Below are 55,520 nucleotides of genomic sequence, written 5' to 3' on the forward strand. Positions count from 1 at the left end.
AGATGATCACGCACGTGCCTGTGTGTCCGCCGTCACACATCGCATCGCGCCCGGGGGGCCCCTCTCCTACGCTCATACCAAGGGCGTTCCCGGCCCCTGACGCGCACCATGCGCCGCCCGGCAGTGCCGGCCGGCGGGAAAGGGAGCGATCATGCCCGTCGACCCGACAGATCCGGACACCTTCGAGGACGAGGAGACCGCACAGAACGGCACGGAATCCGGCATGGAATCACCGGAGGCCGACACCGCCGAGCAGTACGCGGACGTCACGCAGCACCGCGACATCACCCCGGCGGGCTTCGACCCGGACTCCGCGAACGAGGCGGACCGCGCCGAACAGTCCCGCATCGTGGACCTCAACGAAGACGAATACCGATGAGCTGGGGGGTTATGTCAGCTTCTGACAAGGGTCCGGACCAGATTTTCTCGGCTCCGACCACGCACAGCCGGGTTACCCAAAAGTACGATGGCGGGCGCGGTGCACCATCTTGCGCGTGCCGCGTACGGAACGACTTCTGGGAGGCAGCGTGAGCGCCATCGAGCAGACCGAGGCGGCACGCCCGCGGGGCACACGCCTGCCACGCCGAGCACGGCGCAACCAGCTTCTCGGCGCGGCACAGGAAGTGTTCGTCGCGCAGGGCTACCACGCCGCCGCGATGGACGACATCGCCGAACGGGCCGGGGTGAGCAAGCCGGTCCTCTACCAGCACTTCCCCGGCAAGCTCGACCTCTATCTCGCGCTCCTCGACCAGCACTGCGAATCGCTGCTGCACTCGGTGCGCACGGCGCTGGCGTCGACGACCGACAACAAGCAGCGCGTCGCGGCGACGATGGACGCCTACTTCGCGTACGTCGAGGACCCGGGCGGCGCGTTCCGGCTGGTCTTCGAGTCGGACCTGACCAACGAGCCGGCCGTGCGCGAGCGGGTGGACAAGGTCTCGCTGGAGTGCGCCGAGGCGATCAGCGCGGTGATCGCCGAGGACACCGGCCTCTCGCGCGACGAGTCGATGCTGCTGGCCGTGGGCCTGGGCGGGGTCTCGCAGGTGGTGGCCCGCTACTGGCTGTCGTCCGAGAGCAAGGTGCCCCGCGACACCGCGGTCGGTCTGCTGACCTCGCTCGCCTGGAAGGGCATCGCGGGATTCCCGCTGCACGGCATCGACACACACTGACCGTGTTCGCTCCCGGCGTGCTCCGGGGGGCCCTGCGCGTCCCCGTGCCGGGCTAATGTGGCTGCGTACGGCGCGGATGGCCGCGCACCCAACTGACCGTCGGAGGGACATCAGCCGTGGAGGTCAAGATCGGCGTGCAGCACGCGCCCCGCGAGATCGTTCTGGAGAGCGCGCAGTCTGCCGAAGAGGTGGAGGGCGCCGTAGCCGACGCCCTGGGCGGCAAGTCGCCGCTGCTGAGCCTGGTGGACGAGCACGGCCGTAAGGTTCTGGTCCCGTCGGACCGGCTGGCCTACGTGGAGATCGGCGAGCAGTCGGTCCGCAAGGTCGGTTTCGGGGCGCTCTGAACCGGGGCGCCGTACGGGCGCCCGCAGGACACCGGCGGCGGCCGGGAGGATTTCCTCCCGGCCGCCGCTCGCTGCTGTTCAGGGCCTCTCCCGCCGGGCCCGCGCACGCCCCGCGCGGCCGTTCGTGTCGGTCCGGACACAGGCTCTGATGCGATCAGGCAGCCGATCGTGGCCATGAGGGTTGCTGTGGGTGGCCCTTGGGTACGACCGCCTACGACCGGATTTGTTCGTCCGATCGGCCTTGTCACGCGGGAGGGAACAGCATGATCTGGGAAGCGCTCGGCGCCTTGATCGCCGGATTCGCCATCGCCCTGGTCGCCACGCGCCGTCTGCCTGACCGTTTTCCCTCACGCACCCTGACGCTGGCCACAGGACCCGGTGCCGCACTCTTCGGCGCGCTGCTGACCCGGTCGATCCTCGGCCCGGGTCACCCCTTCCAGGTGATGGCCGCCGCGCTCGCCGTGGGCGCGGCGCTGCTCTCGGTCCTGGTGCGCCCGCCGCGCAGCCGGCTGGGCAGGTCCGCCGCCGTCTGAAACGCAGCGGCGCGGCCCCGGACCTTCGGGTCCGGGGCCGCGCCGTGTGCTGTGCCGTAACCGCTACGCGGCGAGCCCCAGGGCCGCCATCCGCTTGGTGTGCGCCTCGGTGATCCGCGAGAACATCCGGCCGACCTCGGCCAGGTCGAAGCCGTCGGCCACCCCGCCGACCAGCATCGTGGAGAGCGCGTCGCGGTCCGCGACCACCCGCTGCGCCTGCGACAGCGCCTCGCCCATCAGCCGCCGCGCCCACAGCGCGAGCCGCCCGCCGACCCGCGGCTCCGCCTCGATCGCGGCCCGCACCTTCTCGACGGCGAACGACGCGTGCCCGGTGTCGTCGAGAACGGCCAGCACCAGATCCCGGGTGTCGGAGTCCAGCCGGGCCGCGACCTCCCGGTAGAAGTCACTGGCGATCGAGTCGCCGACGTACGCCTTGACCAGGCCCTCAAGCCAGTCCGACGGCGCGGTCTGGCGGTGGAACTCGTCCAGTGCGGCGGCGAACGGCTCCATCGCCTCGTTCGGCTCCGCCTCGATGTCGGCGAGGCGCTGCCGCAACCGCTCGAAGTGGTGGAATTCCGCCGATGCCATCTTGGCCAGTTCGGCCTTGTCGTCCATCGTCGGCGCGAGCTTGGCGTCCTCGGCCAGCCGCTCGAAGGCGGACAGCTCGCCGTACGCGAGCGCGCCCAGCAGGTCGATCACGGCGGCACGGTAATGCGGCTCGGCGGATGCCTGCGCCCAGTTCTGGGCGGCGATACCGGTCGGTTCCTGCGCGTCGGCAGCGGCGTTGTCTGGCGTCTCCATGACCGGCACAATAGCCCGCCGCGCGGCCCGGGAAGGCCCTGGGCAGCCGCCCGGTACCAGCCGTCGGACGGCTCCGGCGACCCGGCTCGCCGGGGCAACCGGGGGGCGTGTTCCGTTTGTCACTCATACAAGCCTTCGGATGCCACGCCGCATCCGGGGTACAGTGGTATTGGGCCCGCCGAGTATCGGTGGGTCGTTCCACGAATGCGGATGCCCGGTCGGTGGCCCGATCGGCTCCAAACCGACCGCCCTCCCCTGTGGCGCGTAGCGAGAAGACGTACGCACAAGCAGGAGGGACACCGCTCGCGGCAGGAGTGCCTGAGCGTTGGCAGTGGTCCCGCGCCATCCGGCCGTGTCAGGCCGGTCCCGTACGAACCCGTACGACGGTGCGGTACGACCCCCTTCGCCGCCTCACGCCGCGTCTCACAGAAGAGGCAAGATTCTGTCTACGTTCCGAGACCTCGGGATTTTCCCCGAGACCGCCGAGGCCCTTGAAGCCGTCGGCATCGTTTCCCCCTTTCCCATTCAGGAGCTGACGCTCCCCGTCGCCCTCTCCGGCAGCGACGTCATCGGCCAGGCCAAGACCGGCACCGGCAAGACCCTGGGCTTCGGCCTGCCGCTCCTGGAGCGCGTCACGGTCCCGGCGGACGTCGAGGCCGGCCGGTCCAGGCCCGAGCAGCTGACCGAGGCGCCGCAGGCCCTCGTCGTCGTCCCCACCCGCGAGCTGTGCCAGCAGGTCACCAACGACCTGCTCACCGCCGGCAAGGTGCGCAACGTCCGGGTCCTGGCGATCTACGGCGGCCGTGCCTACGAGCCGCAGGTCGAGGCGCTGAAGAAGGGCATCGACGTCGTCGTCGGCACCCCGGGCCGGCTGCTCGACCTCGCGGGCCAGAAGAAGCTCGACCTCTCGCAGGTCAAGAGCCTGGTCCTGGACGAGGCCGACGAAATGCTCGACCTCGGCTTCCTGCCGGACGTCGAGAAGATCATCCAGCTGCTGCCGGTGAAGCGGCAGACGATGCTGTTCTCCGCGACGATGCCGGGCCAGGTCATCTCGCTGGCCCGCCGCTACATGTCGCAGCCCACGCACATCCGCGCCACCGCGCCGGACGACGAGGGCCAGACCGTCGCCAACACCGAGCAGCACATCTTCCGCGCGCACTCCATGGACAAGCCGGAGATGGTCGCGCGCATCCTCCAGGCCGACGGCCGTGGTCTTGCCATGGTCTTCTGCCGTACGAAGCGGACCGCGGCGGACATCGCCGACCAGCTCGCGCGGCGCGGCTTCGCGTCCGGCGCGGTGCACGGCGACCTCGGCCAGGGCGCCCGCGAGCAGGCGCTGCGCGCCTTCCGTAACGGCAAGGTCGACGTCCTGGTCTGCACCGACGTCGCCGCCCGCGGCATCGACGTCGAGGGCGTGACGCACGTCATCAACTACCAGTCCCCCGAGGACGAGAAGACCTACCTGCACCGCATCGGCCGCACCGGCCGCGCGGGCGCCAAGGGCACCGCGGTCACCCTCGTCGACTGGGACGACATCCCGCGCTGGAAGCTGATCAACAAGGCCCTTGACCTGTCGTTCGACGAGCCGGAGGAGACGTACTCCACCTCCCCGCACCTCTACGAGCAGCTGCACATCCCGGCGGGCACCAAGGGTGTCCTGCCGCGCGCCGAGCGCACCCGGGCCGGGCTCGCGGCCGAAGAGGTCGAGGACCTGGGCGAGACCGGGGGCCGCGGGCGCGGTGCCCGGGGGCCGGCGGCTGCGGTCGTCGAGGAGCGCCCGCAGCGGACCCGGACTCCGCGGCAGCGGCGGCGGACCCGTAGCGGCGCGTCGGTGGACGGCACCGCCGTTCCCGCGGCGCGGGCCGAGGACGCGCTGGACGCGGCGGATGGCTCGGCGCAGGCCGAAGGCACCGACGGGCCGCGCCAGCCGCGGCGCCGGCGTCGCACCCGGTCCGGCGGCCAGGGGAACGCGGCGGCCCGCCCGTCCGCCAGGTCCGACGAGGCGCGGGACACCGCGGCCGGGACGGCGGAAGCGGACCGGGCCCTCGACGCTCCGGCCGATGACGCTCCGGCCGCCGAGGCCAAGCCGCGGCGCCGGCGTACCCGGGGCGCCAAGGCGGCTGCCGACAGCGCGGTCGTGGCGGATGCCGTGACGGACGCGGCGCCCGCGGCGGATGCGGTGGCCGCGGTCGACACCGCGGAGACCGTGACCAAGCCGCGTCGGCGTACCCGGAGCACGACCAAGGCCGCTGCGGAGCCGGCCGCCGTGGCGGAGGCCGCGCCGGTCACACCGTCCGTGGCGGATGCCCCGGCGGACGAGGCCCCGGCCGTGAAGCCGAAGCGGGTCCGCAAGGCCGCGGCGCCCAAGAAGACCGCTGCGGCGGACGCCCTGGACACCGCCGAGGGCGCGGACGCCGCTCCCGCCAAGCCGAAGCGGGTCCGCAAGACGGCCGCCGCGAAGGCCGCAGCGGACACCGCCCCGGCCGCCGATGCGGCCGAGGTCAAGCCGAAGCGGACGCGGAAGGCGGCCACCAAGGCCGTCGCGGCGGGCGCCGAAGCCGCCGCCGACGAGGCACCGGCCGCCAAGCCGAAGCGGGTCCGCAAGACCGCGGCCAAGAAGGCCGCGCCCGCCGAGGCCGCGCCGGAGAGCTGATCCGTTGCCGGTGGCCCGGTCCCTGCCCGAGTGGCGGGGGCCGGGCCATCGGCATGCCGGGGACCGGCGCCGCCCCGGCCGGCCGCCCGCCGGTGGAGTGCCTGCCGGGGGCGGGTGGCGGGTGTCAGGCTGCCGGGCGGATAGCCTCGGGGCATGAGCAGGCCCCCCACGTTGACGTTGCCCCGGTGCGCCGAGGCGTACCGACTCTCCACCCGGCGCGGGGAGTTCGCCGTGCACGAGGCCAGGCCGGACGGTGCACCCGTGGGGGTGGCGCTGCTGGTGCCCGGGTTCACCGGCAGCAAGGAAGACTTCATCGGGCTGCTCGCTCCGCTCGCCGCCGCCGGTTTCCGGGTGGTCGCCGTCGACGGGCGCGGGCAGCACGAGACGGGCGGGCCGCGCGCCGAATCGGCTTACGTACAGGCCGAGTTGGCGCAGGACGTACGGGCCCAGGCGCGGGCCCTGGACGCTTCGCACGGGGTGCATCTGCTGGGGCATTCGTTCGGCGGTCTGGTGAGCCGGGCCGCTGTGCTGGAGGATCCGTCGCTCTTCGGGTCGCTGACGGTGCTCAGCTCGGGGCCCGCCGCCATCGACGCGGCGCAGCAGGTCCGGGTGCAGATGCTCATCGACGCACTCGGCAGCATGGCGATGGAGGAGGTCTGGCAGGCGATGCAGCTGCTGGACCCACCGGAGGCGCCGGAGGCGCAGACCCCCGCGGAGATCGGCGCATTCCTGCGCCGTCGATGGCTGAACACCGTCCCCGAGCAGCTGATCGCCACCGGGCGGCAGATGATCGAGGAGCCGGACCGGGTCGACGAACTGGCCGGTGTGCCGCTGCCCAAGCACATCGTGTCCGGCGCGGTCGACTACGCCTGGCCGGTGCCGCTGATCGACAAGATGGCCGTCAGGCTGTCCGCACGCCGTACGGTCATCGACGGCGCGGAGCACTCCCCCAACGCGGAGCGCCCGGAGCGGACCGCCGCCGCGCTGGCCGATTTCTGGCGCCTGCTGCCCGAGGGGTGACCTGCGCGTTCAGCACTGCGGCTGTACGGACTCCCAGAAGCCGTCCCGCAGGGAGCGGCGCAGTCCTGAGTGGCCGCGCAGGGAGTGGTGCAGCAGGGCCTCGGCCGCGGTCAGGAGTTCCTGGTCGACGGCGGCGGGGAGATAGGGGTGGTGCGGGAGGATCCCGGCGCCCCAGGCGTGGCCGCGTTCGGCCAGCCACTGGGCGGCGACCTGCGCGCCGATGAGCCGCACCTGATCGCGGCTGGGGACGGGACTGCCTTCGCCCGGCACTTCGGACGGTTCCACACCGGCCCGTCGGGTGACGTACGGCTTGCAGAATTCGAGGTCGAAGGTGCGCTGGCTGTCGACCTCCCACAGCAGGGGTTCGGCCTGGTTGCGGCCACCGGTGGCCTCGATGCCCCACAGGTGGACGCGGGCGCCGTAGCCCTGCGCGGCTTCGACGGCGGACACCAGGTCCTCGTCGCCGCCGATGAGGACGGCGTCGCTGATGGCGCGGTGCCTGGCGAGTGACTCCAGGTCGGTGCGGATGAGGGAGTCGACGCCCTTCTGCTGGTTGTTGGCGTTGAGGTTGCCGAGCCTGACCTTGACGTCCGGCAGTTCCGCGATGCGCTGCTGTTCGGCGGTGTGGATGCGGCGGCGGGCGCCGTCGTACCAGTAGACGCGGAGCAGCCTGCTGTCCGGGAAGATCGTCCGGGCCTTGTCGATGAAGGCTTCGATGATTCCCTCGGCGTCGAGTCCGAACGTCCTGCGGTCCTCAGTGCCGGTGACCAGCCGCCCGGCGGCGGCGTAGACGTAGCCGGCGTCGACGAACGCGGCGTGGGTGGACGGGGTCGTGGCGACCTCGGCGAGCACCCGGGTCAGCAGTTCGTTGGTGCGCGCGATGCCTGCGGCGAGGACGGCGAGGTCTGAGGGGCCCGAGGGCTGGAGGTCGTTCATACCGGGCCCATTCTTCCGGCGGCCACTCGGCGGGGACAACCGCGCTCCCACCAGGCAATATTTAGACCGTCGAAAGTTTTCTTTAGCGTAGGGAATGTTTGCACCCTGCCACGACGTTCTTCCAGAGGAACGCCGGCCACCGACGCCTGGCGTTCGCCATCCATCAGTTCTCCGCAGGAGGATCAGACGAAGGGAGAAGCCGTATGCGCTTCGAGATCATGCGCCTGGACGACGTCGACGGCAACGCCGTGGACAGCACCGTCGTGGACGCCGCCTCCGTCAACCGGATCGTGCAGCAGGCCGCCGCAATCGGCCAGCGCATCTACATCCGCCCGGCCGACACCGCCGCCCGGTAACGCCATGACCGCCGCCTGAGTCACACCGCGGCACGCACGGAACGCCCCCGTACGGACATGCCGTGCGGGGGCGCTCATATGCCCTGGTCAGGAGCCCTGAACGACCTGGGTGACGCCGTTGATGATCTGCTGCACGGCCAGCGCGGAGAGCATCATGCCCGCCAGCCGCGTCACCAGCACCACTCCCCCGTCCTTGATGACGCGGATGATCACCAGCGAGAACCGCATCACCAGGTAGAGCACGACATGGATCGCGACGATCGCCGTCCAGACGGAGAACTGCGCGGTAAAACCGTGCGCGTGCTGCACCGCGAGGATCACCGACACGATCGCGCCGGGACCGGCCAGCAAGGGCATCCCGAGCGGCACCAGCGCGACGTTGACGTCCTTGGTCTGGGTCGGCTCCTCCGACTTCCCGGTGAGCAGATCCAGCGCGACGAGCAGCAGCAGCAGCCCGCCCGCGATCATCAGGGCGGGGGTGGAGATGTGCAGGCGCCCCAGGATCTGGCGGCCGAAGATCCCGAAGACGGCGATGACACAGAAGGCGACGGTGGCCGCCTGCCAGGCCATCCGGCGCTGGACCTTGGCGGGGCGCCCCGAGGTCAGCGCAAGGAAGATCGGGGTGATCCCCGGCGGGTCCATGATCACAAAAAGCGTGACAAAGAGGGTACTGAAGACAGCGACGTCGAACACGGTGATGAGTGGCCTTGCAGGAGAAGCGGAGCGGAGGGCAGGGCGGGCCCGTCAGAGCAGCGCAAGGGCGCGGACGCACCGCGGTGTGCGGTGCGCCGGACGGGGCCGCCGGGGTGGGCGGGCGGACTCAGCCGCCCGCGCCGGGTACGGGGAAGGCGCCGGTGGCCCGGCGCACGATCTCGCCGTAGATCTCGGGGTCGGTGGTGTACTCACCGAGCCGGCAGGTCTTGCGGCTGCCGTGGTAGTCGCTGGACCCGGTGGCCAGCAGCCCGAGGTCGGCGGCGAGGCCGCGCAGCCTGGCGCGGGTGGGCCCGTCGTGATCCATGTGATCGACCTCGATGCCGTCGAGGCCGGCGGCGGCCAGTTCGGCTATGGCGCTCTCCGGCACGCAGGCACCGCGCTTGACGGCCTGCGGGTGCGCGAAGACGGTGACCCCGCCGGCGGCCTTGACCAGCCGCAGCGCGTCGAACGGGTCGAGTTCGTGCTTGTCGACGTAGGCCCGGCCGTCGTTGGCCAGCCACTGCGGGGTGAAGGCGTCGGACACCGTCGGGACGACACCCAGCTCGACCAGGGCGCTGGCGACGTGCGGCCGTCCGACGGCGCCGTCCCCGGCAATCGCTGCGACCCGTTCCCAGGTGACCGGCACCCCCAGCTCCTGGAGCTTGGCGACCATGCCCTGCGCGCGCGGCATCCGGTCGTCGCGGACCAGTTCCCGCTCACGGGCCAGCTCGGGCTCATCGGGGTCGAAGAGGTAGGCGAGCAGATGCAGGCTCACACCGTCGATGCGGCAGGAGAGTTCGGCGCCGGTGACCAGCGTCAGCCCGTCGGGCAGCGCCGCGCGCGCCTCGGCATGGCCGCCGACGGTGTCGTGGTCGGTCAGCGCGACGACGTCGAGGCCACTGGCGGCGGCGTTGCGCACCAGCTCGGCGGGGGTGTCCGTGCCGTCGGACGCGGTGGAGTGGGTGTGCAGATCGATGCGCACGACGCTGACTCCCAACTGCGGTGACGGTGACGGGTGGACCGGACGGCGCCCCCGCGGCGGCCGTGGCGCACCGTCAAGGGGTCATCAGAAGGATACCGGCCGCCGGAGGCCCGCCCGCCGGACCGTCCGCGCGGGCGGCCCTGCACCCCGCGTCAGGACAGGATCCGCGGCGACAGCGCGCCGCACGGCAGCAGGTCCACCTCGGCGCCCGCCTCGCGCAGGTCGGTGAGCACCAGGTGGTCGTACATGATCAGGCCGGTCGGCTCGGGCCAGACGATCGCCCACAGCCACAGGCCGCGCGCCTCGCCCGCGAAGACCGCGCGGTCGTCGGGCGCACCCCCGACGTGCCACAGGGGCGTCGGCCGGCCGGCGGCCAGGACCTTGGTGTGCGGCGCGCGGTCCACCCGCATGCCGGGGCCGGGGTCGGGCCCCTCGACACCCGCGTAGTGGGCGCCGAGCCCGACCCCTGGCTCCTCGGCGACCAGCAGGAGTTCACCGGGACCGCCCAGCGGCCCCGGCCCGGAACAGGCCACCGCGGTGGCCCGGCCGCCGCTGCGCTCGTCGCCCGCGCAGGCCACGCCGGTGAAGAGCCAGCCCACCGGGAGCGGCCAGGGCATCCACACGGGCACCTGCGCTCGGTGCACGACGACGCCGAGCGCCTCGACGCTCGGCGGGACGACCGGCTGGAGTGGCTGCACGGTGCCGTGCACGGCGCACTGCCAGGAGTCGGAGAAGAGACCGGGCGCCCGGACCCGGCCACCGCACTTCGGGCAACTGGGTTCGCCCCTCATAAGGACCAACGGTCCTCCGTACACGCCGCCGCGTCAAGGACGATCACCCGACCGGTGGGGCCACGGAACACGCACAACTGCCGGGCCCCCGCGGGGCGGTAGGCCACTCCTGCAGGTTAGTTGTAACTTGCATTCTTTAGGTCGGCTAACTTAATATGTGTATACATCAACGATCTCGCGGATCGCGGAACCGGCAACGGAAGGGGCTGCGGCATGCAGAACAGCGGACACGGCACAACCGCCGACGACGACCCGTTCGACGAGGGCGCGGGCGGCCTGCTGCGCCAGCCGAAGGCGGTATGGGCCACGGCGGGCGCCTCGGTCGTGGCCTTCATGGGTATCGGACTCGTCGACCCGATCCTCCCCTCGATCGCCAAGGGCCTGAACGCCTCCAACAGCCAGGTCTCCCTCCTCTTCACCTCCTACTTCCTGATCACCGCCGTCGCGATGCTGGTCACCGGCTTCGTCTCCAGCCGGATCGGCGGGCGCAAGACGCTGCTGGCCGGCCTCGCGCTCGTGGTGGTCTTCGCCGCGCTCTCCGGCACGTCCTCGTCGGTCGGCGAACTCGTCGGCTTCCGCGCCGGCTGGGGCCTGGGCAACGCGCTCTTCGTCTCCACCGCGCTCGCGGTGATCGTCGGAGCAGCCGCCGGAGGAAGTGCGGCGGCGATCCTGCTCTACGAGTCCGCGCTCGGCCTCGGCATGGCCTGCGGGCCGCTGCTCGGTGCGATCCTCGGCGACCTGAAGTGGCGCTACCCCTTCTTCGGCACCGCCGCCCTGATGGCCATCGGCTTCATCGCCATCACCGTCTTCCTCAAGGAACAGCCGAAGCCGGCCCGCAGGACCTCGCTGCTCGACCCGCTCAAGGCGCTCGGGCACGGCGGCCTGGCCTCCGCCGCCGTCTCCGCGTTCTTCTACAACTACGCGTTCTTCACGGTGCTGGCCTTCACCCCGTTCGTGCTGAACATGTCGCCCTACAAGTCGGGCGGCGTCTTCTTCGCCTGGGGTGTGCTGCTGGCGGTCTTCTCGGTGATCGTGGCGCCCCGGCTCCAGCGCCGCTTCGGTTCGCTGAAGGTGCTCGGCGGCTCGCTGCTGCTGCTCGCCGCCGACCTGCTCGTCCTGGGCTACGGCAACCACACCACCGCGATCGTCTGCACCGTCCTGTCCGGCGCCTTCATCGGCCTGAACAACACCGTCTTCACCGAACTGGCGCTGGGCGTGTCCGACGCACCGCGGCCGGTGGCCAGCGCGGGCTACAACTTCGTGCGGTGGTTCGCCGCGGCAGCCGCGCCGTTCCTCGCGCCGAAGATCGAGGAGTGGACGGACCTCCACATGCCGTTCGTGGTCGCGGCGGTGGCCGCGGCGATCGGCGCCGTGATCGTCGCCGTCCGCAGCCGGGCGCTGACCGTCCGGGCCGGGGAACTGGAGCCGCAGCACGCCACGGAGGACGGTGTCACGGTCTTCGCCGGCTGACCGCCGCGCGCTCCGCACGACGCCGCGCCCGCCCTCTCCCGTGGAGGGCGGGCGCGGACGCGGCGGTCAGGCGTCGAGCGGCACGCCCTTGCGCAGCGGGTCGCGCAGGTCCGTGCCGTGCTGGAGCCAGCGGTCCTGCAACGCCTCGGCGCCGTGCACCCGCTTCCAGGCCGCCTCGTTGGGTGTCATCGGCAGCAGCGGCAGGAAACGGACCGGCTCCATGGGGGCGTCCAGGGCCAGGTCTTCGACGAGGCCGCCGGACGCCGCGACCAGCACGGAGGTGAAGGCGGCGCCTGGCCACAGCGGCTCACCGACGTCCAGGGAGGCGCCCGGCGCCACGACAAGCCCCTCGACCTGCGGGGACGCGGCGAGCACGGCGAGCGGCCTGAGCATCTTGTCGGTATCGGCGAGCCCGGCGCGCACGGAGAGGACCAGCTCGGCCCTGGGCCCGGTGAGCGGGTCGGCGATCACCGCGGACGGGTCGGTCATCGGCTGACCTGACATCCCGAGCGTGGCGTAGCGCACCACCCCGCCGTCGACGAAGCGGAGGACCTCGATACGGTCGGTCCCGAGAAAGGTGACGGCGGCGCGTGCGTCCGGCTCGCCCAGGCTCGTGCGCAACCGGGCTTCGACCAGCTCAAGAACGTCAGACATGCCGCGAGCATAAAGCCGGTCCCGTGCCCGGCCGCCACCTGTCGGCGGGCGGCTGTGCGGCGTCCGGCGCGTTCCGTATCGAACGGGCAAAGGGGTGCCGTGGGACCGCACGGCCCTTCGTATCGAACAGGCAAAGCGGCACTGCAGGACCACAGGCGGCTGATAGCCTTGCCGTCTGGTCAGGGAATGACGTCGTCCCCCAACGGGGACCGGCCGGAGGAGGTGGGGCTGCGGTGGATCCGAGTCGACCGTGCAGTACCGATAGTTCTCCTGTCATCCCTCTCGCGCAGCGAATCTTCTGAGCCGAAGGCTTCCGTACCCCGCCGCATTGCGGCGAAACCCGTGAAGTGCCTTTGCGCCGGATGGAGATGACGGAAGAGCGCCTTCGCCTCTTTGTTCCGTGTCTTCTGCGTTATCCGCGAACTGCCGTCAGCACCACCGCACGGAGCGCCGCCCGCTTTGCGGACGTACGGCCAACGACGCCTCGTACGTCCACGTTCCGGGCAGCGTTGCGCCCCGCGCCCGCTGCTGACGGCCGGCCCGTGAAGGAGCCAGCCATGTCGATGATCCGCGACCTGCGCGCCGCCGTCCGCCCCTCCCGCCGCCGCGACGGCGATCCGTACAGCTACGAGAAGTCCGCTCCCGCCTGCGTCAACAGCGCCATCGTCGACTGCGGCGTCTACCGCGAGGGCCGCCGGGTGCGCGCGCACCTCACCCCTGCCGAGGCGATGGCGAGCGTGCGGGAGGAAGGCGGCTTCGCCTGGATCGGCCTGCACGAGCCGTCCGAGTCCGAATTCGCCGGTATCGCCGCGGAGTTCGGGCTGCACCCGCTCGCCGTCGAGGACGCGGTCCACGCCCACCAGCGGCCCAAGCTGGAGCGCTACGACGACACGCTGTTCACCGTCTTCAAGACGGTGCACTACGTCGAGCACGCCGAACTGACCGCGACCAGCGAGGTCGTGGAGACCGGCGAGGTGATGTGCTTCACCGGCCGGGACTTCATCGTGACCGTCAGGCACGGCGGCCAGGGCTCGCTGCGCGCACTGCGGCACCGCCTCCAGGACGACCCGGAACTGCTCGCCAAGGGCCCGTCCGCGGTGCTGCACGCCATCGCCGACCAGGTCGTGGACGGCTACATCGCGGTGGCGGGCGCGGTCCAGGACGACATCGACGAGGTGGAGATCGACGTCTTCAGCTCGGGCACCAACGGCAAGGCGTCGGCCAAGGGCGGCGACGCCGGCCGGATCTACCAACTCAAGCGCGAGGTCCTGGAGTTCAAGCGCGCGGTGTCCCCGCTGCTGCGGCCGATGCAGCTGCTGAGCGAGCGCCCGATGCGGCTGGTCGACTCGGACATCCAGAAGTACTTCCGCGACGTCGCCGACCACCTGGCGCGCGTCAACGAACAGGTGCTCTCCTTCGACGACCTGCTGAACTCCATCCTCCAGGCCAACCTCGCGCAGGCGACCGTCGCGCAGAACGAGGACATGCGCAAGATCACGTCGTGGGCCGCGATCTTCGCCGTGCCGACGATGATCGCCGGGATCTACGGCATGAACTTCACATACATGCCGGAACTCAACTGGAAGTACGGCTACCCGGCGGTGCTGCTGCTGACGGTCACCATCTGCTTCGGCATCCACCGGGGCTTCAAGCGCAACGGCTGGCTGTAGGGGCCGTCCCGGAGGCCGTCCCGCGCCGCCCATTAGGCTGAGCGGCATGACTCAGGACGTGTCGCAGGCCCTGCAGGATCGGGCGCTCATCGAAGAGGCCACGAAGAAGTCCGGCCTGATCTGGGTGCGGGGCACGGCCGGTCCCGCGCGGGCGCTGTGGCACCTGTGGGTGGACGGCGCTGCCTGCCTGGTCGGCGACGGTCCTGACGAACAGCCGCTGGCCGACCTCGCGCTCACCGACGGCTCCACCGCGACGGTCACCGTACGCAGCAAGGACAAGGGCGGCCGGCTGGTCGCCTGGACGGCCAGGGTCGTCGAGCCCGAGCCGCGGAGCGAGGCGTGGCAGACCGCCGTCGACGAGCTGAAGGGCAAGCGGCTCAACGCGCCGGACGCGGAGACGATCACGGAGCGCTGGGCCCGCGAGTGCCGGGTGCTGCGCCTTGAGCCCACCGGGGAGACGGCGCAGCGGCCCGGTGCCATGCCGGACGGCGCGCAGGCCGCGCCGCCGCTGCCGAGCCCCGCGATCACCCGCAGGCCGGTCCCCGCCGGACTGCCGAAGCTGCTGCGCCGCGGGCGCAAGGGCTGAGCCGGGCGGGGCCTCAGCCCTTGCCCGACACCTGCTTTCCGTAGTCGACGACCTGGCTCTTGTCCGGGGCCTTGAGGTCCACGGCCTTGTCCCAGTCGGCGAGCGTGACGGTGCCCGCGTCGCCGGCCCGCTGGAGCCGCAGCGGATACGGCGTGCCCTCCAGGGAGACGTCGAGGGTGCCGCCCGAACCCGCGCCCGCGGTGAGGCGGATGGTGCGGACGCCGTCGACGGTGTTACGGCCACCGGTGGCGAGCTTGCCGTGCAGGCCGAGCACGCTGCCGAGCAGGACATCCTTGTCGGTGAAGCCGCTGAAGCGCTTGTAGACGGGGTCGGCGGCCGGCACCTTGACGTATTTGCCGCCGAGTTTTTCGGCGGCGGACGCGTCGTGGCCCGAGCCCGAGCCGCCCTTCTCGCCTGCCCAGAAGGCGGCGTCCGCCTTGAGGTAGAGCGCGTCGTCGACCCGCAGGAGGCCGAAAGCGGACTGCTTGGTGGTGAGCCGGCCCTTGGCGCCGTTCCCGGCCAGACGCATGTCGAGCTTGTACGTACCGCCCTGGCTGACGACGCTGCCGGAGAGCCGGACGGTACGGGCCTGCGCGGCTGCGGCCCGCGCCTTGGACTCGATCTTCGCGGCCGGCAGTTTGCCGACGCCGTTGGTGCCGGCGTCCGGATCCCCCTCGGAGCAGCCGGCCAGCGCCGCGGCAAGGCCCGCGCACGCCGCCCCCACGGCGAGCACCCGCCCCGCGCGACGGGGTACGGCCAGGGTTCGGGGGCTGGTCCCCGAGGGGATTGCACTCACGTCGGCTCTGCCTCCTGATGCGGGTGACCTCGACAGCAGTCGGCAGCGTACCCGGATCGCGCACCCCGCTCGGCGCCCCGTCGGCGGACGCCATACGGACGTCCCCGCCGGGGCGCGGGAGAGCCGGGCGGGTTAGCCTGAACCCGAAATCAGCCCTCATATCAGGCATTTCAGGCACGCCGCGAGGAAGGGAGGCGCGCCGCATGGCAGTGGTGACCCCCCGGGTCTTCGTCTCGCACCTCTCCGGCGTCGCCGTCTTCGACCCCAACGGCGACCAGGTCGGCCGGGTACGCGATCTCGTCGCGATGCTGCGTACCAAGGGGAGCGGGACCGGCGCGGGCGGCGAACGGCAGGTGGGACGGCCACCGCGGCTGCTCGGTCTGGTCGTCGAGGTGGTCAGCAGGCGGCGGATCTTCCTGCCCATGACCCGGGTGACGGGCGTGGAATCCGGCCAGGTCATCACCACCGGCGTGGTCAACATGCGGCGCTTCGAGCAGCGCGCGTCCGAGACGCTGGTGCTCGGCGAGCTGCTCGACCGGCGGGTGCGGCTGGTCGAGACTGGCGAGGAGGTCACCGTCCTCGACATCGGCATCACCCAGCTCCCGGCCCGCCGCGACTGGGAGATCGACAAGGTCTTCGTCCGCAAGGGCAGGGGCGGGGCGCTGCGCCGCAAGGGAGAGGTGCTGACCGTCGAGTGGTCGGCGGTGACCGGCTTCTCGCTGGAGGAGCACGGGCAGGGCGCCGAGAACCTGCTGGCCACCTTCGAGCAGCTGCGCCCCGCCGACCTCGCCGGTGTCCTGCACCACCTGTCGGCCAAGCGGCGCGCCGAGGTCGCCGCGGCGCTGGACGACGACCGGCTGGCCGACGTCCTGGAGGAGCTGCCCGAGGACGACCAGGTCGAGATCCTCGGCAAGCTCAAGGAGGAGCGGGCCGCCGACGTCCTGGAGGCGATGGACCCGGACGACGCCGCCGACCTGCTCTCCGAACTGCCCGAGGAGGAGAAGGAGCGCCTGCTGGCCCTGATGCGCCCCGAAGAGGCCGCCGACGTCCGCCGGCTGATGGCGTACGAGGAGCGCACCGCGGGCGGCCTGATGACCACCGAGCCGATCGTGCTGCGCCCGGACGCGACAGTCGCCTACGCGCTCGCCCGGGTGCGCGACCCCGACCTCTCCCCCGCGCTGGCCGCCCAGGTGTACGTCTGCCGCCCGCCCGACGAGACGCCGACCGGCAAGTTCCTCGGCCTGGTGCACTTCCAACGGCTGCTGCGCGACCCGCCGTTCACCCTCGTCAGCTCGATCGCCGACACCGATCTGCCGCCGCTGCCCCCGGACACCCCGCTGCCCGATGTGACCCGCTATCTGGCGACGTACAACCTCGTGTCCGCGCCCGTCGTCGACGAGAGCGGCGCGCTGCTGGGCGCGGTCACCGTCGACGACGTGCTCGACCACCTGCTGCCCGACGACTGGCGGGAGACGGAGATGCACGGCGCCCCGGAGGCGGGCGGCGATGCCTGAGGAGCGGGAGGGCGGCAGGGAGCGGTCGCGGGCGAACGGCGCGTCGGCGCTGCGGCGGTCCGCGCCGGAACGCCCGCGGGTGCGCCTGGACCAGCCGCGGGCGCCGCGCCGCACGTTCCTGCCGGAGTACGACCCGGACGCGTTCGGGCGGCTGTCGGAGAAGATCGCCCGCTTCCTGGGGACCGGCAGGTTCATCGTCTGGATGACGGTGATCATCATTCTGTGGATCGCCTGGAACATCGCGGCGCCCGGCAGCCTGAAATTCGACGAGTACCCGTTCATCTTCCTGACCCTCGCGCTGTCCCTCCAGGCGTCGTACGCGGCGCCGCTGATCCTGCTGGCGCAGAACCGGCAGGACGACCGCGACCGGGTCACCCACGAACAGGACCGCTCGCAGAACGAACGGTCCATCGCCGACACCGAATACCTGACCCGGGAGATCGCGGCGCTGCGGCTCGGCCTGGGCGAGGTCGCCACCCGCGACTGGATCAGGGCCGAGCTGGCGGACCTCATCAGGGATCTGGAGCCGCGGCAGCCGGATGCGGAGGCCGCGGAACGCGACCGCTGAGGGAGTTTCCGGAGGCCGCCTCACCCACCGTGGTGCCCGGCCACCGCCCCTTGGGGACGCGCTCGGCACGGCCGTAGTATCTGAGGCATGGCTACCGACACGCACCGAGGCGCCGCGCCGAGCGAGGACGCGATCCGCGACGCGCTCGCGACGGTGAACGACCCCGAGATCCACCGCCCCATCACCGAACTGGGGATGGTCAAATCGGTGGACATCGCGGCGGACGGCACGGTGGCGGTCGTGGTCTATCTCACCGTTTCCGGCTGCCCGATGCGCGAGACCATCACCAGCAACGTGCGCGAGGCCGTCGCACGCGTCGAGGGTGTCACCGCCGTCACCGTCGAACTGGACGTGATGAGCGACGAGCAGCGCAAGGAGCTGGCGGCTTCGCTGCGCGGCGGCACCGCCGAGCGCGAGGTCCCGTTCGCCCGGCCCGGCTCGCTGACCCGGGTCTACGCCGTGGCCTCAGGCAAGGGCGGCGTCGGCAAGTCGTCGGTGACGGTCAACCTCGCGGCGGCGATGGCGGCGGACGGCCTGAAGGTCGGTGTCGTGGACGCCGACATCTACGGCCACTCCGTGCCCCGGATGCTGGGCGCCCACGGCAAGCCCACCCAGGTCGAGAACATGATCATGCCGCCGTCGGCGAACGGCGTGAAGGTCATCTCCATCGGCATGTTCACGCCGGGCAACGCCCCCGTCGTCTGGCGCGGCCCGATGCTGCACCGCGCCCTCCAGCAGTTCCTCGCCGACGTCTACTGGGGCGACCTCGACGTCCTGCTCCTGGACCTGCCGCCCGGCACCGGCGACATCGCCATCTCGGTGGCGCAGCTCGTCCCCAACGCCGAGATCCTGGTCGTGACGACACCCCAGCAGGCCGCGGCCGAGGTCGCCGAGCGGGCCGGTTCGATCGCCGTGCAGACCCACCAGAAGATCGTCGGCGTGGTCGAGAACATGTCGGGGCTGCCCTGCCCGCACTGCGACGAGCTGGTCGACGTGTTCGGCACCGGCGGCGGCGAGCGGGTCGCCGATGGCCTGACGAAGACCACCGGCACCCAGGTCCCGGTCCTCGGCTCCATCCCGATCGACGTGCGGCTGCGCGAGGGCGGCGACGAGGGCAAGCCGGTCGTGCTGACCGACCCCGGATCGCCCGCCGGATCGGCGATCCGCTCGATCGCGGGCAAGCTCGGCGGCCGTCAGCGCGGTCTGCAGGGCATGTCGCTCGGCATCACCCCGCGCAACAAGTTCTGAGCCGCGGCGGACCACGCGGAGGGGCGGACCGGATCGATCCGGTCCGCCCCTCCGTCGTCTGCGCGGCGAAACCGCCGCAGGTCAGCCGTCGTACGCGGCGAGATCCTTGACCACACCGAAGCCCAGGCCGTACGCGCTCATGCCGCGCCCGTACGCGCCGATGTGCACGCCGTCGGACCCTTCGTCCGCCGAACCTGCCAGCACCCAGCCGTACTCGGACTCGCGGTAGCGGAACGGCGTCGGCTCGCCGTCGACCGGCAGCAGCAGTTCGCTCCACGCCTCACCGCCGAGGTCGTCGGCCAGTTCCCAGGCGAGCATCGTCTGCTGGTCCAGCCAGTCCTGGCGCAGCGCCCGGTCCATCTGGGACGGCCAGGTGTGGGCCAGCAGCCCGGATCCGGCGAGCCAGGCGGCCGTCGAGACCGAGGTGGCGTCCAGGACACCGGTGCCGTCCGCGCTGCGCCGCACGGGCCGGCCCGCGACCGTCACCACGACGGCGAACCGCTCGCTCTCCCTGGGGGTCTCCACCCGTATGGTGGGCTCTTCGCCGTGGCCGGTCCCACCGTGTTCCACGGTGCCGTCGGCGGCGGCGCCGACCTGCATCAGCCAGCGGGGCCCGGTGAACGCCTCGTCGAGGCCGTACCACGGGAACGCGGCCAGCAGATAGCCGTCGACCTTCCGTCCGGCGCCGGCCGAATCCGCCTGGGCCGCTGCCCGACCCGTCGTCTCCATCTGCGCGGAGCCTCCTTGTTGCCCTGTGTCGTGGGCGGCCCGCCCCCCTCAGGCGTCCTCACCCCGGACACCGGGAGCATAGCCATTGGGCGCGCACAGCCGGGCATAGGGAAGGTTCAGGTGGCGTCTGCGTCGAACGGAGGGTGCTCGCGGGCCGCCGGGGCGGCGCCGCCCTTCGTCAGGTCGATGCGGCCGGAGGCGGCCGGGGACTCCTTCGACAGGTTCAGCCGGCCACCGCCGCGCGCCCCGTCGGCCGGGTCTTCACCGGCGGTTTTGACGGCGTCGGTGACCTCGGCCATCTCCTTCTTCAGGTCGAATCCGTCGCGGATCTCCTGAAGGTCCTTGAGGCCGTACTCGTCCTTGTCCAGGACGTGCTTGCGGACGAAGTTCTGCGGCTTGAGGTCTTCGAACTCGAAGTCCTTGAACTCCGGGCCCAGCTCGCTGCGGATGTCTTCCTTGGCGTTGTCGGAGAACGCCCGGACCTTGCGGATGAAGCTCGCCACATCCTGGATGACCTTGGGAAGCTTGTCAGGGCCGAAGATGAGCACGCCAAGGATCGCGAGCGCCGCCAGCTCCGGGAGTCCTATGTCGAGGAACACCGTTCAGCTCCTTGGGGTATCCGCAGGCGTCAACGGCCCGGGGCCAGGCCGCCCCTCACGGTACCTGGCCCGGGGCGTCACACGGGAGTCACCCGCAACAACACCGTACAAACGATCAGCTCGTGCTCGACGAGCCGAGCGTGAGGCGCACCGTCCGTTCCTTCCCGCCGCGACGCACCGTCAGCGTCAGGGTGTCGCCGGGCCGGTGGCTGCGGATCTTGACGATCAGCTCCTCGCTGCTGTGCACCGGGGCACCGTCGACCCCGGTGATCACGTCCCCGCCCTTGATGCCCGCCTTGGCGCCCGGCCCGCCCGCGGTGACCGGCTCCTTGCCGTCCCGGCTCAGCTCGCTGACCCGTGCGCCGTCGCCCGGATACCCCATCTCCAGGGTGACGCCGATCACCGGATGGGTCGCCCGCCCGGTGTTGATCAGCTCCTCGGCGACCCGCTTGGCCTGGTTGATCGGTATGGCGAAGCCGAGCCCTATGCTGCCGCCCTGCCCGGCCGCGCCGCCGTCGGGCCCGCTGCCACTGTCGGCCGCCCGGATCGCGCTGTTGATGCCGATCACCCTCGCCCTGGCATCCACCAGGGGCCCGCCGGAGTTGCCCGGGTTGATCGGCGCGTCCGTCTGCAGCGCGTCCACGTAGGACACGTCGCTGCCGTCGGCCTTCTCGCCGCCCGCCGTGATCGGCCGCTGCTTGGCGCTGATGATGCCGGCGGTGACGGTGTTGGCCAGGTCGTACGGTGCGCCGATCGCCACCACCGGGTCGCCGACCCGTACCGCGTCGGAGTCGCCCAGTGCCAGCGGACGCAGGCCGGACACGCCGTCCACCTGGACGACGGCCAGGTCGTAGCCGCCGTCCTGCCCGACGACCCGGCCCTTGGCGGTCTGCCCGCCGCTGAACGTCACCGAGATCTCGCCGCCGTTGCCGGCCGGCTCGACGACGTGGTTGTTGGTGAGGATGTGGCCCTGCCCGTCGAGGACGAAGCCGGTGCCGGTGCCCTGCTCGGAGTTGCCGCGCACGTGCAGGGTGACCACGCCGGGCAGCGCGGTCTGCGCGATCCCGGCGATGCTGTGCGGATCACGGGCCGGGGGCTCGCCCCCATCCTGCGGGAGGGTGATGTCGTTGATGCCGCCGTGCCGCTCGGCGTACGCGCCGATGCCGCCGCCCGCAGCGCCCGCGAGCAGGGCCAGCACCACGGCGCCCGCCACCAGCAGACCGCGGCGGCTGCGCCGGGCCGGCGGCGGTACGGCAGGACCGCTCTGGACGGGCGGGCCCCAGGGGTCGTACTGCCCCCAGGCGCCCTGCGGGGGCGGCGGGGTGGCGGGGTGACCTGCGGGATGGCCCGGAGCGTGCTCGGGGGCGTGTCCGGTGAGGGGCTGGGCTCCGGGAGCGGGCCGGTCCGTCCCGGCGGCCCGTGCCGCGGCGGGACGGGGGCCGCCGTCGCCGGGCTGTGGCATGAACCCGCCTTCCGGAACGGGCCGTTCGGCATGCGGCGGAAGGGCGGCGTCGGCGCGCTGCGTCATGGGGCGCTCGGCCGGCAGCGGGTGCTCCCCCGTGGCCCGGCCGGGCACCGGCTGCTCGGCGGCGGCACCGGCCCCCTGTGGCGCGGGCGGCGCGGCGGCCGGCAGCGGCGCCGCGGCCGGGACCTGCCGCTGCGGCGCCTCCGGGTACGCGGAGTTCGGCATCGGGGCCTGCGGGGGCATCGCTCCCGGGACGGCCGTGCCATAGGCGGGCAGCGGGCCCGGGGGCGTGCCGCTGCCGGGGGCGGTGACCGGACGCTGGACCGGCGGCGCCGGGGCCCACGGCCCGGGACCGCCGTACGGCGGCGTGCCGTACGGATCCTCGGCGTGCAGCGGCTGCGGGCGGGCGGGCGGAACCTCCGGGGCCTGGGGCGGGGTCAGGGCCGGTGCCGGGGCCGCCGACGAGTCGGTGCGCGGGGCCTCATCGGGGGCAGGCGTGACGTCTGGGGCGGGCGTGACGGTGTCCGTACCTGGCAGCGGGGCTGCCGCGTCGTCACTGCCGGGCCCGGCGGCAGCCACTCCGGCCACTCCATCCACTCCGTCCACGCCCACCGCGCCGTCCCCCTGAACGGCCGTCTGCGGCCCTGTCGCGGGTGCGCCGGACCCCTCGGGCGTGGCGGGGGCGGCAGCGGGTGTGACAGCCGTGGAGGGAGCGGCGGCAGGCACCTGCGTCGTCGCCTCGGGGGCCGGGTCGGGTGTCGTGCCCTGGCCGGGTATCTCCGGGTGCGCCCCGGGGGCGGCCTCGTCCGGCTGCCGTCGCGTCTCCGGTTCGGCGGGAGGCAGGGGCTGGTGCGGGCCGGTATCGGCGGCCGGCTGCGTCTCCGGGGCGCGTCCCTGGCGGCTCCACCACTTCAGCTTCGACCCGGCGACCGTACCGTCGTCCATGCTCTCCCCACACATTTCGCCCGCGGCTCCCCACGGGCCACCGCCACCTCGCGGTCCGCGCCCCCGGCAGGGGTGCGCGCCGCCCACAGGGATTCAATCAGCTCTCTGTGACAAGGCGCAGCGGACGGTCAGCGTCGGGCGGCAGCGGAGCTCCGGCCCGTGGGGTCGGGCGAGGAGGCGGAGCCGAGCAGCGGGCGCTCGTGCTCCAGCGGCGGGGTGTGTGCCCGGGGGTAGTGGACGCTGCCGACGGCGAGCGGCGCGAGGTGCGCGTCGACCGCGCGGTCCGTGGGGGACATCAGGGGCGCGGAGCCGAACCTGCCGTCCGTCGAGACGCGTGCGGACGGGGAAACCGGGGGCCGCGGCGATGACGGGCCGTACAGGCCCATGGAGCTGGGGGCGGGCGCCACGGTCGGGCCGCCGACCGCGGAACGGGCGTCCCCCGCGGTGAGGAAGCCGCCGCTGCGCAGCGGGTCGCCGCCGTCCTCCGCGCTGAGCGGGGTGACGGCCGTGCCGCCCTCCTGGCGGTTGGGTGCGTCGACCGCGGCCTCCAGCGGCAGGGCGCCGCCGAGCGCGATGGCCGCGAGCGAGACGGCGCCGGCCGCGGCGAAGGCGAACCGCCGCCGCTGGGGTGCCGGGCGCTCGGTCTCATGTATCCGGAAGCCGCGTCGGCGCGGCTGCGCGACCGCGCCGTGCAGCCCGTGTCCGTCGGACGGCAGGTAGCCGAAGGAGCCGCCGCCGCTCAGCTCGGCCCGTCCGAATCCGCCGCTGCCCAGCCTGCTTCCCTGGCCGTCCTGGTCGCCGCCGGGGAGACCCTGCAGACGCGCCAGCAGCCCCTCGGAAGGACCGGGGGGCGCTGCCCTGGCGAAGACGCTCTTGAGCCGCCGCTGGGCGTCGGCCTCCGCCTTGCACTTTCCGCACGTCGCGAGATGCGCGAGCACCCGCTCGCGCGCGTCATGGCCCAACTCGCCGTCGACCAGGGCCGCGAGGCGGTCGCCGAGATGCTGCTCGGCGGGGGACGCACCGCCACTGCCGCTCACGCGATTCCGACCTCCCCTGTGGACACCGCGGCCAGCGACCGCTGCTGCTGCTCGCGCTCCTCGGCGCGGGCGGCCGGCGAGCGGTGCTTGAGCGCCTTGCGCAGGTGCGAACGCCCGCGGTGGATCCGGCTGCGGACGGTGCCGAGCTTGACGCCCAGGGTCGCCGCGATCTCCTCGTACGAGAGGCCCTCGATGTCGCAGAGCACGACGGCGGCACGGAACTCGGGCGCGAGGGTGTCCAGCGCCTGCTGCACATCGGCGTCGAAGTGGGTGTCGTTGAAGTGCTGCTGCGGGGACGGCTCGCGGCTGGGCAGCCGCTCGGCGGCGTCGTCACCCAGCGCGTCGAAGCGAATGCGCTGCCTGCGGCGGACCATGTCCAGGAAGAGGTTGGTCGTGATGCGGTGCAGCCAGCCCTCGAAGGTGCCGGGGGTGTACGTCGACAGCGAACGGAAGACGCGGACGAACACTTCCTGGGTGAGGTCCTCGGCGTCGTGCTGGTTGCCGGTGAGGCGGTAGGCGAGGCGGTAGACGCGTGCACTGTGGGTGCTGACGATCTCCTCCCAGCTGGGCGGAGTCCACGCCTGCGCATCCGCGTCTGTGGCGAAGCTCGCGGTGGGTGCGGAATCGTGGGCGCGGCGACGGTCAGCGGTGTATGTCACGGATTTCGGCTCGGCGAACGACCATCTCAAGCGCCTCGGCGCTCTTCGGTCACCCGGCGCAGCCGCACCTCCCCTGGTGGCTCTGGTGGTGTCCAGTAGAGCCCCTACCATATCCACCTCGCCCGTTAGCTCCGGATAAGCAGTTTTGACCTGCATTTGGTCCGGCTTCTGGTCTTGCTTCGCGTCTCGATCGGTCTTCACCGGTGCATCCCCCCTGCCCCTTGCTAACGCCCGGTCCCATCTGCGGGTTCCCGCACGCAGCGGATACAGTCACGGTTGCGTCAACTACGGGGACAGGAGAGGGCCATTACCGGCAACCGGCAGACGGGCTTGGCATTCGCCGAGGCGTACGGCGCCGGGACCATCAACGACACCACCGACGTCGCCCTGCGCTGGTCCCGTGACTGCGCACGCGATGCCGGAATCCGTACGGTGTCGACCGGTACCGGCGCCGCGCTGCGCATGCTCGCCGCCACCGCCGACGCCAAAGCCGTCGCCGAGATCGGTACGGGCACCGGCGTGTCGGGCATCTACCTCCTGCACGGCATGCGGCCCGACGGCGTGCTCACCACCGTCGACCTCGAACCGCAGCGGCAGACCTTCGCCAAGCAGGCGTTCCGTGAGGCGGGCTTCGCGGGCAACCGCGCCCGCTTCATCCCCGGGCGCGCCCTGGACGTCCTCCCCCGGCTCGCCGACGGCGGCTACGACCTGGTCTTCTGCGACGGCGACCTCATGGAGTGCATCGAGTACCTGGCCGAAGCGCTGCGGCTGCTGCGCCCCGGCGGCCTGGTCTGCTTCGAAGGCGTCTTCGCCGACGGGCGCACCGTCGACTCCTCGGTGCAGCCGGCCGAGGTGCTGCGGCTGCGTGAACTGCTGCGCGCCATCCGGGAGAGCACCACGCTGGTGCCGTCCCTGCTGCCGGTCGGCGACGGGCTGCTCTGTGCCGTCAAGCGCGGCTGAACCACCGCGGGCGGGACCGGGAGCGACGGCGGAGCCCACGCGGGACGCGGGAAACGAAGCGGCCCCGGCACACGGCGCGCGGTGAACGCGTGCCATCTGCCGGGGCCGTCGTATCGGCTGGGGATACCGGGGGTCAGCTCCCCGGGGACCGCAGCAAGTCGGGCCGCCCTCTAGACGGTGACCTTTTCCAGGGCCTCACCCAGGGCCTTGGCTTCGTCGGGTGTCAGCTCGACGACGAGTCGCCCGCCGCCTTCGAGCGGAACGCGCATGACGATGCCCCGCCCCTCCTTGGTCACCTCGAGCGGGCCGTCACCCGTCCGCGGCTTCATGGCCGCCATGCTCGTTCCCCTTCCTGAAACCAGCTCATCGTCCGCCGACGGCCAACGGCCCCTGTAGGCACGCGTCACCGGCATCGAACACATTGCTTCCAGGCCATTATCCCGCATCGAACGACCCGATGACCAACATCGGACAGCTTCCCTTCACCGACTCCCTCCCCCAAAACCACTCAATTCGGGGAGGGGACTGCGATACTGCGCCACCCTTCGGCACCGGTTCCGCCTCCTTTCTTTGATGTACGTCACATGCCAGGGGCCGATGATCTCCGGCATCCTGAGCGCTGACTGCCACTGCCGAGCAGCCCGAGCCACGACGGAGGGAACCCCCACTTATGGCCGACACCGTGCTCTACGACGTGACCGACGGACTCGCGACGATCACTCTCAACCGCCCCGAAGCGATGAACGCGCTGAACGTCGAGGCGAAGGTGCGGCTGCGGGACGTCGTCCAGGAAGCCGCGGCCGACCCCGCCGTGCGCGCCGTACTGCTCACCGCCACCGGGCGCGCCTTCTGCGTCGGGCAGGACCTCAAGGAGCACATCGGGCTGCTGGGTGAGGACCGGGCGAACGGCACCGGCAGCACCATGAACACCGTGCGCGAGCACTACAACCCCATCGTCACCGCGCTGACCGAGATGCCCAAGCCGGTCGTCGCGGGGGTGAACGGGGTCGCGGCGGGCGCCGGAGCGGGCTTCGCGCTCGCCGCCGACTACCGCGTCGTCGCCGACTCCGCGTCGTTCAACACGTCCTTCGCCGGGGTCGCCCTCACCGCCGACTCCGGGATGTCCTGGACGCTGCCCCGGCTGATCGGCCGCAGCCGCGCCGCCGATCTGCTGCTCTTCCCGCGCAACGTCAGCGCCCAGGAAGCGCAGGATCTTGGCATCGCCAACAAGGTCGTGCCCGCAGGTGAACTGGCCGCCGAGGCGGCGGCCGTCGCCCGCCGCCTCGCCGAGGGGCCGACCGTCGCCTACGCCGCGCTCAAGGAATCGCTGGCGTACGGCGCCGGGCACTCCCTCGCCGAGACGCTCGGCAAGGAGGAGGAACTCCAGGCGCGGGCCGGTGCGTCCGAGGACCACCACATCGCCGTCGAAGCGTTCGTCAAGAAGGAGAAGCCGGTCTATCTGGGGCGGTAGGCGCGCCCCGACGGGCGTCCCGGGGGTGCCGGCCGGCGCCCCCGGGGAGCGCCGTCAGCGCGCTGCCGCCTCCGTCGCCGCCGCGTCCGCCGCCGCGCGGGCGTGGCAGTCGGCGAGGTGGTCGTTGACCAGGCCGCACGCCTGCATCATGGCGTAAGCGGTCGTCGGGCCGACGAAGCGGAAGCCGCGCTTCTTGAGGTTCTTGGCCAGCGCCGTCGACTCGGGCGTGGTCGGTTGTACGTCGGTGATCCGCCGCGGCACCGGGCGGCCGGCCCGGTCGGGCGCGTACGACCAGATGAGGCCGTCCAGTTCACCGGGTGCCAGGGTGGCCGCGACCTGGGCGTTGTTGATGGCCGCCGCGATCTTGGCGCGGTTGCGGATGATCCCGGGGTCGGCGAGCAGCCGTGCCGCGTCCTCGTCCGTGAACCGCGCCACCGCGGCGATCCTGAAGTCCGCGAACGCGGCGCGGAAGCCTTCCCTGCGGCGCAGGATCGTGATCCAGGAGAGGCCGGACTGGAACGCCTCCAGACACATCCGCTCGAAGAGCGCGTCGTCGCCGTGGACCGGCCGGCCCCACTCGCTGTCGTGGTAGACGCGGTAGTCGGCCATCTTCTCGGATTCCATGCCCCACGGACAGCGCGGGACGCCGTCCGGAGCCGTCACCACATCTGTCATGCCCGGTCCTCCCCCTTGTGTGCGCCGGTCGCGGGCCGTGGTGCGTCGTCCTGCCGCCCGTCCCCGTCGTCCGTCCCATCGGTCGTGTCCGGAGCGTCCGGCGCGTCCGCCCCGGAGTCCTGCGGCGGCTCGGGCGCCGCGTCGGCGATCAGCTCGGGGCCGCCGATGGCCGCCGCGTGCGCGCCCGCGAGCGCCGCCTCCAGTTCGGCGATCCTGGCGTCCCGCTCGGCCAGTTCGGCGCCCAGCCGGTCCAGGACGTCGTCCACGTCGTTCATGCGGTATCCGCGGACGGTCACCGGCAGGCGCACCGCGTCCACGTCGGCACGGACCACCGGCCGCTCCGGGGGCAGCGGGTCGTACAGCCGGTCCGGTTCGGCGTCGCGCAGGCCACCGCGGTCCCCGCCGACGACGACGAGGGTGACCGCGGCGACCACCACGACCATGGCGATCAGCAAGAACCAGAACACGACCAACTCCCCGGAAGATGCACCTGCCCCGATCGTGCCATGCGGCTGTGACAGTTAGGGTCGCTGGCGGACCACGGAGAAGGAGTTACCAATGTTGCGGCTGGGGAATCGCGAGTTCGACGCGCACGAGCCGGTGATCATGGCGATCGTGAACAGGACCCCGGACTCCTTCTACGACCAGGGCGCCACCTTCCGGGACGAGCCCGCGCTCGCCCGCGTCGAGCAGGCGGTCGCCGACGGCGCCGCGATCATCGACATCGGCGGCGTCAAGGCGGGCCCCGGCGAAGAGGTCACCGCCGAGGAGGAGGCGCGCCGCACGGTCGGGTTCGTCGCGGAGGTGCGCAAACGTCACCCGGACGTGGTCATCAGCGTCGACACCTGGCGGCACGACGTCGGCGAGGCGGTCTGCGAGGCCGGTGCGGACGTGCTCAACGACGCCTGGGGCGGGGTCGATCCCCGGCTCGCCGAGGTCGCCGCACGCTACGGCGCCGGCCTGGTGTGCACACACGCGGGCGGCGCCGAACCGCGTACCCGCCCGCACCGGGTGACGTACGAGGACGTGATGGCTGACATCCTCCGGGTGACCGTCGGACTGGCCGAACGCGCCCTGGAGTTGGGCGTACGGCGCGACGCGATCATGATCGACCCGGGGCACGACTTCGGGAAGAACACCCGGCACAGCCTGGAGGCGACCCGCAGGCTCGGCGAGATGACGGCGACCGGCTGGCCGGTGCTGGTCTCGCTGTCCAACAAGGACTTCGTCGGCGAGACCCTCGACAAGCCGGTCAAGGAGCGGGTGCTCGGCACCCTGGCGACCACCGCGGTGTCCGCCTGGCTCGGGGCGCAGATCTACCGCGTCCACGAAGTCGCCGAGACCCGCCAGGTGCTGGACATGGTGGCCTCGATCGCCGGCCACCGGGCGCCCGCGGTCGCACGGCGGGGGCTCGCCTAGAGAGGAGCGAGTCCGAAGCCGTGCCGTCCTCCCGGAGGGCGCGCCGGGCAGGCACGGCTTCGGACTCACTCCTCTAGGACGCGGTCGAGGTCCCGCCCGGCTCTGTCTCCTGGGCGGTTTCCGTGCGGTCCTGTGGTCCGCCGGGTCCTGTGGTGCGGGGGCAGGGTGGCCGGGTCCGTTCTGCGAGCTCTTCCAGTGCCGGGAGCCCGTCGTACAGGAGGCGTTGCCGGTCGGGTGGCAGGTGGGCGATCTCCCGGGCGAGGTGGCTGGTGGTCTCGCAGCGCACCGAGTGCAGCAGGGTGCGACCGGCGGGGCTGAGGCCGAGCAGGCTGGCCCGCTGGTCCTGGGGGTCGGGGCGGCGGGTGATCCAGCCGCAGCTGTCGAGGAGGTCGGCCATGCGTGAGGTGGTGGACAGGGCGATGTCCATCCGTGCCGCGAGTTCACTGATCCGCAGGGGTGCGTGGGTTTCGAGCACTGCGAGGGCGGCGAGCCGGCTGGGGGTCAGGTCGTGGTGTGCGCTGTGGCCGCGGAGCGCGGGCAGCAGGAGCAGGACGACGGCACGCAGCCGTCCTGCTGTCTCGGCGGGGTCCGCGGGGTCCGCGGGGGGCAGAGGTGTGGGCGCCGGTGGCATTCCGTGCGGCGTCGTGGCGGTGTCCGGCGGGTCGGCGGCGTCCATCAGGGACTCCCGGGGCGTGGCGGCGGGGGCGTAGGGCCGTCGGGGCCGGGTGGTGCGGTGCCGGGGGGCAAAGCGGCTGCGGTGGCGGGGTGGTGCGGTGCCGAGGAGCCGGTGGGGCCGTCGCGGACGGTGGTTCGTACGGCGTGGGCTTCGGGTGCGGGGGCGGCTGTGGTGTCGCCGTGGATGTACCGGCCGCCGCGCAGCAGGGAGGCGACGGCGGCGATGAGGCAGGCGGCGATGGCGAAGTCGAAGGCGACGGCCAGTCCTTGGGCGAACGGCCCGGAGATCAGCTGGGGGAAGAATTCCCGGCCGGTCAGATAGGTGGCGTGGCCGTGGGGCAGGCCGTCGAGTGCCTGCGGGCCCAGCAGCGTACGGATCGGGTTGTAGCCCAGCAGGGAGGCGAACAGCACGCCGACCGGTGGCAGGGCGGCGACCTTGGCGGCGTCGGATGGCGGGACACCCTGCGCGGTCAGGCCGGTGGTCAGGGCGTGGGGCAGGGAGGCGGCCAGCCCGCTGATCATCAGGGAGAAGAAGATGCCGATGGACAGCACCATGGCGGAGTTCTGGAACGTGGTGCTGATGCCGGCGCCGACGCCGCGCTGGTCGGGAGGCAGGCTGTTCATGACGGCGGCCCTGTTCGGGGCCGCGAACAGGCCCATGCCGGCACCGTTGAGCAGCAGGATCACGGCGAAGCCGGGGTAATCGAAGTCGACCGGCAGGGTCTCCAGGGCCAGGAAGGTTCCGGCGGCCAGCAGCATGCCCCCGGTGGCGAAGGTACGGGCGCCGAAGCGGTCCGATGCCCAGCCCGAGACCGGCCCCGCCACCAGGAAGCCGAGGGTCAGCGGGAGCATGTAGATGCCTGCCCACAACGGGGTCTGGGTGAAGCTGTAGCCGTGCCGGGGCAGCCAGATGCCCTGGAGCCAGATGATGAGGATGAACATCAGGCCGCCGCGGCCGAGCGAGGCGAGCAGGCTGGCGAGGTTGCCTGCGGTGAACGCACGGATGCGGAAGAGCCGCAGGTGGAACATGGGCTCGGCGACCTTCGATTCGACGACGCAGAAGACGCCGAGCAGCAGCACCCCGCCGGCGAGCGCGGCGATCACCGCGGGGTTGGACCAGCCCATGGTGTGCCCGTCGTAGGGCTGGATGCCGTAGGTGATGGCGGCCAGGACGGCGATGAGGCCGGCGGCGAAGGTGACGTTGCCCCACCAGTCGGGACGTGCGGGTGTGCGGATGCCGGTGTCGCGCAATTTCAGGTAGGCCCATTCCGTGCCGAACACGCCGAACGGGACCGAGACGAGGAAGACCAGGCGCCAGTTGACGGGACCGAGCAGGCCGCCGAGCACCAGGCCGGCGAAGGAACCCGCGATGCCGGCGACCTGGTTGAGCCCCAGGGCGAGGCCACGCTGCCGGGCGGGGAAGGCGTCGGTGAGGATCGCATTGGAGTTCGCCATCAGCAGTGCGCCGCCGACGCCCTGGAGGACTCGCATGCCGATCAGCCACAGGGCGCCGGCCGTGCCGTGCATCCACGTGACGGACAGCAGCACCGAGAAGACCGTGAAGACGGCGAAGCCGAGGTTGTACATGCGGGTGCGGCCGTACATGTCGCCGAGCCGGCCGAAGCTGACCACGAGGACGGCGGTGACGACGAGATAGCTCATGATCAGCCACAGCAGCAGGCCGGTGTTTCCTGGCCGCAGTGGGTCGACGCCGATGCCGCGGAAGATGTCGGGCAGCGCGATGAGCATGATCGACATATTGATCGAGGCGATCAGCACGCCGAGGGTCGTATTCGAGAGGGCGACCCATTTGTGGCGCGGGCCGGGGACGCGGCTCCGGGCGCGGAGCGGGCCGGGCAGGGGCGCCGGATCAGCAGCGGATTTTCCCACGGGACATCACTCCCACCGGGATATTTACTTGCTTGACATCAACCAATTTTAGACCTCGGTGCGGATGGCGGCCAGGGATCGGCCACAGCTCGCGGAATGCCCGAGCCGACGCCCTGTCCCGCGCTCCCCTCGGGCGGCGGCCACACCCGAGAGCGGTCCCGGGAGCCTGTTCCCTGCGCGGGGCAGAAAGGGCAGGAGATCCTTTGTGCGTTCGGTGTGCCATGTGGGGCTGGACGGAAAACTCCGGAAGAAGGAATATAAAAATATTCTCGGAGCTTCCTGGAAGCGCGTTTACCGGATTACGGAGCGCCATTACCGGAGCCAGGGTAAACCTTTATCCATGGAGCGCGACGCATCGGCTGATTTGCGCCATTCCGATTCAGCGCCGACGGGTAGGCCGACCGACTTCCCGCCTGCCGAGTTTAGGCATTTGTACCTTTAGGGCCCCGCGCGACACGCCCGATAAGTAGCATTTACATGTCTTTTGAGGGGTGGAAGGCGAGGAGATTTCTGCCCTCCGAGGCAGCGGGAGAGCCACTGAACAGCAGGTGGAGAACGCCGCGTGATGCATGGTAATGCGATGGCCAGACATTCCGGGGCGGGGCGCTTGATCATTTTCCGTGCCGTGCGGGAGCGTAATTTTTGTTGGCCTGCACTCGGCTGGCTCAGAACCGGACAGAGCCCTACGTTCTTCAACGATCCCATTCGGTTGGACCGGAAAGGGGGAGCCGTGTGCGGGAATCCCTATACAGCGTTCGGGTGCTGTCGGAACTGATCATCCGGCTTCTGTCGGCACTGGTCCGGAGTGACTTTTCGAATCCGTGAAGCGGGTAGCCGGTCAATCGACGCGGCTTCCTCGGATATGCCGGCTGTGGTCAGGGGAAGGCCGCTGCCCGGTGCACCCGGGGCGCGCGTCGCCGCTCCCCGGGTGACACATCCCGGGCCCGGGTCCTGGCGTGTGGGCGGGCGTCTCGCACGGTTCCGCGGGGAAACCTCGCCACGCCCCTGAAGCAGTCCGCGGGCGATGCGGGTGCGGCGGAAATTCCGCGCCTTCCCGCTCGGGCGGTGCGACCAGCGCACCTGTACGGGCTGGACGAAGTGCGTATGCACGGTGGACGCGCTCCGCCCTCGCCGCGCATCGGCACGTTGTCCACCGGCCGCTGCTTCATCACGCATCCCGGCCGCACGCCCACGAATCCCATTCAGCCCGCAAACACAGGCATTGCTCAAGGAGTTCATGTGGGGAGAGAACCTGCCGATGCCGCGTCCGGACCTCCGGGCGAAACCGCATCGGCCACCACGGAAGGAACGGAATCCACGGCCGGCCTGGAGGCGGCCTTCGCCGAGTTGCTCGCCGAAGTCGTGGGCACCGAACAGGTGCCGGTCGACGGGCATTTCTTTGACGATCTCGGGGCCGACTCACTGGTGATGGCGCACTTCTGTGCCCGCGTCAGGAAACGGGCGGACCTTCCCCCGGTATCGATGAAGGACATCTACCAGCACACGACGGTCCGAAGCCTGGCCACGGCATTCGCCGACGCCGTCCCGGGGCCCGCCACGCCTGCCGGCGTTCCCGGCGAAACGCCACTTCCCGGCAGCACCGTGCGCTATGTCGCCTGCGGAGCGGCGCAGTTGGCGTTCTTCATCGGATACTCCTTACTCCTCGCATTCACCACCATGAGAGGCTACGCATGGGTCTCCGGAGGGGCGGGTCCGGTCGGCATCTACGGGCGGGCGACCCTCTTCGGCAGCGCCGAATTCATCGGCCTGTGCGCGTTGCCCGTCGTGGCCAAATGGCTGCTCATCGGGCGGTGGAAAGCCCGCGAGTTCCCGGTCTGGGGGGCGACCTATCTACGCTTCTGGATCGTCAAGGCGCTGGTGCATGCCAACCCCATGGTGCTGCTCGTCGGCAGTCCCGTCTACGTGCTCTATCTGCGGGCGCTCGGCGCGAAGATCGGCAGCCACGTCACGGTCCTGTCCCGCCACATCCCGGTCTGCACCGACCTGCTCACCATCGGCACCGGAACGGTGATCCGCAAGGACTCCTTCTTCCTCTGCTACCGGGCCCACGCCGGGCGGATCCAGACAGGTGCGGTCACCCTCGGCCGTAACGCGTTCATCGGCGAACGAACGGTGCTGGACATCGACACCTCGATGGGGGACGGCGCGCAACTCGGTCACACCTCCACCCTGCACCGAGGCGACGCCGTGCCCGCCGGCCGGCGATGGCACGGCACACCGGCCCAGCCCACGGAGCTGAACTACGTGCGGGTCGCGCCCGCACGGTGCGGAACCCTGCGACGGGCCGCCTTCGGCATGGCCGGTCTCGCGAAGACGCTGCTCATCGTCCTGCCGTTGAGCATCTCGCTCCTCGCCGCGCTGTGGGCCGGGGTACCCCTGCTGGACGGCCTGAACGACCTGGAAGAACCGTCCCCCACCTCGACGGTGTTCTACGTCGACGCGCTGATCCTCTCTCTCGTGCTGTTCTTCGGGTTCGTGATCGTGGGGCTGGCCGCGCTGTTCACCGTTCCCCGCCTGCTGCACCGGGTGATCGAGCCGGGGAAGGCATATCCGCTGTACGGCTTCCGCTACGGCACGTACCGCACGGTCGCGCGCATGACGAACCTCAAATTCTTCATCTGGCTCTTCGGCGACAGCAGCTACATCGTCCACTACCTGCAACGACTGGGGTACAACCTCTCCCGCGTCGAGCAGACCGGATCGAACTTCGGCAGCGCCGTACAGCACGACTCACCGTTCCTGAGCTTCGTCGGCAGCGGCACGATGGTCGCCGACGGGCTGTCGGTCCTCAACGCCGAGTTCTCCCGCACCTCCTTCAGCGTCACCCCCACCACGATCGGAAAGCACAACTTCCTCGGCAACTTCATCGCCTACCCCTCCGGTGGCCGCACCGGCGACAACTGCCTCCTGGCGACCAAGGTGATGGTCCCGCTCGAAGGTGAGATCCGTACGGGAGTGGGCCTGCTCGGCTCGCCCTGCTTCGAGATCCCGCGGTCGGTGGAACGCGACATCCGCTTCGATCACCTGCGCACCGGGGACGAACTGCGTCGGCGCCTGGCCGCCAAGAACCGCTACAACCTCCGCACCATGGGCCTGTTCCTGCTCGTCCGGTGGGGGCACGTCTTCGGGCTGACCCTGCTGAGCATGGCGACCGCCGACCGCGACGACGGGGTCGGAATCCTCCTGGACGCCGGATTCCTGGTGTGCGCCATGACGTTCACCGCCCTCTACTACGCGCTGGTGGAGCGGTGCATGACGCGGTTCCGTCCGCTGCGGCCTCAGGTGCGCTCCATCTACACCCCGCACTTCTGGCACCAGGAGCGCCTGTGGAAGGTGCCAGAGACCCACTTCAACGCGTTCAACGGAACTCCCTTCAAGAACATGCTCTGGCGGCTGCTGGGGGTCCGGCTGGGGCGCAGGGTCTTCGACGACGGCTGCAACTTCACCGAGCGCACGCTCACCACCGTCGGTGACGACTGCACCCTGAACGCCGGCAGCAAGATCCAGTGTCACTCCCAGGAGGACGGCACCTTCAAGTCCGACCACAGCACGCTCGGCACCGGATGCACCCTCGGGGTGGGCGCGTTGGTCCACTACGGCGTGACGATGGGCGAGGGCGCGGTGCTCGACGCCGACTCCTTCCTGATGAAGGGCGAAGACGTGCCCCGGCACGCACGGTGGGCGGGAAACCCGGCCGCCGAAACGAACCTTCGCCGTCAGCGGACGGCCCCGGCGCACACCGGCCCGGTGCCGCCGCAGCACCGCGGACCCGGCGGCACGGCCGTCACCGGAAGCGCGCCGCCCTGACGGATGCCCCACCGCACGACCACCACCCCGGCACCGCACGACCAAGCGCCTTGCCGTGGCCGGACACCAGCGGCGCCACGGCAGGAGCCGGCAGAGGGAGCACGATGAAGAAGCCGACGGACGACGATCGAGAGTACTGGCGAACGGCCCTGACCACCGGAGGATTCACCGCGGTCCCGCGATGGGCCCCCGATCCGGTGACCGGCATCGCCTCATACGAACTGCCGCTGCCCGACGGCCTGGTGGCACGACTGGACCGATGGGCAGCGGCGAACGGCGTCCCCCTGGACGCGGTCCTGCTGGCCGCGCACGCCAGGGTGCTCGCCGCGCTTTCCGGGGAACGGGAGGTGACCTGCGGCTACCTGCCCGCCGACGGTGGCCCCGCGCTGCCCTGCCGGGTCTCCACCGCACCCGGCAGCTGGCGCGATCTGGCGCGGGAGTCCGCCCGGACGATGACGGACGTGCTCGCACACCGGCACCACCCGGTGCCGGAACTCGGGGTCGAACTCGGCCTGGGAACCGCTCTGTTCGAGACCGAACTCGACCTGTCGGGGGACGGGACGGAGCCGGCCGGCGACACCGTGCTGCGGGTGTCGGTGCTGCGCCACGGCGCCCGGATGACCCTGCGGCTGCGGCACAGGACCGAGGCCCTGGACACGGCGAGCGCTGCCAGGATCGCCGGCTACCACCTCACCGCGCTCGCCCTGCTCGACGCCCGCCCCGGCACCGCGCACCGGCAGCAGAGCCTGCTCTCCGCCGCCGAACGCCGTTTCCAGCTGGAAGAGCTGGCCGGACCCCACCGCGAGCTGCCCGAGCGCCGGTTCCACGAACTGTTCGAGGAACGGGTACGGGCCCACCCCGACGCGGTCGCCGCCGTCCACGGCGATCAGCGGTGCACCTACCGGGAACTCAACGAGCGCGCCAATCGCCTCGGCCGCGCCCTCCTGGCACAGGGCCTGGCCCGCGAGGGAGTGGTGGCCGTCGTCACCGAGCGCAACCTGGACTGGATGGCCGCCGTGCTGGCCGTGTTCAAGGCGGGCGGCGTCTACCTGCCCGTCGAGCCGCACTTCCCGGCCGACCGCATCACGGCCATGCTCACCCGCGCCGGATGCGACCTCGTTCTGACCGAGCCCGGCAGCACCGCCACCCTGGACCAGGCCCTCACCGCCCTCCCCGGAGCCCGTACGCTCCGCGTCGACGTCGCCCTCGCCGCCGGCCACTCCGCGGGCGATCTCGGCGTGGAAGTCGCCGCCGATCAGCTCGCGTACATCTACTTCACCAGCGGCTCCACAGGGGAACCCAAGGGCGCGATGTGCGAGCACGCCGGTTTCCTCAACCACCTCTACGCCAAGATCGGCGACCTGGGGATCGCCGAGGGCCACGTCGTCGCCCAGACCGCCCCCCAGTGCTTCGACATCTCCCTGTGGCAACTGGTCTCCGCACTGCTGGTCGGCGGGCGGACCCACCTGGTGGGGCAGCAGGTGGTCCTGGACGTCCGGCGCTTCGCCGACACCCTCGCCGAGGCGCGCGTGACCGTACTCCAGGTCGTCCCTTCCTACCTCGAAGCCGTCCTGACCCACCTGGAACTGCACCCACGCCCGCTTCCGGACCTGCGGTGCGTCTCGGTCACCGGAGAGGCGCTGAAGAAGGAGCTGGCACAGCGCTGGTTCGCGGCCCGGCCCGGGATCAGGCTCGTCAACGCCTACGGGCTGACGGAGACGTCCGACGACACCAACCACGAGGTGATGGACCGGGCACCGGACGGCAACCGGATCCCGCTCGGGCCGTGCGTGAACAACGTGCACGTCTACGTCGTCGACGAACAGCTGGAGCCGGTGCCGCTGGGCGCCCCCGGCCAGATCGTCTTCTCCGGCGTCTGCGTCGGCCGGGGCTACATCAACGACCCCGAACGCACCCGGCTGGCCTTCCTGAAGGATCCGCACCACCCGGGCCAACGGCTCTACCAGGGCGGTGACTTCGGCCGTTGGCTGCCCGGCGGGAAGCTGGAGTTCCTCGGCCGGCGCGACGCCCAGGTCAAGATCCGGGGGTTCCGGATCGAGATCGGCGAGATCGAGAACGCGCTGCTGCGGGTGCCAGGCGTCCGCGACGGCGCCGTCGTGGTGGCCGGGGGCGACGGCGAGGGAAGGCACCTGGTGGCTTTCTACTGCGGCCCGCAGCCCCTGGAGACCGACGCACTGCGGGAGCACTTGGCGACGTCGCTGCCCGCGTACATGGTGCCCACCGCCTTCCACTGGCAGGAACAGCTGCCGCTGACCGGCAACAGCAAGACCGACAAGAAGGCGCTCACCGCACTCGCCGACCGGCCGGCGGAGCCGGATGAGCACCACCGCCCGCCGCGTAATCCCACCGAGCGGCGGCTGGCCACCGCCTGGGCGAAGGCCCTCGGCGTCCCGGAGGACGGGATCGGGCGGCAGGACCACTTCTTCGACCGGGGCGGCACCTCGCTGGCGGCGGTGAAACTCGTGATCGCTCTCGACCGGGCCGTCTCCCTCAAGGACCTCACGCGTCACCCCGTACTCGCCGACCTGGCCGACCTGCTGGACGGCCGCCGCGAGCGGGGCCGCGGGGTGCTGCACACCCTCACAGAACCGGAGGGCGAGCCCCTCGGCCACCTGGTGTGCTTCCCCTACGCGGGCGGCAACGCGATCACCTACCGTCCGATGGCCGAGGCGCTCCGGAGCGCCGGGTTCGCCCTGCACGCCGTCGAACTGCCCGGCCACGACCCGGCCGCCGAGCGTGAACCCTTCGCGCCGCTGGAGGAGGTGGCCGAACTGGCCGTCGCCGAGATCACCCGGCGCGGCCTGACCGGGGTCCTGCTGTGGGGCCACTCCGCCGGTGCCGCGTTCGCCGTGGCGACGGCCCGGCTGCTGCACGCCCGCCGCGTGCGGGTACAACGGGTCTTCATCGGGGCGCAGTTGCTCGGCGAGGCCGCCGGCCGGCGCGCCGCGGCCGACGCCCTGGCCGCACGGAGCGCCGCGGAGATCGCCGAGGAGCTGGCCGCGGACGGCGGCGGCCACCCGCACGGCGCACAGGACGCCCGGCGCGCCGCGCACACCGGCGCCGCCTACCGGCACGACTGCGTGGCCGCGCACCACTACTTCGCCGACGCCCTGGACCACCCGCCGGCCGCGAAGCTGGCCGCGCCCCTCACTCTGGTCATCGCCGACGACGACCCGGTCACGGCGGGCACCCGCCACCCGGACCGCGACTGGCTCCGCCTGGCCGCACACGTCGATCTGCACCGGCTCCCCGACGGCGGTCACCACTTCCCGCGCACCCGCCCCGCCGCGACCGCGCAGGCCGTCCTGCACCGCGTGGCCGCGCCGCCCCCCGCCTGAACACCAAGGCGCCGACGGCGGCACACCCCATCCCCCGCACACCGGCACCGAGCACCCCGCCACGGAAAGGCACCACATGTCATCGCCCTCTTCAACGTCCCCGCTCGACGTCGCCCTGCGACCCGGCAGACCACCGATGCTCCTGGCGAAGCCCGACGGTGACCCGGCACGCTGGGTGTCCCGGCACCGGGACGCCCTGCGCGCCACCCTCACCGAGCACGGCTCCGTCCTGGTCCGCGGACTCGGCCTGCGCGACGCGGCCGGGACCGCGGCGGCCTTCAGGGCACTGTCCACCGACCTGATGGCGGAGACGGAGAGCTTCGCGCCCCGGCAGACCTACGACACCGGGGTGTACTCCTCATCGAAGTGGCCCCCGAACCAGCCGATGTGCATGCACCACGAACTGAGCTACACGGTGGAATTCCCCCGCCTGATGCTCTTCGCGTGCCTGAGAGCACCCACCGACGGCGGGGCGACCGCGGTGGCCGACGCGACCGCGGTCCTGAAGGCGCTCCCCAGGAGACTGGTCAAGCGGTTCGAACGGCAGGGCTGGCTGCTGACGCGCAGCTACAACGAGGAGATCGGAGCCTCCGTCGCCGAGGTCTTCGGCACCGAGGACCGGGACGCCGTCGAACGCTACTGCCGCGCCCACGCCATCGCGTTCCGGTGGCAGCCGGACGGCTCCCTGCGCACCAGACAGCGGCGCAGCGCCGTGGTACGCCACCCGCTCACCGGCCGGCGGTGCTGGTTCAACCAGATCGCCTTCCTCAACGAGTGGACGCTCGCCCCCGAGATCCGGGAGTACCTGGTGGACTCCTACGGCGCCGACGGGCTGCCGTTCAACACCTCCTACGGGAACGGCGATCCCATCGACGCGGACGTCATCGACCTGCTCAACAGCGTCTACCAGACCCACACCGCACGCGAACCCTGGCAGGCCGGCGACCTGATGCTCGTGGACAACATCCGTACCGCACACAGCAGGGAGCCGTTCGAAGGCCCCCGCGAAGTCCTGGTCTCGCTGGCCGACCGGGTGTCCCTGACCGACTGCTCGCCAACCCTTGAGGTGACCGCCCCATGACCAGCCTGCACTCCACCGATCCCCGGTCCACCGCTCCCGTGCCGCACCCCGTGCCGTCGTTCGCGGTGATCCCCGGAGCCCAGGTCCAGCACGCACTCCAGGGGCGGGCGCGCGAGGTCGTGGACCTCGTCGAAGCCACCTACCGGCTGCACGGCGCCGGCGCCTCGGTCAATCCCCCCTCGTACTTCCTGAGGTTCCCCGACCGTCCTGCCTCCCGCATCATCGCGCTGCCCGCCTCGCTCGGCGGGCAGACCCCGGTGGACGGCATGAAGTGGATCTCCAGCTTCCCCGCCAATGTGGCGGCCGGAATCCCCCGGGCCTCGGCGGTGCTGATCCTCAACGACCACGACACGGGGTATCCGTTCGCCTGCCTGGAGAGTTCGATCATCAGCGCCACCAGGACGGCGGCGTCCGCCGCGCTGGCCGCCGACCGGCTCAGCCGGGGCAGGACGCGCCCCCGCAGCATCGGCTTCTTCGGAACGGGCCTGATCGCCCGCTACATCCACACCTTCCTGGCGGAAACCGGCTGGGAGTTCGACCGGATCGGCGTGCACGACCTGTCCGCCGACAGCGCCGCCGGATTCCGGCTCTACCTGGAGCAGTCCGGCGCCGGCCATGGGATCACCGTGCACCGGAGTGCCGAGGACCTGATCCGCAACAGCGACCTGGTCGTCTTCGCAACCGTCGCAGGGCAACCGCACGTCAGCGACCTGTCGTGGTTCGCTCACCACCCGCTGGTGCTGCACATCTCGCTGCGTGACCTCGACCCCGGGATCGTGCTCGCCTCCGCCAACATCGTCGACGACATCGAGCACTGCCTCAAGGCCGGCACCTCGCCGCACCTGGCCGAACAGCGCACCGGCAGAAGGGACTTCCTCACCGGCACGCTGGACGACGTGGCGGCGGGGCGGGTGACGGTACCGGCGGACCGGACCGTGGTGTTCTCGCCCTTCGGACTGGGGGTGCTGGATCTCGCGGTGGGCAAGTACGTCTACGACGAGGTGGCCCGTTCCGGCGGGCTGCACCTCGTCGACGACTTCTTCCACGAACTACGCCGGCATGGCTGACCGGCCAAGATCGCTGCTGCCGTTGAGGGGGACGTCATGACGATCATCTCCGTACCCATGGACTTCAACGCCGAGGACCTCTACGTCGACCTGCGGTCGATCGCGGGGCACCCTCTGTTCCTCAAATGTGAGGGCTTCAACTTCGCGGGTTCCATCAAGCTCAAGGCAGCGACCGAGATGGTGGAGGCCGCCGAGTGGAACGGCACCCTCACACCGGGCTCCATCCTGGTCGAGTCCTCGTCGGGGAACCTGGGCGTGGCCCTGAGCATCATCGCCGCCAGCAAGGGCTACGGCTTCGTGTGCGTGACCGACGCGCGCTGCAACCTCTCGGCGCGCCGGTTCATGGAGGCGATGGGCAGCCAGGTGCACGTCGTCGCCGAACCGGCGGCGAGCGGCGGTCTGCTCGGCGCGCGGATCGCCCACGTCAGAGCGCTGTGCGCCGCCGACAACCGGCACGTATGGCTGAATCAGTACACCAACGCGGAGAACTGGAAGGCCCACTACCGCACCACAGCGCCGGGCATCGCCCGCCACTTCCCGCGCCTTGACGTCCTGTTCATCGGCACCGGCACCACCGGCACCCTGATGGGCTGCGCCCGCTACTTCCGGGAGTTGCACCGCCAGGTGCAGGTCGTGGCGGTGGACAGCGTCGGCTCGGTGACCTTCGGAGGCGAGCCGGGCCGCCGGATGATCCCCGGCCTGGGCACGAGCGTCCAGCCGGCACTGCTGGACGAGTCCTACGTGGACGAGGTGATCCGCGTGGAGGAGGCCGACACCATCCGTGCCTGCCACCGCCTGGCCCGCCGCGGATTCCTCTTCGGAGGATCCACCGGCACCGTGGTCAGCGGCGCCATGGAGTGGCTCTCCAAGCACGACAACCACGACCTCACAGCGGTTGCCATAGCCCCGGACCTCGGCGAACGCTATCTGGACACCATCTACCAGACCAACTGGCTGCACGCCCTGTACGGCGAGGACGTGCTCGCCCCCGAAGCCGCCGCCGACCTCCAAGTCCCGCCCAGCTCGACGCGGCTTTGACGACACGGCCCGGACCGCGGCGGGCGCTCCCCCGGCGCCCCCGCCGGCCGGTCCGCCCCTACCGGGCCCCCGGCCCCACTTCCTTCGTCACCAGAGCGACGGCCTCGTCCACGTCGTCGCTGAGGTGGAAGAGTTCCAGGTCGTGCAGGGACGCCTTGCCCTCGGCGATGAGGGTGTCGCGCAGCCAGTCGACCAGGCCGCTCCAGTAGGACGTGCCGAACAGCACGATCGGGAAGCGGGTGACCTTGCGGGTCTGTACCAGGGTGAGGGCCTCGAACAGCTCGTCCAGGGTGCCGAGTCCGCCGGGCAGCACGACGAACCCCCGCGCGTACTTCACAAAGCATGTTTTCCGCACGAAGAAGTACCGGAAGTCCACGCCGAGGTTCACGTACTCGTTGAGGCCCTGCTCGAAGGGCAGCTCGATGCCGAGGCCCACGGAGGTGCCGCCGGCTTCGTTCGCCCCCTTGTTGGCCGCCTCCATGGCGCCGGGGCCGCCCCCGGTGATGACCGAGAAACCGGCCTCCACCAGGGCGGCTCCGAGCCGTACGCCGGATTCGTACTCGGCGGAGCCACGGGGCGTGCGGGCGGAGCCGAAGACGCTGACGGCCGGGCCCAGCTCGGCGAGCGCGCCGAAGCCCTCGACGAACTCCGACTGGATGCGCATCACGCGCCAGGGGTCGGTGTGCACCCACTCGGAGGGGCCTTCGGAGTCCAGCAGCCGCTGGTCGGTGGTGCCGGCCTGCACCTGGTCGTGACGGCGCAGTACGGGGCCGAGCCGCTGCTCCTCGGGGGGCGGTGCTCCCTCGGGACTGGCCATGTTGTGCTCCCTCCGCTGGCAGATCGTTACCGGTCAAGCGTAGATCCAGCCGCGTGAAGCCCAGGGGAATTCGGCTGGTATGCGGAGGGACGGCGGCCGGTCCGACGGCGGCTCAGGCCGTCAGCCAGGCCCGCATCCGCTCCTCGCAGTGCAGGATGCGGTCGGTCTCGACGCGTTCGTCCTTCTTGTGGGCGAGCAACGAGTAGCCGGGGCCGTAGTTGACGGCGGGGACGCCGAGTGCGCTGAAGCGGGAGACGTCGGTCCAGCCGAACTTGGGCATCGCGCTGCCGCCGACGGATTCCATGAACGCCTTGGCCGCCGGGTGCGAGAGGCCGGGCAGCGCGCCCGGGGAGTGGTCGTCGACGACGAACTCGTCCACCCGGCAGTCCGCGAAGACCTCGCGTACATGGGCCAGCGCCTCTTCCGGGGTGCGGTCGGGCGCGTAGCGGAAGTTGACGGTGACCGTGCAGGCGTCGGGGATGACGTTGTTGGCGACACCCGCCTCGACGCGGACGGCGTTGAGGCCCTCGCGGTACTCCAGGCCGTCGATCACCGGGCGGCGCGGGGTGTACCCGGCGAGCACCGACAGGATGGGGGCGGCGGCGTGGATCGCGTTGGCGCCCATCCAGCCGCGCGCGGAGTGGGCACGCTCCCCGGTGGTGCGCAGCAGGACCCGGAGGGTGCCCTGGCAGCCGCCCTCCACCTGGCCGTCAGACGGTTCCAGGAGGACGGCGAAGTCGCCTTCGAGCCAGTCGGGGTGGGCGTCGGCGACGTGGCCGAGGCCGTTGAGGTGGGCGGCGACCTCTTCCTGGTCGTAGAAGACGAAGGTCAGGTCGCGGTTGGGCGCCGGGACGGTGGCGGCCATCCGGAGCTGGACGGCGACCCCCGACTTCATGTCGCAGGTGCCGCAGCCCCACAGGACGCCGTTCTCGTCGAGCCGGGACGGGACGTTGTCCGCGATCGGCACGGTGTCGAGGTGCCCGGCGAGCACCACCCGCTCGGCGCGGCCCAGGTGGGTGCGGGCCACGACGTTGTTGCCGTACCGGTCGACGGTCAGGTGGTCCAGCGCGCGCAGGGCGTGCTCGACGGCGTCGGCGAGGTCCTTTTCGTTGCCGCTCTCGGAGGGGAAGTCGACGAGCTGCGCGGTGAGCGCGGCGGCGTCGAGCGAGAGGTCGAGGGCGGGGTGGTCGGGGGAGCGCTCCATGCGGCCGACCCTATCGCCCGGCTCCAGTACGGTTGGCCCGTGTCAGCTCAGCCCTCCGTTTCCCCGCGCCGCAAGCGCCTGTGGCGCCTCACCGCGGCCTTCGCGGTACTCCTCGGTCTCGCCGTCTATCTGGTGGTGCAGTACGTGACCGGCGGCCCCGGTGCTCCGCGGTGCACCGTGCAGGCGGAAGGCGAGGGGCAGCCGTACGAGCTGACACCGGAGCAGGCGGCGAACGCGGCGACGATCGCCGCCGTGGGGTCCTCGCGGAAACTGCCGGAGCAGGCCGTGACGATCGCGCTGGCGACCGCGATGCAGGAGTCCCAGCTGCGCAACATCGATTTCGGCGACCGCGATTCGGTGGGGCTTTTCCAGCAGCGGCCTTCGCAGGACTGGGGCACCGTGCGGGAGATCATGGATCCGGTCTATTCGGCCGGGGAGTTCTATACGCATCTGGTGAAGGTGCACGGGTATACCGAACTGCCGTTGACAGAGGCGGCCCAGCGGGTGCAGCGCAGCGCTTTTCCGCGGGCCTACGCGCAGCACGAGGGGAATGCCGCGCAGCTGGCACGGGCGCTCACCGGCCGGGGCGGGGCGGCGATGACGTGCACGCAGAGCCGGCCGGTGGACGACAGCTCCGGCAGCGGGGCGCAGGTGCGGGAGAAGCTGGTCCGTGAGTTCGGCGCCGGTGTGCTGCCGCACGGGCAGGCCGCGGGCGGCGGCGCGCGGACGGTGCGGGTGCCGGCCGAGGGGACGCGGCACGGCTGGGAGGTGGCCATGTGGGCGATGGCCCACTCCGGCGAGCTGCACATCGAACAGATCTCTTATGCCGGCCGGACCTGGCGTGCGGCGGATTCGGGAGAGGGCTGGGTGCGCGGGAAAGCGGCGGACGACGCGGTTCCCGGCCGGGGTCCGGGCGACGTTCGTATCATCGCCGGGCAGTAGTCCGCACCGTCCCCCGACAGGGTTACGGGCGAATTCCCTTTGCCGTGACGGGAGTTCTTGCCGATGCGTCGGCGCTTTCCCTCATCTCCCCTGCACGCAAAGGGCCGTGGCATTTCCTGCGGGCGCCGCGCGGTGCACATATTGCCCGTCTTTAGCGAGTGCGGATTATGTGACGCGTTACCAACTCTTTGCCAATGTTCACCGCAACCTTCGGGGGTCTGACGCGGTAGTCAAGGCGTCCGTCCGCCCGGCGGACATGGCACATCTGTCAGAAGTACGCGCCCTTTCCGTAAAAGGAGCACCATGTCCCTCCCCGTTTCGCGTCGGATCGCCCGAGCCGCCCTGCTCATCGCAGCGAGTGCGGCTCCCCTGGTGGCCGCGGCCGGCTCCGCGAGCGCCGTGGATCTGTCCAAGGCGTCCGACCTGGGCGGACTGACCGGCCTGGACTCGCCGCAGACCAGCGAGACGCTCGACCACACCGCCCGCGACGGTGTCGACGTGGTGAACAGGACCGGCACCGCTGCCGTCCAGAAGCTGGCCCCGGCGCTCGTGGAGACCGCGGGCCCGGCGGTCGAGAAGGCCGCTCCGACCACGCAGCGCGCCGCCGAGGGCGCCGGGGACCTGCTCGGCAAGACCGCCAAGCACGGCCTGTCGACCGACACGCTGGCCACCGACGCGGTCAAGGGCGTGGCGGGCAGCGCCCCGGCCAAGGGCCTGCTCGGCGGTCTGCCGATCGGCCACTGACCGGCACAACGACCGCGCAGGGGCCCGGGGAGTGCGCTCTCCCCGGGCCCCTGTGCGTGCGCGTCGTGCCGTCCCTGACGGGCCGGGCGGCGGCGCCGTCAGTCCGCCAGGCGCCGTACCGCTGCCTCGACCCGCTCGTCGGTCGCGGTGAAGGCGATCCGTACGAACCGCTCCCCCGCCGTGCCGTAGAAGTCGCCTGGGGCGACGAGGATGCCGCGTTCGGCGAGGGATCCGACGGTGTCCCAGCAGGGCTCGTCGCGGGTCGCCCAGAGGTAGAGCGACGCCTCGCTGTGCTCGATGCGGAAGCCGGCCGCTTCGAAGGCGGTGCGCAGGGCGGCGCGCCTGCGGGCGTAGCGCTCGCGCTGTTCGGCGACGTGCCCGTCGTCGCCCAGGGCCGCGACGGTGGCGGCCTGGACGGGCGCGGCGACCATCATGCCGCCGTGCTTGCGGATCTGGAGCAGCTCGCCCAGTACGGCGCTGTCGCCCAGCAGGAACGCGGCGCGGTAGCCGGCCAGGTTGGAGCGCTTGGAGAGCGAGTGGACGGCGACCAGGCCCTCGTAGGAGCCGCCGCAGACGTCCGGGTGCAGCACGGAGACCGGGTCGGCCTCCCAGCCCAGTTCGAGGTAGCACTCGTCGCTGGCGATCAGGACGCCGTGCTCCCTGGCCCAGGCGACGATGCGGCGCAGCTCGTCGGCGTCGAGCACCTGTCCTGTGGGGTTGGACGGGGTGTTGAGCCAGAGCAGCTTCAGGCCGTCCGGGTCGAGGGTGGTCGGGTCGTCGTAGACGACCGGTTCCGCGCGGGCCAGCCGGGCGCCGACCTCGTAGGTGGGGTAGGCGAGGCGGGGGTAGGCCACCTTGTCGCCGGGGCCCAGGCCGAACTGGGTGGGCAGCCAGGCGACGAGTTCCTTGGAGCCGACGATCGGCAGCACGTTGGTGTGCGCGAGGTCGCGGGCGCCGAGGCGGCTGCCGGCCCATGCGGTGAGCGCGTCACGCAGGGCCGCGGTGCCCCACACCGTCGGATAGCCGTGGCTGTCGGCCGCGTCGGCCAGTGCCTTCTGGATGAGGTCGGGCACCGGGTCGACGGGGGTGCCGACGGACAGGTCGACGATGCCGTCGGCGTGTGCCGCCGCGGTGGCCTTGTAGGGCTCCAGCCGGTCCCAGGGGAATACCGGCAGGAGGGAGGAGACTGCGCCCACGATGCTCTCTTTCTCGGACGGGGTCGGCGCCGGGAGCGCCGGCACAAACGCCTGGGGCGTGTCCGGTGAACAGGGGCCCGCCCTGCTCACCGGACACGCCCCGGATCCCGTACGACGGACGGGGCCGTACGGGAACGATGCCGCCGTGCGACCGCTTACTGGTTCTGCGGCGGCAGGGCGGCGATGAAGGAGTGGTCGCGCTCGATCAGACCGAGCTTGCTGGCGCCGCCGGGCGAGCCCAGCTCGTCGAAGAACTCCACATTCGCCTTGTAGTAGTCCTTCCACTCATCCGGAGTGTCGTCTTCGTAGAAGATCGCCTCAACCGGGCAGACCGGCTCACAAGCCCCGCAGTCGACGCATTCGTCCGGGTGGATGTACAAGGACCTGGAGCCCTCGTAGATGCAGTCGACGGGGCACTCCTCGATGCATGCCTTGTCCTTGACGTCGACACAAGGCTGCGCGATGACGTAGGTCACGCTGTCGTTCCTCCTCGGTAGGGCCGGCGGACCGATTGGCAGTACCGCCGCTGGGCGCGCGGGAGCGCGGCGTCGTCGATGTGCCCACACCTAGTATCTCCGTTCCCGGGCACGAGACGAACAAGAGGGGCGGGAAGATCGTTGGAATTCATGACCGGTGGTCGCGCTGAAGTCCGCATCACCCCTGCTGACGTGGGCAAAAGGGTATCTGTCCGGCGCCGTACGGATGCCGGGGAGGGTCAGTGGGCGTTCACGGACGCGGTGGGGGTTCTCACATCGTGGAATAACGGTGTGTTGAGCATCACACGTCGGGACGGTGGGACGGTGCGGGTCGAGGAGGCGTCACTGGTCGCGGCCAAGGTGGTGCCGGCGCAGCCGGCCCGCAGGCGGGGTCCTGCCGCGGACGTGCGGGAGCTGACGGAGGTCGCGGCGCGCGGCTGGCCGGCCATCGAGACGGAGCGGCTCGGCGGGTGGCTGCTGCGCGCGTCCGGTGGGTTCACGCGGCGGGCGAACGCGGCGCTGCCGCTCGGCGACCCGGGACTGCCGCTCGACGAGGCGCTGGCGCGGACCACCCGCTGGTACGGGGAGCGCGGCCTGCCCGCCCGCCTCGTCGTCACCACCGGCCGCCCGGACACCTGCGAGGCGCTGGACGGGGAGCTGGCCCGGCGCGGCTGGCGGACCGAGGCGCCCACCCGGGTGCGGACGGCGGCGCTGGCCCCGCTCGCCGACACCGGGGCGGACACCGCGCCCGTCCGGCTGACCCGTGAGCCGGACGCGGCCTGGCTGGGCCTGTACCACCGGGTGGGCGGGCCGCCGGGGCCCGAGGTGCACCAGGTGCTCACCGGCGGGCCTTCGGTGTGGTTCGCGACGGTGACCGGGGCGGACGGTGCGCCGGAGGCGATCGGGCGCTGTGTGGTCGACGGCCGGTGGGCCGGGTTCGCGGCGATCGAGGTGGCTCCCGAGCTGCGGCGGCGCGGTCTCGCCACCGTGGTGATGGCCGCGCTCGCCGAGCGTGCCCTGGACGAGGGGGCATCCGCCGCCCACCTCCAGGTCGAGGCGGACAACGACGCTGCCCACGCGCTCTACGACCGGCTCGGGTTCGCCGACCACCACGGCTATCACTACCGGCTCGCTCCCCAGGGCGGTGCGCGCTGAACGGGGGCGCGGCGCGCAGGCCGCGGGGACCTGAGCCGGAGGGTGTGCGGGCCGCCAGGCGCCGGCGGTTCGCGGCGGCTGCGCGTGAGGAGCGGCCCGATCTCGCCCTGCTGTGCCTGCTGATCGCGGCGGAGGCCGACCCGGAGCTGGACGAGGCGGGCATCGACGCGGCGCAGATCGAACTGGACCGGCTGGCGGGGCTGTTGCCGTTCCGTCCTGCCGCGGGCCCGGTGAGCGCCGGCGGGCGCGCCGCGCACCGCCCGTCCGCCTTCGGGCCTGCCGACTGGGCCCGTCATCTCGCCGCCCTGCTGGGCACCCGCTGCGGCTTCGGCGGCTCCCCCGCCGACTACCGGCGGCTGGAGTCGTCCCTGCTGCACGAGGTGCTGCGGCGGCGGCGCGGGCTGCCGATCCTGCTGTCGGTGGTGTGGACGGAGGTCGCCAGGCGGGCCGGTGCCCCGGTGTACGGGGTGGCGCTGCCGGGGCATTTCGTCGTCGGCTTCGGCGATCCGCACGGGTCGCACGTGCTGGCCGATCCGTTCGACGGCGGGCGGACGCTGACGGGCGAGGACGCGGCGGCGCTGGTCGCCGGGGCGACCGGGGCGCGGCTCGACCGGCGGATGCTCCAGCCGGCCGACCCGCTGGATGTGGTGCTGCGGATCCTGAACAACATCCGGGCGTGGGCGCAGGCCAGGCCCGAGCACAGCGCGGTCGGGCTGTGGGCGGTCGAGCTGTCGCTGCTGCTGCCCCGGCATCCGGCGCAGTTGCGGCGGGAGCACGGTGAACTGCTGGTGCGGTGCGGGGAGTTCGCCGCGGGGGCGGCGGAACTGGAGGAGTACGCGCGGGTGGTGGACGCGGTCGACCCGGCCGTGGCCGCCGCGGTCCGCGGTCAGGCGGCGGAGGCCCGCGCGCTGCTCAACTGAGTGCCAGGGCGCGGGCTCTCAGAGCCAGCCCTTGTCACGTGCGGTGCGGACCGCTTCGGCGCGGTTGCGGGCGCCGGTCTTCTGGATGGCGGTGGAGAGGTAGTTGCGGACGGTGCCCTGGGAGAGGCTCAGGGTGCCGGCGATCTCGGCGTTGGTGGCGCCGCCCGAAGCGCAGCGCAGCACATCGCGTTCGCGGTCGGTCAGCGGGCTGGCGCCGTCGGCGAGCGCCGCGGCTGCCAGCGCCGGGTCGATGACCCGCTCGCCGCGCAGCACCCGCCGTACCGCATCCGCGAGCCGGGCGGCGGGGGCGTCCTTGACCAGGAAGGCGTCGGCGCCCGACTCCATGGCGCGGCGCAGATAGCCGGGGCGGCCGAAGGTGGTGAGGATGACGATCTTCACATGCGGCTGCTCGGCGCGGAGCGCGGCGGCTGCGTCCAGGCCGCTCATACCGGGCATCTCGATGTCCAGCAGGGCCACGTCGACGGGCCTGGCGCGGGCCGCGGGCAGCACTTCGTCGCCGCGGGCTGCCTGGGCGACGACCTCCAGGTCGTCCTCCAGGGACAGCAGCGCGGCCAGCGCCTCGCGGACCATGGACTGGTCCTCGGCCAGCAGCAGGTGGATCATGCGGGCCAGCTTAGAGCGTGTGTCCGGCCCGGCCGGGGGTGGGGAACGCACGTCTACGCGGGGTCGTTGAGCGGCGCGGGCGAGGCCACCGGTTCGGTGCCGGCGCCGCCCGGCGGGCCGCCCGCCGCGAACGGGACGAAGGCGCGCAGCGCGAAGCCGTGGCCGCCCGGCGCGGGACCGGTCTCCAGGCGTCCGTCGGCCAGGGCGAGGCGCTCGCGCAGCCCGGTCAGGCCGTTGCCTTCGTGCCGGACGCGGGGCGGCCCGGTGCCGTCGTCGAGCACGGTCAGGCACAGGTAGCGGCGTTCGTCGGCCTCCCACTCCTCGGCCAGCAGCACCTCGCAGCGCCGCGCCCCGCTGTGCCGTACGACGTTGGTGACGGACTCGCGCAGCGCCCAGGCCAGCGCGCCTTCCCCGTCGGCCGCGAGGCCGTGGTGCCCGGACTCCAGGGCGGGGTCGACGGTGGCGGTGATGCCGGCGGTGCGCAGCGCGGCGCGGGCCCCGGCCAGCTCGACGGCCAGCCGGGGCCTGCGGTAGCCGGTGACGGCCTCCCGCACGTCCACCAGCGCCTGTCTGCTGACCCGTTCGATGTCGGCGACCTGGGACGCCGCCGCGTCGGGCTTGTCCGGCAGCATCCGGCCCGCCAGTTCGCTCTTGAGCGTGATCAGGGAGAGCGAGTGCCCCAGGAGGTCGTGCAGGTCGCGGGCGAGCCGCAGCCGCTCCTCGTTGGCGGCGAGCCTGGCGACCTCCTCGCGGGCGGCGCGCAGCTCCTTGGTCGTACGGATCAGGTACTGCACGCCGACCATGGTGTAGCCGCTGCCCATCGCCGGGAGTCCGTAGGCGAAGAGGTAGTAGCCGCGGATCTCGGGGAAGCGCGCGCCGACGGCGAGCAGCACGACGGTGACGACCGGTACGGCCCAGCGGGCGTGCTGCCAGGGCAGGACGACGCCGGACACCACCGACGTGAAGATGAACAGCACCAGCCAGCTGAAGCCGAGTGTCCAGGAGAGCACGGTGGACAGCGTCAGCAGGAGGCCGAGCACGCCGTAGACGAAGGACAGTGACACCCCGCGCCACATGTGCCGGAAGACCAGCGCGAAGTAGGCCACGACGAAGAGGGCGAGGCCCGTGCCTCCCAGGACGCGGTCGGCGGCGGACGTGCCGCTGCGGAAGAGCTCGGCCACCGGTCCGGCGAAGTAGACCAGCCAGATGGCGGTCCAGAACACCTTCGCGACGACCTGACGCCGGGTGGTGGGCGCCTGCCCGATCCTGACCGGGTCGGGGTCATCCGGCGTGCTCTTCGTCGTCACCGTCCTCATGCCTTCCGGGTGTCCTTGCGGTACAGCCATGCCGCGCCGCCGGCGAAGACCAGCAGGTAGCCGAGCAGGATCGCGATGTCCTTCACGTGCGGGGCGCTGCCGGCTTCGACGGCGGTGCCCAGGGCAGCGTACGCGTGGGTCGGTATCCACTCGGCGATGTTCTGCACCCACTGGGGCAGGATCGTCAGCGGCATCCACAGGCCGCCGCAGAAGGCCAGGCCGAAGTAGCAGAGCATGCTGACGGGGCGGACCGCGTCGCCGGAGACGAGGTAGCCGATGGCGACGCCCAGTGCGGCGAAGACGAAGCTGCCGAGCCAGGTGCCGATGGCGATGGTGGCCCACTGCCAGGCTTCGAGCCGTACGCCCTTGACGGCCGCGCCCATGATCAGCACCAGGACGATGGAGGGCAGGCTGACGGTGGCCGCCGCGGCGACCTTGGCGGAGACGTAGCCGCGTCCGGGCAGCGAGGTCAGCCGCAGTTGGCGCACCCAGCCCTTCTCGCGTTCCTTGGCGATCTGCTCGCAGTTGCCGAGCAGGACGGCCGTCATGGCGCCGAACGCGGCCATGGAGACCATGTAGTAGAGCCCCATGTCCAGCTTCGTGCCGGGGACCGGCGTGCTGTCGGCGCCGCCCGCGATGATCATGTAGAGCGCCGGCGGGTAGATCACCGAGAAGAACATGAACTTCTTGTTGCGCAGCGCGCGGAGGATTTCCAGCTTGATCAGGGTGGTCATCGTGCCGTCTCCTCGGCGGTGGTGGCGGTCGCTTCGGACGCCGTGGTGATGGCGATGAACGCCTGCTCCAGGCCGAGTCCCGCGACCTCCAGGTTGTGCGGGTAGAGGCCGAGGCCGTAGACGGCGTGCACGGTCGCGTCGGCGTCCTGGGACTGGATGCGGACGGTGCGTCCCGAGACCTCCAGGGAGGTCAGGCACGGCAGGGCGCCGAGGGTGTCGCGGTCGATGGTGCCGTCGAGGTCGAAGGTGACCCGGCGGGCGCCGGCCTTGGCCTTGATCTCGGCGGACGTGCCGTCGGCGAGGACCCGGCCGCGCTGGAGCACGATGACGCGGTCGGCGATGGCGTCGGCCTCTTCGAGGTAGTGCGTGGCGAAGAGCACCGTGCGGCCCTCGTCGGCCTGCCGGCGCATCGTTCCCCAGAAGGTCTGGCGGGCCGAGACGTCCATACCGGTGGTGGGTTCGTCGAGCACGATCAGGTCATTGGCGCCCGCGGTGGCGAGGGCGAACCGCACCCGCTGCTCCTGGCCGCCGGAGAGCTTGCCGACCATCCGGTCGGCTATCCCGGTGATCCCCGCGGTCTCCAGGATCCGGTCGAGCGGGTAGCCGCGGGGGTGCAGGTCGCGGGCGAGGCCGACCAGTTCCCTGACCTTGACCCCCTCCATCAGGCCGCCGCTCTGCAGCATCGCGCCGACCTTGCCCTGCTCGATGGCGCGCTGCGGGGTGGTGCCGAACAGCGTCAGGCTGCCGGAGTCCGGGGTGCGCAGCCCGAGGAGCAGGTCGAGGGTGGAGGATTTGCCCGCGCCGTTGGGCCCGAGGAGGGCGACGGTTTCGCCCGGGTACAGCTCCAGATTCAGGTCGGCCACCGCGCGGACCGCGCCGTAGCTCTTGTTGATCTGCTGAAAGCTGACCACGGGCGCCGGGGCCGCGCGGCGCGCGGTGGCTGTGGTGGTGGCTGTCGTCGTCATGCCCTCAAGGATTCCGGGGCCGCCGCCCGTGCGGCAGTGTCGACTGTCCGCAGTCCGCCATGACATCTGTCATGGGGGAAGGCCCCTAGGGGATCCCCCAGGGGCCTTCCACCAGCGGTTTTCCGGCCGGATCAGCCCGCGTCGGCGCCGATCGTCTGCACCCGCTCCGCCGGGGTCTTGCCCTGGAGTGCGAGCTGCACGGCGCTCGCCACCTCCTTGGGGCCGACCGGCTTCTTGGTGCCGTCGCCCTTGGTGAGCAGGACGCCGTTGAAGGTGTCGCCGTAGAGCGCCTTCAGGGCCGCCTGGTCGTAGTACGGCACGAGGGTGCCGCCCTCGGCGACCTTGAAGGACAGGAACTTCGGGATCGACTTCTGCGGGCTGAACGAGACCGCGTGCGTGGCGTCCGTACGGACCGTGATCAGGCCGGACATCGCGGGCTCGGCGAACTGCTTGAGCGCCTGGTCCACGGCGTCCTTGCCGACCTTCGGCTGCTGGGTACCGGCGGCCAGCACCACCGGGGTGCGGGTGTCGGACGTGACCCGGTCGCGGTAGGCGTCGGTGACCTTGGTCCTGGACGCCGCGACGTCGACCGCCTTGTGCGGCTTGCCGTAGTGCGGCACCGCCCGGCCGTTCTCGAAGGTGATCCCGCCGTCCTCGCTCGCGCCCGATGGCCCGGCGACCTGCTGGAGGGCGATCTCCAGCTTCTCGTCGTCGACGACCATCGCGGGCTTGGCCGCGCGGGTGCCGCCGAAGAGCGAGCTGATGACGGCCACGGGGTTGTACTCCCGTCCCGCCGCGTCGCGCACCGTCGCCTGGATGTCGATGTCCAGGCCCGCCTTGCCCGGGTCGAGCGACTCGTCCTTGCCGTCGACGGTCAGCTTCAGCGGCTGGTGGCGGCGGTCCTTGACGGCCCCTTCGAGCTTCTTGACGGCGTCTTCCTTGGCCATGCCGCCGATGTCCACGCCCAGCGCGGTGGTGCCGTTGGGCACGTCGGCGTGGTCGAGCAGCAGGCCCGCGCCGTACGCGAGGCCGGCCAGCACCACGACGCCGACACCGGCCAGCACGATCTTGCTGCGGCCCTTCTTGGGCGGGTTGATCGGCTCGGGGATCTTGGGGCGCGGGGCCGGTGCGGCGGCGTCACCCGCGGGCTTGCCCTTGGGCGCGGGCGCGGCGGGCGCGGGGCCTTCCGTACCGGGCACCTTGGGGATGCCGCTGACGAGGGTGTCGCCCGAGACGCGGTCACGTGCGGCGCCGCCGGGCCCGCCCTTCGGCCCCTTGGGCGCCGGTCCGTTCGGGCCGCCGGGCACCCCGCCCGCGATGCCGCCGCCGACGCCGCTGCCGGGGCCTGCCAGGGGCGGTGCCGGGGGCTGCGGGGTCAGCTCGGCGGTGTCGTCGCGGACGCCGGGGTCGCTGAAGCCGGGCGGGAGGTTGAGCGGGGTCGAGCCCTGGGCCGGTCCCGTGGTGGGGCCGCTGGGGCCACGGCCCGCGGGGGCGTCGAACGGGCTGAGGTCGGGGCCGGGGCCCGCGGCACCGTCGAACGGCGAGCCACCACGGGGCGCGGCGCCGTCGAAGGGCGAGCCGCCCCGGGGCGCCGGGTTTCCGGTGTCGAACGGCGAGGTGCCCTGGGAGGCGCCGCCGTCCGGCCGCGGCCCGCCGAGCGGGTCCTGACCGAGCGGGTCCTGGCCGCCGTCGAGGGGCGATGCGCCCTGGGGTTCCCGGCCGTCGGAGAAGTACGGCAGGTCGGGGCGGGGCGGCGGGGTGGTGCCGGAGCCGCGCGGCGCGGCGGGCGCGCCCGGTGCGGGCGGCGCCGGGTGCGAGCCGGTGGTCGATGACGCGCCCGGTGCGGGCGGGACCGGATGCGAGCCGGTGGTCGATGACGCACCCTTGCGCGGCGCGAACCAGTCGCTGGTCTTCTCGCCGGGCCCGCCCTTGGCCGCGCCGTCGGCGGGGGCATCGGGGCGCGGCCCGCTGCCGGTGCGCTCGGTCCGTTCCGGCCGGCGGGGAAGCCCGCTCGACGTCCCCGCGGAACCGCGGCTGTCAGCCGATCCGTTCATACCGGACTCCTCACCGACGGGCTTACGCACGACGACCGGCGGGATGGGGCGCGAGCCCGGAATGTTGATCTTGATCCGCGTCGTCAGCGTGGTCTCGGTCTTCGGCTCATCGGGCTCCGCCGCCCCACCTGGCGCCGCCGCTCCTTCGGCCGCCCCCCGGGGCGTGCCGTACGGCGGCGTCCCCGAGGGATACGCGGCATTGCCGCGGCCCTGGAGGCCGGAGGACGAACTGTCAGATTCACGACTCAAAGCAGGTTCTCCCGGTTGGCTCCGCCGCTCGTCAGAGATGATCCCGGGACTCGGACCGGGGGGCGCCCCCAGGGCGGCGCGGCGGCGCGCACCACCATACTGTCCGCCGCAGAGGGGCGCCCGAAGAGCGTACGAAGACCGCCGCCGCGGGCGAACCCCCGATACCGGGGGCGTTCACCCCGGTCGGCGCACCATGTGTCCCGGTATGGGGCACGTCATCCGCCAACTCGGCCCGGTCGCGCACCGGTGGCCCGCAGCTGCGTCGCGGTGGCACAGATCACAGCCACCACAATGCCGCCCAGCAGGAAGAGATACGAGCCGAGCCCCGCGCCGAACAGGAAGTCGCCCTCCGGCCGCTCGTCGCTCAGCAGCAGGAAGACGGTGACCAGCCAGGCGGCGCCGGGCAGCAGCACCCCGGCGGCGGTGCCGCTCGCGCGGGCGCC

The 55,520-nt window shown here is 71.9% G+C and carries 52 protein-coding genes (1 of these 52 running past the window's edge); 25 read left to right on the forward strand and 27 right to left on the reverse strand.

Annotated elements, in window-relative coordinates; translation table 11 throughout:
• Positions 1-151: 151 nt before the first annotated feature.
• From ACGFNI_RS11430 to ACGFNI_RS11445, 4 genes are all read left to right on the forward strand, one after another.
• Positions 152-379 carry a hypothetical protein gene (locus ACGFNI_RS11430; RefSeq protein ID WP_393682707.1) on the forward strand — a complete coding sequence of 76 codons (228 nt, stop codon included), beginning with the start codon at positions 152-154 and terminating at the stop codon, positions 377-379.
• A 148-nt stretch (positions 380-527) separates the two neighbouring features.
• Positions 528-1,169 (forward strand): TetR/AcrR family transcriptional regulator, encoded by a 642-nt coding sequence (locus ACGFNI_RS11435; protein ID WP_393682709.1) that lies wholly within the window; start codon positions 528-530, stop codon positions 1,167-1,169.
• Positions 1,170-1,285: 116 nt separating this feature from the next.
• Positions 1,286-1,513, forward strand: coding sequence for a DUF3107 domain-containing protein (locus ACGFNI_RS11440; RefSeq protein ID WP_227050846.1), 228 nt, complete (start codon positions 1,286-1,288; stop codon positions 1,511-1,513).
• A gap of 263 nt (positions 1,514-1,776) precedes the next feature.
• Complete coding sequence (locus tag ACGFNI_RS11445) at positions 1,777-2,046, forward strand: hypothetical protein (RefSeq protein ID WP_393682711.1); 270 nt, start codon at positions 1,777-1,779, stop codon at positions 2,044-2,046.
• 63 nt (positions 2,047-2,109) lie between these two features.
• Here ACGFNI_RS11445 and ACGFNI_RS11450 read toward each other — a convergent pair whose 3' ends face one another.
• Positions 2,110-2,847, reverse strand: coding sequence for a ferritin-like fold-containing protein (locus ACGFNI_RS11450; protein ID WP_227050605.1), 738 nt, complete (start codon positions 2,845-2,847; stop codon positions 2,110-2,112).
• Between the two features lie 331 nt (positions 2,848-3,178).
• Between ACGFNI_RS11450 and ACGFNI_RS11455 the strand changes: the two genes are divergently transcribed.
• Entirely contained in the window at positions 3,179-5,500 is a 2,322-nt protein-coding gene (locus ACGFNI_RS11455) for a DEAD/DEAH box helicase (RefSeq protein WP_393683043.1), read from the forward strand.
• Positions 5,501-5,653: 153 nt separating this feature from the next.
• The gene (locus tag ACGFNI_RS11460; RefSeq protein ID WP_393682713.1) at positions 5,654-6,520 is read left to right on the forward strand and encodes an alpha/beta fold hydrolase; all 867 of its coding nucleotides are present in this window, start codon (positions 5,654-5,656) and stop codon (positions 6,518-6,520) included.
• A gap of 9 nt (positions 6,521-6,529) precedes the next feature.
• On the opposite strand, the gene ACGFNI_RS11465 is transcribed toward ACGFNI_RS11460, so the two are convergent.
• Positions 6,530-7,456: an NYN domain-containing protein gene (locus tag ACGFNI_RS11465; protein WP_393682714.1), complete on the reverse strand. Its 927-nt coding sequence runs from the start codon at positions 7,454-7,456 to the stop codon at positions 6,530-6,532.
• Between the two features lie 203 nt (positions 7,457-7,659).
• Between ACGFNI_RS11465 and ACGFNI_RS11470 the strand changes: the two genes are divergently transcribed.
• The gene (locus tag ACGFNI_RS11470; protein ID WP_169795174.1) at positions 7,660-7,812 is read left to right on the forward strand and encodes a hypothetical protein; all 153 of its coding nucleotides are present in this window, start codon (positions 7,660-7,662) and stop codon (positions 7,810-7,812) included.
• 87 nt (positions 7,813-7,899) lie between these two features.
• Here ACGFNI_RS11470 and ACGFNI_RS11475 read toward each other — a convergent pair whose 3' ends face one another.
• The 3 genes from ACGFNI_RS11475 to ACGFNI_RS11485 form a co-directional block, all read right to left on the reverse strand.
• Complete coding sequence (locus tag ACGFNI_RS11475) at positions 7,900-8,505, reverse strand: MarC family protein (RefSeq protein ID WP_393682716.1); 606 nt, start codon at positions 8,503-8,505, stop codon at positions 7,900-7,902.
• A gap of 127 nt (positions 8,506-8,632) precedes the next feature.
• Positions 8,633-9,487, reverse strand: a complete 855-nt coding sequence (locus tag ACGFNI_RS11480) for a PHP domain-containing protein (protein ID WP_393682718.1) — start codon at positions 9,485-9,487, stop codon at positions 8,633-8,635.
• Positions 9,488-9,639: 152 nt separating this feature from the next.
• Complete coding sequence (locus tag ACGFNI_RS11485) at positions 9,640-10,278, reverse strand: DUF6758 family protein (protein ID WP_393682719.1); 639 nt, start codon at positions 10,276-10,278, stop codon at positions 9,640-9,642.
• Between the two features lie 213 nt (positions 10,279-10,491).
• On the opposite strand from ACGFNI_RS11485, the gene ACGFNI_RS11490 reads away from it, so the two are divergent.
• Positions 10,492-11,748 (forward strand): MFS transporter, encoded by a 1,257-nt coding sequence (locus tag ACGFNI_RS11490; protein ID WP_393682721.1) that lies wholly within the window; start codon positions 10,492-10,494, stop codon positions 11,746-11,748.
• 66 nt (positions 11,749-11,814) lie between these two features.
• On the opposite strand, the gene ACGFNI_RS11495 is transcribed toward ACGFNI_RS11490, so the two are convergent.
• On the reverse strand, positions 11,815-12,402 hold the full coding sequence (locus tag ACGFNI_RS11495; protein ID WP_393682723.1) for a suppressor of fused domain protein: 588 nt from the start codon (positions 12,400-12,402) through the stop codon (positions 11,815-11,817).
• Positions 12,403-12,959: 557 nt separating this feature from the next.
• Between ACGFNI_RS11495 and ACGFNI_RS11500 the strand changes: the two genes are divergently transcribed.
• Positions 12,960-14,072, forward strand: a complete 1,113-nt coding sequence (locus tag ACGFNI_RS11500; RefSeq protein WP_393682725.1) for a magnesium and cobalt transport protein CorA — start codon at positions 12,960-12,962, stop codon at positions 14,070-14,072.
• A gap of 46 nt (positions 14,073-14,118) precedes the next feature.
• A complete protein-coding gene (locus tag ACGFNI_RS11505; protein WP_393682727.1) occupies positions 14,119-14,658 on the forward strand; it encodes a hypothetical protein in 540 nt (179 codons plus the stop codon).
• Positions 14,659-14,671: 13 nt separating this feature from the next.
• Here ACGFNI_RS11505 and ACGFNI_RS11510 read toward each other — a convergent pair whose 3' ends face one another.
• The gene (locus ACGFNI_RS11510) at positions 14,672-15,454 is read right to left on the reverse strand and encodes a hypothetical protein (RefSeq protein WP_393682729.1); all 783 of its coding nucleotides are present in this window, start codon (positions 15,452-15,454) and stop codon (positions 14,672-14,674) included.
• 203 nt (positions 15,455-15,657) lie between these two features.
• Here ACGFNI_RS11510 and ACGFNI_RS11515 point away from each other — a divergent pair, with 203 nt between their 5' ends.
• The 3 genes from ACGFNI_RS11515 (at position 15,658) to ACGFNI_RS11525 (ending at position 18,784) form a co-directional block, all read left to right on the forward strand.
• Positions 15,658-16,968, forward strand: a complete 1,311-nt coding sequence (locus ACGFNI_RS11515) for a magnesium transporter MgtE N-terminal domain-containing protein (RefSeq protein ID WP_393682730.1) — start codon at positions 15,658-15,660, stop codon at positions 16,966-16,968.
• Entirely contained in the window at positions 16,961-17,536 is a 576-nt protein-coding gene (locus tag ACGFNI_RS11520) for a DUF1003 domain-containing protein (protein ID WP_393682732.1), read from the forward strand. The genes ACGFNI_RS11515 and ACGFNI_RS11520 overlap by 8 nt, the downstream gene beginning before the upstream one ends.
• Before the next feature lie 87 nt (positions 17,537-17,623).
• A complete protein-coding gene (locus ACGFNI_RS11525; RefSeq protein WP_393682734.1) occupies positions 17,624-18,784 on the forward strand; it encodes an Mrp/NBP35 family ATP-binding protein in 1,161 nt (386 codons plus the stop codon).
• An 81-nt stretch (positions 18,785-18,865) separates the two neighbouring features.
• On the opposite strand, the gene ACGFNI_RS11530 is transcribed toward ACGFNI_RS11525, so the two are convergent.
• The 5 genes from ACGFNI_RS11530 to sigE all read right to left on the reverse strand — a co-directional run bounded on the left by ACGFNI_RS11530 (position 18,866) and on the right by sigE (position 24,329).
• On the reverse strand, positions 18,866-19,513 hold the full coding sequence (locus ACGFNI_RS11530; protein ID WP_393682736.1) for a hypothetical protein: 648 nt from the start codon (positions 19,511-19,513) through the stop codon (positions 18,866-18,868).
• A 116-nt stretch (positions 19,514-19,629) separates the two neighbouring features.
• The gene (locus ACGFNI_RS11535) at positions 19,630-20,112 is read right to left on the reverse strand and encodes a sec-independent translocase (protein WP_393682738.1); all 483 of its coding nucleotides are present in this window, start codon (positions 20,110-20,112) and stop codon (positions 19,630-19,632) included.
• Between the two features lie 115 nt (positions 20,113-20,227).
• On the reverse strand, positions 20,228-22,522 hold the full coding sequence (locus tag ACGFNI_RS11540) for a trypsin-like peptidase domain-containing protein (protein WP_393682740.1): 2,295 nt from the start codon (positions 22,520-22,522) through the stop codon (positions 20,228-20,230).
• 128 nt (positions 22,523-22,650) lie between these two features.
• Positions 22,651-23,559 carry a zf-HC2 domain-containing protein gene (locus tag ACGFNI_RS11545; RefSeq protein WP_393682742.1) on the reverse strand — a complete coding sequence of 303 codons (909 nt, stop codon included), beginning with the start codon at positions 23,557-23,559 and terminating at the stop codon, positions 22,651-22,653.
• Positions 23,556-24,329, reverse strand: a complete 774-nt coding sequence (gene sigE, locus ACGFNI_RS11550; RefSeq protein ID WP_393682744.1) for an RNA polymerase sigma factor SigE — start codon at positions 24,327-24,329, stop codon at positions 23,556-23,558. The genes ACGFNI_RS11545 and sigE overlap by 4 nt, the downstream gene beginning before the upstream one ends.
• Positions 24,330-24,494: 165 nt before the next feature.
• On the opposite strand from sigE, the gene ACGFNI_RS11555 reads away from it, so the two are divergent.
• Positions 24,495-25,178 carry an O-methyltransferase gene (locus ACGFNI_RS11555; protein ID WP_393682746.1) on the forward strand — a complete coding sequence of 228 codons (684 nt, stop codon included), beginning with the start codon at positions 24,495-24,497 and terminating at the stop codon, positions 25,176-25,178.
• Positions 25,179-25,348: 170 nt separating this feature from the next.
• Here the strand turns inward: ACGFNI_RS11555 and ACGFNI_RS11560 are convergent, their stop codons facing one another.
• Entirely contained in the window at positions 25,349-25,516 is a 168-nt protein-coding gene (locus ACGFNI_RS11560) for a DUF3117 domain-containing protein (RefSeq protein WP_003985072.1), read from the reverse strand.
• A 332-nt stretch (positions 25,517-25,848) separates the two neighbouring features.
• On the opposite strand from ACGFNI_RS11560, the gene ACGFNI_RS11565 reads away from it, so the two are divergent.
• The gene (locus ACGFNI_RS11565; RefSeq protein ID WP_393682748.1) at positions 25,849-26,649 is read left to right on the forward strand and encodes an enoyl-CoA hydratase/isomerase family protein; all 801 of its coding nucleotides are present in this window, start codon (positions 25,849-25,851) and stop codon (positions 26,647-26,649) included.
• 54 nt (positions 26,650-26,703) lie between these two features.
• Here the strand turns inward: ACGFNI_RS11565 and ACGFNI_RS11570 are convergent, their stop codons facing one another.
• Both ACGFNI_RS11570 and ACGFNI_RS11575 read right to left on the reverse strand, forming a co-directional pair.
• The gene (locus tag ACGFNI_RS11570) at positions 26,704-27,324 is read right to left on the reverse strand and encodes a DNA-3-methyladenine glycosylase I (RefSeq protein ID WP_393682750.1); all 621 of its coding nucleotides are present in this window, start codon (positions 27,322-27,324) and stop codon (positions 26,704-26,706) included.
• A complete protein-coding gene (locus tag ACGFNI_RS11575) occupies positions 27,321-27,791 on the reverse strand; it encodes a DivIVA domain-containing protein (protein WP_393682752.1) in 471 nt (156 codons plus the stop codon). The genes ACGFNI_RS11570 and ACGFNI_RS11575 overlap by 4 nt, the downstream gene beginning before the upstream one ends.
• 91 nt (positions 27,792-27,882) lie before the next feature.
• Between ACGFNI_RS11575 and folP the strand changes: the two genes are divergently transcribed.
• A complete protein-coding gene (gene folP, locus ACGFNI_RS11580; RefSeq protein WP_393682754.1) occupies positions 27,883-28,743 on the forward strand; it encodes a dihydropteroate synthase in 861 nt (286 codons plus the stop codon).
• 73 nt (positions 28,744-28,816) lie between these two features.
• Here folP and ACGFNI_RS11585 read toward each other — a convergent pair whose 3' ends face one another.
• Together ACGFNI_RS11585 and ACGFNI_RS11590 are read right to left on the reverse strand one after the other, a co-directional pair.
• Entirely contained in the window at positions 28,817-29,419 is a 603-nt protein-coding gene (locus ACGFNI_RS11585; RefSeq protein WP_393682756.1) for a MarR family winged helix-turn-helix transcriptional regulator, read from the reverse strand.
• Entirely contained in the window at positions 29,419-31,197 is a 1,779-nt protein-coding gene (locus ACGFNI_RS11590; RefSeq protein WP_393682758.1) for an MFS transporter, read from the reverse strand. The genes ACGFNI_RS11585 and ACGFNI_RS11590 overlap by 1 nt, the downstream gene beginning before the upstream one ends.
• Positions 31,198-32,547: 1,350 nt before the next feature.
• Between ACGFNI_RS11590 and ACGFNI_RS11595 the strand changes: the two genes are divergently transcribed.
• The 5 genes from ACGFNI_RS11595 to sbnA all read left to right on the forward strand — a co-directional run bounded on the left by ACGFNI_RS11595 (position 32,548) and on the right by sbnA (position 41,681).
• Positions 32,548-35,136 (forward strand): Pls/PosA family non-ribosomal peptide synthetase, encoded by a 2,589-nt coding sequence (locus ACGFNI_RS11595; RefSeq protein ID WP_393682760.1) that lies wholly within the window; start codon positions 32,548-32,550, stop codon positions 35,134-35,136.
• Between the two features lie 104 nt (positions 35,137-35,240).
• Entirely contained in the window at positions 35,241-38,495 is a 3,255-nt protein-coding gene (locus tag ACGFNI_RS11600) for an amino acid adenylation domain-containing protein (protein WP_393682762.1), read from the forward strand.
• Positions 38,496-38,571: 76 nt separating this feature from the next.
• A complete protein-coding gene (locus ACGFNI_RS11605) occupies positions 38,572-39,576 on the forward strand; it encodes a TauD/TfdA family dioxygenase (protein WP_393682764.1) in 1,005 nt (334 codons plus the stop codon).
• Positions 39,573-40,643, forward strand: a complete 1,071-nt coding sequence (gene sbnB, locus ACGFNI_RS11610; RefSeq protein WP_393682766.1) for a 2,3-diaminopropionate biosynthesis protein SbnB — start codon at positions 39,573-39,575, stop codon at positions 40,641-40,643. Before ACGFNI_RS11605 ends, sbnB begins: the two co-directional genes overlap by 4 nt.
• A 36-nt stretch (positions 40,644-40,679) precedes the next feature.
• Complete coding sequence (gene sbnA, locus ACGFNI_RS11615) at positions 40,680-41,681, forward strand: 2,3-diaminopropionate biosynthesis protein SbnA (protein ID WP_393682768.1); 1,002 nt, start codon at positions 40,680-40,682, stop codon at positions 41,679-41,681.
• Positions 41,682-41,739: 58 nt separating this feature from the next.
• On the opposite strand, the gene ACGFNI_RS11620 is transcribed toward sbnA, so the two are convergent.
• Together ACGFNI_RS11620 and dapE are read right to left on the reverse strand one after the other, a co-directional pair.
• The gene (locus tag ACGFNI_RS11620; RefSeq protein WP_393682770.1) at positions 41,740-42,498 is read right to left on the reverse strand and encodes a TIGR00730 family Rossman fold protein; all 759 of its coding nucleotides are present in this window, start codon (positions 42,496-42,498) and stop codon (positions 41,740-41,742) included.
• 112 nt (positions 42,499-42,610) lie between these two features.
• The gene (gene dapE / locus ACGFNI_RS11625; protein ID WP_393682772.1) at positions 42,611-43,702 is read right to left on the reverse strand and encodes a succinyl-diaminopimelate desuccinylase; all 1,092 of its coding nucleotides are present in this window, start codon (positions 43,700-43,702) and stop codon (positions 42,611-42,613) included.
• Positions 43,703-43,741: 39 nt separating this feature from the next.
• Between dapE and ACGFNI_RS11630 the strand changes: the two genes are divergently transcribed.
• Complete coding sequence (locus tag ACGFNI_RS11630) at positions 43,742-44,644, forward strand: heavy metal transporter (protein ID WP_393682774.1); 903 nt, start codon at positions 43,742-43,744, stop codon at positions 44,642-44,644.
• A 303-nt stretch (positions 44,645-44,947) separates the two neighbouring features.
• Positions 44,948-45,388: an ATP-binding protein gene (locus tag ACGFNI_RS11635; RefSeq protein WP_393682776.1), complete on the forward strand. Its 441-nt coding sequence runs from the start codon at positions 44,948-44,950 to the stop codon at positions 45,386-45,388.
• A 98-nt stretch (positions 45,389-45,486) separates the two neighbouring features.
• Here ACGFNI_RS11635 and dapC read toward each other — a convergent pair whose 3' ends face one another.
• Both dapC and fdxA read right to left on the reverse strand, forming a co-directional pair.
• Positions 45,487-46,584 carry a succinyldiaminopimelate transaminase gene (dapC, locus tag ACGFNI_RS11640; protein WP_393682778.1) on the reverse strand — a complete coding sequence of 366 codons (1,098 nt, stop codon included), beginning with the start codon at positions 46,582-46,584 and terminating at the stop codon, positions 45,487-45,489.
• Positions 46,585-46,739: 155 nt separating this feature from the next.
• Positions 46,740-47,060, reverse strand: coding sequence for a ferredoxin (gene fdxA / locus ACGFNI_RS11645; RefSeq protein ID WP_227050410.1), 321 nt, complete (start codon positions 47,058-47,060; stop codon positions 46,740-46,742).
• A 141-nt stretch (positions 47,061-47,201) separates the two neighbouring features.
• Here fdxA and ACGFNI_RS11650 point away from each other — a divergent pair, with 141 nt between their 5' ends.
• Together ACGFNI_RS11650 and ACGFNI_RS11655 are read left to right on the forward strand one after the other, a co-directional pair.
• Positions 47,202-48,215, forward strand: coding sequence for a GNAT family N-acetyltransferase (locus ACGFNI_RS11650; RefSeq protein WP_393682783.1), 1,014 nt, complete (start codon positions 47,202-47,204; stop codon positions 48,213-48,215).
• Complete coding sequence (locus ACGFNI_RS11655) at positions 48,212-49,135, forward strand: transglutaminase-like domain-containing protein (RefSeq protein ID WP_393683045.1); 924 nt, start codon at positions 48,212-48,214, stop codon at positions 49,133-49,135. Before ACGFNI_RS11650 ends, ACGFNI_RS11655 begins: the two co-directional genes overlap by 4 nt.
• An 18-nt stretch (positions 49,136-49,153) precedes the next feature.
• Here ACGFNI_RS11655 and ACGFNI_RS11660 read toward each other — a convergent pair whose 3' ends face one another.
• The 6 genes from ACGFNI_RS11660 to ACGFNI_RS11685 form a co-directional block, all read right to left on the reverse strand.
• Positions 49,154-49,759 carry a response regulator gene (locus ACGFNI_RS11660; RefSeq protein WP_393682785.1) on the reverse strand — a complete coding sequence of 202 codons (606 nt, stop codon included), beginning with the start codon at positions 49,757-49,759 and terminating at the stop codon, positions 49,154-49,156.
• A 53-nt stretch (positions 49,760-49,812) separates the two neighbouring features.
• Positions 49,813-51,075, reverse strand: a complete 1,263-nt coding sequence (locus ACGFNI_RS11665; protein WP_393682787.1) for a sensor histidine kinase — start codon at positions 51,073-51,075, stop codon at positions 49,813-49,815.
• Positions 51,072-51,809: an ABC transporter permease gene (locus ACGFNI_RS11670; RefSeq protein ID WP_393682789.1), complete on the reverse strand. Its 738-nt coding sequence runs from the start codon at positions 51,807-51,809 to the stop codon at positions 51,072-51,074. The genes ACGFNI_RS11665 and ACGFNI_RS11670 overlap by 4 nt, the downstream gene beginning before the upstream one ends.
• Positions 51,806-52,774 (reverse strand): ABC transporter ATP-binding protein, encoded by a 969-nt coding sequence (locus ACGFNI_RS11675; RefSeq protein WP_393682791.1) that lies wholly within the window; start codon positions 52,772-52,774, stop codon positions 51,806-51,808. The genes ACGFNI_RS11670 and ACGFNI_RS11675 overlap by 4 nt, the downstream gene beginning before the upstream one ends.
• 131 nt (positions 52,775-52,905) lie before the next feature.
• Positions 52,906-54,828: a hypothetical protein gene (locus ACGFNI_RS11680; RefSeq protein ID WP_393682793.1), complete on the reverse strand. Its 1,923-nt coding sequence runs from the start codon at positions 54,826-54,828 to the stop codon at positions 52,906-52,908.
• Positions 54,829-55,292: 464 nt separating this feature from the next.
• Positions 55,293-55,520: the end of a DUF6113 family protein gene (locus ACGFNI_RS11685; protein WP_393682795.1), read on the reverse strand. Its footprint extends 267 nt past the window's final position; 228 of the gene's 495 nt are visible here — the last part of the coding sequence; its start codon lies off the right edge, out of view; it ends in the stop codon at positions 55,293-55,295.

Source organism: Streptomyces sp. NPDC048644, assembly GCF_043199105.1.
GTDB lineage: Bacteria > Actinomycetota > Actinomycetes > Streptomycetales > Streptomycetaceae > Streptomyces.

Coding starts and splice junctions, on each gene's coding strand:
- ACGFNI_RS11470 (WP_169795174.1), top strand. CDS start 7,660: ATGCGCTTCGAGATCATGCGCCTGGACGACGTCGACGGCAACGCCGTG.
- ACGFNI_RS11515 (WP_393682730.1), top strand. CDS start 15,658: ATGGCAGTGGTGACCCCCCGGGTCTTCGTCTCGCACCTCTCCGGCGTC.
- ACGFNI_RS11570 (WP_393682750.1), bottom strand. CDS start 27,324: ATGACAGATGTGGTGACGGCTCCGGACGGCGTCCCGCGCTGTCCGTGG.
- ACGFNI_RS11430 (WP_393682707.1), top strand. CDS start 152: ATGCCCGTCGACCCGACAGATCCGGACACCTTCGAGGACGAGGAGACC.
- ACGFNI_RS11660 (WP_393682785.1), bottom strand. CDS start 49,759: ATGATCCACCTGCTGCTGGCCGAGGACCAGTCCATGGTCCGCGAGGCG.
- ACGFNI_RS11460 (WP_393682713.1), top strand. CDS start 5,654: ATGAGCAGGCCCCCCACGTTGACGTTGCCCCGGTGCGCCGAGGCGTAC.
- ACGFNI_RS11485 (WP_393682719.1), bottom strand. CDS start 10,278: ATGAGGGGCGAACCCAGTTGCCCGAAGTGCGGTGGCCGGGTCCGGGCG.
- ACGFNI_RS11495 (WP_393682723.1), bottom strand. CDS start 12,402: ATGTCTGACGTTCTTGAGCTGGTCGAAGCCCGGTTGCGCACGAGCCTG.
- sigE (WP_393682744.1), bottom strand. CDS start 24,329: ATGGTAGGGGCTCTACTGGACACCACCAGAGCCACCAGGGGAGGTGCG.
- ACGFNI_RS11600 (WP_393682762.1), top strand. CDS start 35,241: ATGAAGAAGCCGACGGACGACGATCGAGAGTACTGGCGAACGGCCCTG.
- sbnB (WP_393682766.1), top strand. CDS start 39,573: ATGACCAGCCTGCACTCCACCGATCCCCGGTCCACCGCTCCCGTGCCG.
- folP (WP_393682754.1), top strand. CDS start 27,883: ATGTTGCGGCTGGGGAATCGCGAGTTCGACGCGCACGAGCCGGTGATC.
- ACGFNI_RS11540 (WP_393682740.1), bottom strand. CDS start 22,522: ATGGACGACGGTACGGTCGCCGGGTCGAAGCTGAAGTGGTGGAGCCGC.
- ACGFNI_RS11635 (WP_393682776.1), top strand. CDS start 44,948: ATGTCCCTCCCCGTTTCGCGTCGGATCGCCCGAGCCGCCCTGCTCATC.
- ACGFNI_RS11520 (WP_393682732.1), top strand. CDS start 16,961: ATGCCTGAGGAGCGGGAGGGCGGCAGGGAGCGGTCGCGGGCGAACGGC.
- ACGFNI_RS11670 (WP_393682789.1), bottom strand. CDS start 51,809: ATGACCACCCTGATCAAGCTGGAAATCCTCCGCGCGCTGCGCAACAAG.
- ACGFNI_RS11675 (WP_393682791.1), bottom strand. CDS start 52,774: ATGACGACGACAGCCACCACCACAGCCACCGCGCGCCGCGCGGCCCCG.
- ACGFNI_RS11680 (WP_393682793.1), bottom strand. CDS start 54,828: ATGAACGGATCGGCTGACAGCCGCGGTTCCGCGGGGACGTCGAGCGGG.
- sbnA (WP_393682768.1), top strand. CDS start 40,680: ATGACGATCATCTCCGTACCCATGGACTTCAACGCCGAGGACCTCTAC.
- ACGFNI_RS11620 (WP_393682770.1), bottom strand. CDS start 42,498: ATGGCCAGTCCCGAGGGAGCACCGCCCCCCGAGGAGCAGCGGCTCGGC.
- ACGFNI_RS11490 (WP_393682721.1), top strand. CDS start 10,492: ATGCAGAACAGCGGACACGGCACAACCGCCGACGACGACCCGTTCGAC.
- ACGFNI_RS11525 (WP_393682734.1), top strand. CDS start 17,624: ATGGCTACCGACACGCACCGAGGCGCCGCGCCGAGCGAGGACGCGATC.
- ACGFNI_RS11450 (WP_227050605.1), bottom strand. CDS start 2,847: ATGGAGACGCCAGACAACGCCGCTGCCGACGCGCAGGAACCGACCGGT.
- dapE (WP_393682772.1), bottom strand. CDS start 43,702: ATGGAGCGCTCCCCCGACCACCCCGCCCTCGACCTCTCGCTCGACGCC.
- ACGFNI_RS11665 (WP_393682787.1), bottom strand. CDS start 51,075: ATGAGGACGGTGACGACGAAGAGCACGCCGGATGACCCCGACCCGGTC.
- ACGFNI_RS11445 (WP_393682711.1), top strand. CDS start 1,777: ATGATCTGGGAAGCGCTCGGCGCCTTGATCGCCGGATTCGCCATCGCC.
- ACGFNI_RS11465 (WP_393682714.1), bottom strand. CDS start 7,456: ATGAACGACCTCCAGCCCTCGGGCCCCTCAGACCTCGCCGTCCTCGCC.
- ACGFNI_RS11500 (WP_393682725.1), top strand. CDS start 12,960: ATGTCGATGATCCGCGACCTGCGCGCCGCCGTCCGCCCCTCCCGCCGC.
- ACGFNI_RS11530 (WP_393682736.1), bottom strand. CDS start 19,513: ATGGAGACGACGGGTCGGGCAGCGGCCCAGGCGGATTCGGCCGGCGCC.
- ACGFNI_RS11565 (WP_393682748.1), top strand. CDS start 25,849: ATGGCCGACACCGTGCTCTACGACGTGACCGACGGACTCGCGACGATC.
- ACGFNI_RS11605 (WP_393682764.1), top strand. CDS start 38,572: ATGTCATCGCCCTCTTCAACGTCCCCGCTCGACGTCGCCCTGCGACCC.
- ACGFNI_RS11585 (WP_393682756.1), bottom strand. CDS start 29,419: ATGGACGCCGCCGACCCGCCGGACACCGCCACGACGCCGCACGGAATG.
- ACGFNI_RS11560 (WP_003985072.1), bottom strand. CDS start 25,516: ATGGCGGCCATGAAGCCGCGGACGGGTGACGGCCCGCTCGAGGTGACC.
- ACGFNI_RS11505 (WP_393682727.1), top strand. CDS start 14,119: ATGACTCAGGACGTGTCGCAGGCCCTGCAGGATCGGGCGCTCATCGAA.